Source organism: Pseudochelatococcus sp. G4_1912 (assembly GCF_047501465.1).
Taxonomy (GTDB): domain Bacteria; phylum Pseudomonadota; class Alphaproteobacteria; order Rhizobiales; family Beijerinckiaceae; genus Pseudochelatococcus.
Genome location: NZ_JAZDRL010000002.1, coordinates 1,140,514 through 1,198,184, shown reverse-complemented (window position 1 = coordinate 1,198,184; position 57,671 = coordinate 1,140,514). Strand labels below are relative to the sequence as shown.

General features: G+C 51.8%; 53 protein-coding genes, 2 tRNA genes and 2 pseudogenes (2 of these 57 only partly in view). 13 read left to right on the top strand and 44 right to left on the bottom strand.

Annotation, left to right across the window (positions count from 1 at the left end):
* From VRZ32_RS12745 to VRZ32_RS12735, 3 genes and pseudogenes are all read left to right on the top strand, one after another.
* A protein-coding gene (locus tag VRZ32_RS12745; RefSeq protein ID WP_414526092.1) for an ATP-dependent helicase crosses the window boundary here: on the top strand, nt 1-168 show its end. 2,181 nt of this gene lie to the left of the window's left edge; the window shows 168 of its 2,349 coding nt (coding positions 2,182-2,349); its start codon lies off the left edge, out of view; the stop codon is at nt 166-168.
* A gap of 51 nt (nt 169-219) precedes the next feature.
* Nucleotides 220-1,143, top strand: coding sequence for a 50S ribosomal protein L11 methyltransferase (locus tag VRZ32_RS12740; RefSeq protein ID WP_414526213.1), 924 nt, complete (start codon nt 220-222; stop codon nt 1,141-1,143).
* 192 nt (nt 1,144-1,335) lie between these two features.
* A pseudogene (locus tag VRZ32_RS12735) lies at nt 1,336-2,063 on the top strand (IS5 family transposase); the annotation flags it as partial.
* A 156-nt stretch (nt 2,064-2,219) separates the two neighbouring features.
* On the opposite strand, the gene kdsA reads toward VRZ32_RS12735, so the two are convergent.
* The 12 genes from kdsA to exbB all read right to left on the bottom strand — a co-directional run bounded on the left by kdsA (nt 2,220) and on the right by exbB (nt 15,491).
* Nucleotides 2,220-3,098, bottom strand: a complete 879-nt coding sequence (kdsA, locus tag VRZ32_RS12730) for a 3-deoxy-8-phosphooctulonate synthase (protein WP_414526091.1) — start codon at nt 3,096-3,098, stop codon at nt 2,220-2,222.
* A 17-nt stretch (nt 3,099-3,115) separates the two neighbouring features.
* A complete protein-coding gene (locus VRZ32_RS12725) occupies nt 3,116-3,517 on the bottom strand; it encodes a DUF350 domain-containing protein (RefSeq protein ID WP_414526090.1) in 402 nt (133 codons plus the stop codon).
* A gap of 98 nt (nt 3,518-3,615) precedes the next feature.
* Complete coding sequence (locus VRZ32_RS12720; RefSeq protein WP_414526089.1) at nt 3,616-5,244, bottom strand: CTP synthase; 1,629 nt, start codon at nt 5,242-5,244, stop codon at nt 3,616-3,618.
* Between the two features lie 151 nt (nt 5,245-5,395).
* Nucleotides 5,396-5,797, bottom strand: a complete 402-nt coding sequence (gene secG, locus VRZ32_RS12715) for a preprotein translocase subunit SecG (RefSeq protein WP_414526088.1) — start codon at nt 5,795-5,797, stop codon at nt 5,396-5,398.
* 243 nt (nt 5,798-6,040) lie between these two features.
* Nucleotides 6,041-6,802 carry a triose-phosphate isomerase gene (tpiA, locus tag VRZ32_RS12710; RefSeq protein ID WP_414526087.1) on the bottom strand — a complete coding sequence of 254 codons (762 nt, stop codon included), beginning with the start codon at nt 6,800-6,802 and terminating at the stop codon, nt 6,041-6,043.
* Between the two features lie 76 nt (nt 6,803-6,878).
* Nucleotides 6,879-7,748, bottom strand: a complete 870-nt coding sequence (locus VRZ32_RS12705; protein ID WP_414526086.1) for a 4-(cytidine 5'-diphospho)-2-C-methyl-D-erythritol kinase — start codon at nt 7,746-7,748, stop codon at nt 6,879-6,881.
* Nucleotides 7,749-7,804: 56 nt separating this feature from the next.
* On the bottom strand, nt 7,805-9,634 hold the full coding sequence (locus VRZ32_RS12700) for a tetratricopeptide repeat protein (RefSeq protein WP_414526085.1): 1,830 nt from the start codon (nt 9,632-9,634) through the stop codon (nt 7,805-7,807).
* Between the two features lie 216 nt (nt 9,635-9,850).
* Complete coding sequence (gene glcF / locus VRZ32_RS12695; protein ID WP_414526084.1) at nt 9,851-11,233, bottom strand: glycolate oxidase subunit GlcF; 1,383 nt, start codon at nt 11,231-11,233, stop codon at nt 9,851-9,853.
* 2 nt (nt 11,234-11,235) lie between these two features.
* Nucleotides 11,236-12,435, bottom strand: coding sequence for a glycolate oxidase subunit GlcE (gene glcE, locus VRZ32_RS12690; protein ID WP_414526083.1), 1,200 nt, complete (start codon nt 12,433-12,435; stop codon nt 11,236-11,238).
* Between the two features lie 5 nt (nt 12,436-12,440).
* Nucleotides 12,441-13,898, bottom strand: a complete 1,458-nt coding sequence (locus VRZ32_RS12685; protein ID WP_414526082.1) for an FAD-linked oxidase C-terminal domain-containing protein — start codon at nt 13,896-13,898, stop codon at nt 12,441-12,443.
* 136 nt (nt 13,899-14,034) lie between these two features.
* On the bottom strand, nt 14,035-14,469 hold the full coding sequence (gene exbD / locus VRZ32_RS12680; RefSeq protein ID WP_414526081.1) for a TonB system transport protein ExbD: 435 nt from the start codon (nt 14,467-14,469) through the stop codon (nt 14,035-14,037).
* A gap of 5 nt (nt 14,470-14,474) precedes the next feature.
* Entirely contained in the window at nt 14,475-15,491 is a 1,017-nt protein-coding gene (gene exbB / locus VRZ32_RS12675) for a tonB-system energizer ExbB (RefSeq protein WP_414526080.1), read from the bottom strand.
* A gap of 406 nt (nt 15,492-15,897) precedes the next feature.
* Between exbB and VRZ32_RS12670 the strand changes: the two genes are divergently transcribed.
* The gene (locus VRZ32_RS12670) at nt 15,898-16,068 is read left to right on the top strand and encodes a hypothetical protein (protein ID WP_414526079.1); all 171 of its coding nucleotides are present in this window, start codon (nt 15,898-15,900) and stop codon (nt 16,066-16,068) included.
* On the opposite strand, the gene VRZ32_RS12665 is transcribed toward VRZ32_RS12670, so the two are convergent.
* From VRZ32_RS12665 to VRZ32_RS12655, 3 genes are all read right to left on the bottom strand, one after another.
* Nucleotides 16,061-16,630 carry an NUDIX domain-containing protein gene (locus VRZ32_RS12665; protein WP_414526078.1) on the bottom strand — a complete coding sequence of 190 codons (570 nt, stop codon included), beginning with the start codon at nt 16,628-16,630 and terminating at the stop codon, nt 16,061-16,063. The genes VRZ32_RS12670 and VRZ32_RS12665 overlap by 8 nt on opposite strands.
* Nucleotides 16,631-16,646: 16 nt before the next feature.
* Nucleotides 16,647-18,506 carry a dihydroxy-acid dehydratase gene (gene ilvD / locus VRZ32_RS12660; protein WP_414526077.1) on the bottom strand — a complete coding sequence of 620 codons (1,860 nt, stop codon included), beginning with the start codon at nt 18,504-18,506 and terminating at the stop codon, nt 16,647-16,649.
* Between the two features lie 354 nt (nt 18,507-18,860).
* The gene (locus tag VRZ32_RS12655) at nt 18,861-19,649 is read right to left on the bottom strand and encodes an SIMPL domain-containing protein (RefSeq protein ID WP_414526076.1); all 789 of its coding nucleotides are present in this window, start codon (nt 19,647-19,649) and stop codon (nt 18,861-18,863) included.
* A gap of 361 nt (nt 19,650-20,010) precedes the next feature.
* Here VRZ32_RS12655 and VRZ32_RS12650 point away from each other — a divergent pair, with 361 nt between their 5' ends.
* On the top strand, nt 20,011-22,722 hold the full coding sequence (locus VRZ32_RS12650; protein ID WP_414526075.1) for a bifunctional acetate--CoA ligase family protein/GNAT family N-acetyltransferase: 2,712 nt from the start codon (nt 20,011-20,013) through the stop codon (nt 22,720-22,722).
* A gap of 64 nt (nt 22,723-22,786) precedes the next feature.
* Here the strand turns inward: VRZ32_RS12650 and VRZ32_RS12645 are convergent, their stop codons facing one another.
* The 5 genes from VRZ32_RS12645 to VRZ32_RS12625 form a co-directional block, all read right to left on the bottom strand.
* Nucleotides 22,787-23,767, bottom strand: a complete 981-nt coding sequence (locus VRZ32_RS12645; protein WP_414526074.1) for a hypothetical protein — start codon at nt 23,765-23,767, stop codon at nt 22,787-22,789.
* A 192-nt stretch (nt 23,768-23,959) separates the two neighbouring features.
* Complete coding sequence (locus tag VRZ32_RS12640) at nt 23,960-25,039, bottom strand: BMP family ABC transporter substrate-binding protein (RefSeq protein WP_414526212.1); 1,080 nt, start codon at nt 25,037-25,039, stop codon at nt 23,960-23,962.
* Nucleotides 25,040-25,308: 269 nt separating this feature from the next.
* On the bottom strand, nt 25,309-26,232 hold the full coding sequence (locus VRZ32_RS12635) for an ABC transporter permease (RefSeq protein ID WP_414526211.1): 924 nt from the start codon (nt 26,230-26,232) through the stop codon (nt 25,309-25,311).
* On the bottom strand, nt 26,232-27,314 hold the full coding sequence (locus VRZ32_RS12630) for an ABC transporter permease (protein ID WP_414526073.1): 1,083 nt from the start codon (nt 27,312-27,314) through the stop codon (nt 26,232-26,234). Before VRZ32_RS12630 ends, VRZ32_RS12635 begins: the two co-directional genes overlap by 1 nt.
* A complete protein-coding gene (locus VRZ32_RS12625) occupies nt 27,304-28,839 on the bottom strand; it encodes an ABC transporter ATP-binding protein (RefSeq protein WP_414526072.1) in 1,536 nt (511 codons plus the stop codon). The genes VRZ32_RS12630 and VRZ32_RS12625 overlap by 11 nt, the downstream gene beginning before the upstream one ends.
* Before the next feature lie 516 nt (nt 28,840-29,355).
* Between VRZ32_RS12625 and VRZ32_RS12620 the strand changes: the two genes are divergently transcribed.
* Together VRZ32_RS12620 and VRZ32_RS12615 are read left to right on the top strand one after the other, a co-directional pair.
* Nucleotides 29,356-29,431, top strand: a tRNA-Ile gene (locus tag VRZ32_RS12620).
* A gap of 618 nt (nt 29,432-30,049) precedes the next feature.
* Nucleotides 30,050-30,190, top strand: coding sequence for an integrase core domain-containing protein (locus tag VRZ32_RS12615; RefSeq protein WP_414526210.1), 141 nt, complete (start codon nt 30,050-30,052; stop codon nt 30,188-30,190).
* Nucleotides 30,191-30,416: 226 nt separating this feature from the next.
* Here VRZ32_RS12615 and VRZ32_RS12610 read toward each other — a convergent pair whose 3' ends face one another.
* The 7 genes and pseudogenes from VRZ32_RS12610 to VRZ32_RS12580 all read right to left on the bottom strand — a co-directional run bounded on the left by VRZ32_RS12610 (nt 30,417) and on the right by VRZ32_RS12580 (nt 35,503).
* Nucleotides 30,417-31,949 carry a hypothetical protein gene (locus VRZ32_RS12610; RefSeq protein WP_414526071.1) on the bottom strand — a complete coding sequence of 511 codons (1,533 nt, stop codon included), beginning with the start codon at nt 31,947-31,949 and terminating at the stop codon, nt 30,417-30,419.
* 787 nt (nt 31,950-32,736) lie between these two features.
* Nucleotides 32,737-33,024, bottom strand: a complete 288-nt coding sequence (locus tag VRZ32_RS12605) for a hypothetical protein (protein WP_414526070.1) — start codon at nt 33,022-33,024, stop codon at nt 32,737-32,739.
* Nucleotides 33,025-33,251: 227 nt separating this feature from the next.
* Nucleotides 33,252-33,485 carry a hypothetical protein gene (locus tag VRZ32_RS12600; RefSeq protein ID WP_414526069.1) on the bottom strand — a complete coding sequence of 78 codons (234 nt, stop codon included), beginning with the start codon at nt 33,483-33,485 and terminating at the stop codon, nt 33,252-33,254.
* A gap of 99 nt (nt 33,486-33,584) precedes the next feature.
* Complete coding sequence (locus VRZ32_RS12595; protein ID WP_414526068.1) at nt 33,585-33,830, bottom strand: hypothetical protein; 246 nt, start codon at nt 33,828-33,830, stop codon at nt 33,585-33,587.
* Nucleotides 33,823-33,987, bottom strand: coding sequence for a hypothetical protein (locus VRZ32_RS12590; RefSeq protein WP_414526067.1), 165 nt, complete (start codon nt 33,985-33,987; stop codon nt 33,823-33,825). Before VRZ32_RS12590 ends, VRZ32_RS12595 begins: the two co-directional genes overlap by 8 nt.
* Nucleotides 33,988-34,092: 105 nt before the next feature.
* A complete protein-coding gene (locus VRZ32_RS12585; RefSeq protein ID WP_414526066.1) occupies nt 34,093-34,338 on the bottom strand; it encodes a lysozyme in 246 nt (81 codons plus the stop codon).
* A 34-nt stretch (nt 34,339-34,372) separates the two neighbouring features.
* A pseudogene (locus VRZ32_RS12580) lies at nt 34,373-35,503 on the bottom strand (IS3 family transposase).
* Between the two features lie 270 nt (nt 35,504-35,773).
* Here VRZ32_RS12580 and VRZ32_RS12575 point away from each other — a divergent pair.
* Nucleotides 35,774-36,772, top strand: coding sequence for a tyrosine-type recombinase/integrase (locus VRZ32_RS12575; protein WP_414526065.1), 999 nt, complete (start codon nt 35,774-35,776; stop codon nt 36,770-36,772).
* A gap of 73 nt (nt 36,773-36,845) precedes the next feature.
* Here the strand turns inward: VRZ32_RS12575 and VRZ32_RS12570 are convergent.
* The 3 genes from VRZ32_RS12570 to VRZ32_RS12560 all read right to left on the bottom strand — a co-directional run bounded on the left by VRZ32_RS12570 (nt 36,846) and on the right by VRZ32_RS12560 (nt 38,005).
* Nucleotides 36,846-36,921, bottom strand: a tRNA-Phe gene (locus tag VRZ32_RS12570).
* 147 nt (nt 36,922-37,068) lie between these two features.
* Nucleotides 37,069-37,260, bottom strand: a complete 192-nt coding sequence (locus VRZ32_RS12565) for a DNA gyrase inhibitor YacG (protein ID WP_414526064.1) — start codon at nt 37,258-37,260, stop codon at nt 37,069-37,071.
* Nucleotides 37,261-37,309: 49 nt separating this feature from the next.
* Nucleotides 37,310-38,005 carry a Maf-like protein gene (locus tag VRZ32_RS12560; RefSeq protein ID WP_414526063.1) on the bottom strand — a complete coding sequence of 232 codons (696 nt, stop codon included), beginning with the start codon at nt 38,003-38,005 and terminating at the stop codon, nt 37,310-37,312.
* Nucleotides 38,006-38,449: 444 nt separating this feature from the next.
* Between VRZ32_RS12560 and VRZ32_RS12555 the strand changes: the two genes are divergently transcribed.
* A complete protein-coding gene (locus VRZ32_RS12555; protein ID WP_414526062.1) occupies nt 38,450-38,722 on the top strand; it encodes a hypothetical protein in 273 nt (90 codons plus the stop codon).
* A 34-nt stretch (nt 38,723-38,756) separates the two neighbouring features.
* On the opposite strand, the gene pssA is transcribed toward VRZ32_RS12555, so the two are convergent.
* The 4 genes from pssA to VRZ32_RS12535 form a co-directional block, all read right to left on the bottom strand.
* Complete coding sequence (gene pssA, locus VRZ32_RS12550) at nt 38,757-39,608, bottom strand: CDP-diacylglycerol--serine O-phosphatidyltransferase (RefSeq protein WP_414526061.1); 852 nt, start codon at nt 39,606-39,608, stop codon at nt 38,757-38,759.
* A 193-nt stretch (nt 39,609-39,801) separates the two neighbouring features.
* On the bottom strand, nt 39,802-40,500 hold the full coding sequence (locus tag VRZ32_RS12545) for a phosphatidylserine decarboxylase (protein WP_414526060.1): 699 nt from the start codon (nt 40,498-40,500) through the stop codon (nt 39,802-39,804).
* Between the two features lie 126 nt (nt 40,501-40,626).
* A complete protein-coding gene (locus tag VRZ32_RS12540; RefSeq protein ID WP_414526059.1) occupies nt 40,627-41,313 on the bottom strand; it encodes a Crp/Fnr family transcriptional regulator in 687 nt (228 codons plus the stop codon).
* Between the two features lie 140 nt (nt 41,314-41,453).
* Nucleotides 41,454-42,830 (bottom strand): nucleotide sugar dehydrogenase, encoded by a 1,377-nt coding sequence (locus tag VRZ32_RS12535; RefSeq protein ID WP_414526058.1) that lies wholly within the window; start codon nt 42,828-42,830, stop codon nt 41,454-41,456.
* Nucleotides 42,831-43,551: 721 nt separating this feature from the next.
* Here VRZ32_RS12535 and VRZ32_RS12530 point away from each other — a divergent pair.
* On the top strand, nt 43,552-45,432 hold the full coding sequence (locus VRZ32_RS12530; protein WP_414526057.1) for an ABC-F family ATP-binding cassette domain-containing protein: 1,881 nt from the start codon (nt 43,552-43,554) through the stop codon (nt 45,430-45,432).
* 95 nt (nt 45,433-45,527) lie between these two features.
* On the opposite strand, the gene VRZ32_RS12525 is transcribed toward VRZ32_RS12530, so the two are convergent.
* Nucleotides 45,528-46,124 carry a superoxide dismutase gene (locus tag VRZ32_RS12525; RefSeq protein WP_414526056.1) on the bottom strand — a complete coding sequence of 199 codons (597 nt, stop codon included), beginning with the start codon at nt 46,122-46,124 and terminating at the stop codon, nt 45,528-45,530.
* 674 nt (nt 46,125-46,798) lie between these two features.
* Between VRZ32_RS12525 and VRZ32_RS12520 the strand changes: the two genes are divergently transcribed.
* Nucleotides 46,799-48,217 carry a hypothetical protein gene (locus tag VRZ32_RS12520; protein WP_414526055.1) on the top strand — a complete coding sequence of 473 codons (1,419 nt, stop codon included), beginning with the start codon at nt 46,799-46,801 and terminating at the stop codon, nt 48,215-48,217.
* Between the two features lie 54 nt (nt 48,218-48,271).
* Here VRZ32_RS12520 and VRZ32_RS12515 read toward each other — a convergent pair whose 3' ends face one another.
* Both VRZ32_RS12515 and VRZ32_RS12510 read right to left on the bottom strand, forming a co-directional pair.
* The gene (locus VRZ32_RS12515) at nt 48,272-48,670 is read right to left on the bottom strand and encodes a hypothetical protein (protein ID WP_414526054.1); all 399 of its coding nucleotides are present in this window, start codon (nt 48,668-48,670) and stop codon (nt 48,272-48,274) included.
* A gap of 132 nt (nt 48,671-48,802) precedes the next feature.
* Nucleotides 48,803-48,985, bottom strand: coding sequence for a hypothetical protein (locus VRZ32_RS12510; RefSeq protein WP_414526053.1), 183 nt, complete (start codon nt 48,983-48,985; stop codon nt 48,803-48,805).
* Nucleotides 48,986-49,115: 130 nt separating this feature from the next.
* Between VRZ32_RS12510 and VRZ32_RS12505 the strand changes: the two genes are divergently transcribed.
* Both VRZ32_RS12505 and VRZ32_RS12500 read left to right on the top strand, forming a co-directional pair.
* Nucleotides 49,116-49,577 (top strand): helix-turn-helix domain-containing protein, encoded by a 462-nt coding sequence (locus tag VRZ32_RS12505; protein ID WP_414526052.1) that lies wholly within the window; start codon nt 49,116-49,118, stop codon nt 49,575-49,577.
* Nucleotides 49,574-50,521 (top strand): DUF6456 domain-containing protein, encoded by a 948-nt coding sequence (locus VRZ32_RS12500; protein WP_414526051.1) that lies wholly within the window; start codon nt 49,574-49,576, stop codon nt 50,519-50,521. Before VRZ32_RS12505 ends, VRZ32_RS12500 begins: the two co-directional genes overlap by 4 nt.
* 248 nt (nt 50,522-50,769) lie before the next feature.
* Here the strand turns inward: VRZ32_RS12500 and VRZ32_RS12495 are convergent, their stop codons facing one another.
* From VRZ32_RS12495 to VRZ32_RS12465, 7 genes are all read right to left on the bottom strand, one after another.
* The gene (locus VRZ32_RS12495) at nt 50,770-51,651 is read right to left on the bottom strand and encodes a 3-hydroxybutyryl-CoA dehydrogenase (protein ID WP_414526050.1); all 882 of its coding nucleotides are present in this window, start codon (nt 51,649-51,651) and stop codon (nt 50,770-50,772) included.
* A 342-nt stretch (nt 51,652-51,993) separates the two neighbouring features.
* On the bottom strand, nt 51,994-52,926 hold the full coding sequence (locus tag VRZ32_RS12490) for an electron transfer flavoprotein subunit alpha/FixB family protein (protein WP_414526049.1): 933 nt from the start codon (nt 52,924-52,926) through the stop codon (nt 51,994-51,996).
* Nucleotides 52,927-52,928: 2 nt separating this feature from the next.
* Nucleotides 52,929-53,675, bottom strand: a complete 747-nt coding sequence (locus VRZ32_RS12485) for an electron transfer flavoprotein subunit beta/FixA family protein (RefSeq protein WP_414526048.1) — start codon at nt 53,673-53,675, stop codon at nt 52,929-52,931.
* A gap of 210 nt (nt 53,676-53,885) precedes the next feature.
* Nucleotides 53,886-54,713, bottom strand: coding sequence for a rhomboid family intramembrane serine protease (locus VRZ32_RS12480; RefSeq protein ID WP_414526047.1), 828 nt, complete (start codon nt 54,711-54,713; stop codon nt 53,886-53,888).
* A 33-nt stretch (nt 54,714-54,746) separates the two neighbouring features.
* Nucleotides 54,747-55,319: a cob(I)yrinic acid a,c-diamide adenosyltransferase gene (locus tag VRZ32_RS12475; protein ID WP_414526046.1), complete on the bottom strand. Its 573-nt coding sequence runs from the start codon at nt 55,317-55,319 to the stop codon at nt 54,747-54,749.
* Nucleotides 55,320-55,443: 124 nt separating this feature from the next.
* Nucleotides 55,444-55,635, bottom strand: coding sequence for a twin transmembrane helix small protein (locus VRZ32_RS12470; RefSeq protein ID WP_414526045.1), 192 nt, complete (start codon nt 55,633-55,635; stop codon nt 55,444-55,446).
* Between the two features lie 58 nt (nt 55,636-55,693).
* Nucleotides 55,694-57,671, bottom strand: the 3' portion of a protein-coding gene (locus VRZ32_RS12465; protein ID WP_414526044.1) for a TIGR02302 family protein. The gene runs 497 nt beyond the window's last position; 1,978 of the gene's 2,475 nt are visible here — the last part of the coding sequence; its start codon lies off the right edge, out of view; the stop codon is at nt 55,694-55,696.

Here is a 57,671-nt window from a genome sequence, read left to right as displayed (position 1 = left end):
GTTGCACGGTCAATTTCGACCAGCTCAGCCTTCAAAATAAATGACCGCGTATTCCATCAAAAATTCGGATCTGGCTCAGTTACCGCAACAGACGGCAACAAGCTGACGATCGATTTTGATAAAGCGGGTCGCAAGACTGTTATCGACAGTTTCGTTAAACCGGCGTAATGGCATAAGTCATTTTTCGTTATTAGCTCATTGAGATCCTGAACAATGCCAATGTATGAGGGCCTGCTGCCGCCCAACCCCACCCACGTACTGCGTTTTGACACGGATGAAAACGCTGCCCGCGCGATGACAGACCTATTGGGCGAAGTGTTTGACCCTACGGAGTCGGCCGTCGCTGCCTTTGAAACAGATGATGGTCTATGGCACGTCGAAGCTTATTTTGCTCATCAGCCAGATGAGGAAGGCGTTCGCGATTTGCTTCGGCTTGTGATTGGTGAAAGAGCAGACGAAGTTACTTTCTCCGCTATTGCACAAAAAGATTGGGTGAAGGCTAGTTTGGATGGCTTGAAGCCAGTACGCGCGGGGCGCTTCCTTGTCCATGGTAGCCATGACCGCCACACGGTGAAAACCAACGATATCGCTATTGAGATTGACGCTGCATTAGCATTCGGGACCGGCCATCACGGTACGACCCACGGTTGCCTGTTGGCTTTGGTAGAAGAACTGAATTGCAGACGACCCCAGCAAGTGCTTGATGTCGGCACCGGCACGGGAATTTTGGCGCTTGCTGCAGCACGCGCTCTCCGTCACACAGTTATCGCCGGAGATATAGATCCGGTTGCCGTGAAAGTAGCGAGAGATAACGCACGCCTTAATGGCGCTGGTAATCATATCCGATATTATGCCGCACCTGGCGTGCGCCATGGTTTAGCCGATCGCACACATAGGTTTGATCTGGTATTTGCCAACATTCTGGCAAAGCCCTTGCGCCAACTGGCACCCGCTATTAGCCGAGTGCTAAGCAGCTCTGGCACCTTGATCCTGTCGGGCTTGCTATCGCGTGATGTGCCGGGCGTGCTCTCTGCTTATGCCGCACAGGGCTTGCGGTTAAAGAAGCGCACAGATCGTGAAGGTTGGGCAACGTTAGTGCTAAAGCGCGGCGGTTTTGCACCACGTCCTGTTACACAAATCTGAAGCGTTATATCTCCTGAAATAGGCCTACGATCCCGCGCATCCATCGAGATGCGCGGTCAAACTGTTACTATGAAAAATAGGTTAAGCCTTCAAATTAACGAATATTTATAAGTGTTTTGATTCACTCCCATCATCGCTTTAATTTTGAGGTTTCTGATGGGTGGATATCCTTTTTATATCAATGACATTGCCTGGTCCAAATTGCAGGATTTGTTGCCGAAGGTGAAGCGGGGACGGCGGCGTGTAAATGATCGGCGGGTCGTATCGGGGATTGTTTATGTTCTTCAGTCGGGTGTGATGTGGCGGCAGGCTCCGGCGATTTACGGACCACACAAAACACTTTACACGCGCTATCAACGCTGGAACGCTCAGGGCGTCTGGACGCGTATTTTTCAGGCTTTATCCGAAAAAGACGCGCAAGATGAGACACTTATGATAGATTCGACCACGATACGGGTACAGCGTTCGGCTCTTGGCGCCCAAAAAAAGGATGTCCTGCCACAGGTCGATCTTGCGGCGGTTGGACGAGTAAAATCCACCTGGCCTGTAACGGGCGCGGCAAACCCGTCGCATGGTTGATCACGGGTGGCAACATTCACGATGTTTGCCTCGCCCCGCTGCTGATCAACGCCTGCAATCATCCAAATTTACGCCAGATACTGGCGGATACAGGCTATGTTTCCAAAGACATCCGCGCCTGCGTTGAAGCCGCAAACATCACATATTGTGTGCCAGACCGAAAAAATGCAAAAGTCAAAAATACAATTGATACAGAGCTTTATAAAAAAAGATGGAGGGTGGAGGCATGCTTTGCCAAACTCAAAAACTGGCGCCGCATCGCTACACGATATGACAAATCAGCTCAATCGTTCCTCAACGCCGTAACAATCGCTATCTTATTCTCGTATTACTTAATTTGAATCCTCAGCCTAGACTACGGGGAATAGCGATAATCTCTAATGGCAGGAACGCTTTCCATGCCCAATGATCAGGTCTTGGATCATAACTGAACCCTGCGCTTGTTAACGCATAACAATGCGCAGGTGATCAAAGCATATAGAGGTATGAGCGTTTTATCAGTTCTTGTTGTGAATAAGCGGCTCTTTCGCAATCGCATCAAAAGCTTGCAAGCGCACTAAGAGAGATTCCAATTGTGCCAACGGCACCATGTTTGGTCCATCTGATGGCGCAGTATCAGGCGCCTCGTGGGTCTCGATGAATACACCTGCAACGCCCACAGCAACTGCAGCGCGCGCAAGAACTGGTACAAAACGCCTCTCACCGCCCGAAGACGCCCCTTGCCCCCCCGGTTGCTGCACTGAGTGAGTAGCATCGAAAATGACAGGCGCCCCCGTCGTTTCAGCCATAATAGGCAGCGAACGCATATCACTTACGAGTGTGTTGTAACCAAAAGAAGCGCCACGCTCCGTCAAGAGCACATTAGGATTTCCGCTTTCAGTGATTTTTGCTGCAACGTGACGCATGTCCCATGGGGCCAGGAACTGCCCCTTTTTCACATTAACGGCTCGCCCTGTCTGAGCTGCAGCGACTAGAAGATCCGTCTGCCGGCAAAGAAAAGCCGGAATTTGCAGCACATCAACAACCTCAGCAACAGGCGCGCAATGTTCGGGCAAGTGCACATCGGTTAGAACGGGCAATCCAAGTTTTTCGCGGATTTCAGCGAAAACCGGCAGCGCATCACTGAGACCAACGCCGCGCGCTGCTTTGATGGATGTCCGGTTTGCCTTATCGAATGAGGTCTTGAAAACCAGACCAATGCCAAGCCGCCCGGTGATTTCCTTAAGAGCAGATGCGATTTCAAGCGCATGCGCACGGCTTTCCATCTGGCATGGACCGGCAATAATCGCTAATGGCAACTGGTTGCCAAAGCGCACAGCTCCTGAGCCCTCACCTACCGTAACAATGTTCTGCACGCTTGTTTCCGCCTTACTCAACGAAGCTCTCCTCAAAATCAGATTGTCATGCAGGCTGAGTTGGCAATACCAGCAGTGAGCGAAACTGCACCTAGAAACGTTGCTGTACCAATCTCGCCATCAGCAATCCGGCGCGTGAGATCTGGCATGACAAGACGTACGAAACCATATGCCAAAATCTGTACAACAATAGCAATCAGCCCCCAGACAACCAGATCGACTAGTGTATCGGTGTTGATGATCGCACTCGACAGTGGCAAGGCAAAACCAATAAGGCTCAACCCCAATGAAAGAGATGCCGAAATAACATTGCGACGGATCAGCGCAAATTCATTATGCGCCGTAACAAATGTATAAATCAGCAGATAAAGTCCAACGAGAAATGTGGCAATGATGAAATCGATCAAGAAATCGATGAACTGGCCAAGTGTGGTCACCATCGCGATATTCCCCGCTCTTAAGATGTGTAGAAAATGGAGCGCCTCTGCTTCAAGGCAGTTTAAGAAATGCCCGATCCTGCAGGACCGGACATGATCAATTAGACAAGTCTGCTTTGCTTCAACGCCGCCGCAACAAAGCTGCTGAATAACGGATGCGGTGCAAACGGGCGCGACTTCAATTCCGGGTGGAACTGCACGCCAACGAACCATGGGTGATCCGTCCGCTCAACAATTTCAGGCAACAAACCATCCGGAGAAACGCCAGAGAAGCGCAGGCCAACGGATTCAAGCCGCTCGCGATAGTCCATATTGACTTCATAACGATGGCGATGGCGCTCGGAGATTTCGGTAGCTCCATAAATTTCAGCCACATGGCTCTCTGGCGCAAGCGATGCCTTGTAAGCACCAAGGCGCATTGTGCCACCCATATCACCATCTGCACGACGCATCTCAACCTGGTTGCCCTTTGCCCATTCCGTCATCAGACCGACAATTGGCTCATTGGTGGGCCCAAATTCGGTGGAATTGGCATCAGGGATACCTGCGAGCGAACGCGCAGCTTCAATGACGGCCATCTGCATACCGAAGCAAATGCCGAAATATGGCACGTTATGCTCACGCGCGAAGGTGACTGCTTTAATTTTACCTTCAGCACCACGCTGGCCAAAACCGCCTGGTACAAGAATGCCATTGACGTGTTCAAGGAAAGGCGCTGGATCTTCACGTTCGAAAATCTCGCTTTCAATCCAGTCGAGATTGACCTTCACCCGGTTGGCGATACCACCATGCATCAAGGATTCGATCAGCGACTTATACGCATCCTTCAGGCCAGTATACTTACCGACAATCGCGATCGTTACTTCACCCTCAGGGTTCTTAACTCTTTCAGAAATTTCTTTCCAGCGACTGATATCTGGCTGAGGTGAACCCTCAATACCGAAAGCGGCGAGCACTTCATTATCCAGCCCTTCAGCGTGGTAAGCGATCGGCACATCATAGATGGAGGTCACGTCGCGCGCCTCAATCACCGCCGTCTCACGCACGTTGCAGAATAACGAAAGCTTGCGCCGTTCCTCAACAGGAATTTCCCTGTCTGTGCGGCAAAGCAGAATGTGTGGCTGAATACCAATCGAGCGCAATTCCGCAACAGAATGCTGCGTTGGCTTCGTCTTCAGCTCTCCCGCTGCAGGAATGAAAGGCAATAGCGTTAAGTGGAGGAAGACAGCGTGATTACGCGGCAATGCCTGCCCCAGCTGACGGATGGCCTCCAGAAATGGCAGGCTTTCGATATCACCAACTGTTCCACCAATCTCAACCAGAACGAAATCCGTATCTTCATTGCCGCTCAGCACGAAGTCCTTGATGGCATTCGTAACATGGGGAATGACCTGAATCGTCGCGCCCAGATACTCGCCCCGCCGCTCCTTGGTCAGGATATCCATGTAAAGGCGGCCGGTAGTGACGTTATCCTCACGGGTGCAAGGACGCCCCGTGAAACGCTCATAATGACCTAAATCGAGGTCAGTCTCAGCGCCATCATCGGTCACAAACACTTCACCGTGCTCGTAGGGGCTCATCGTGCCAGGATCGACATTAAGATAGGGATCGAGCTTGCGAAGTCGTACGCGATAACCACGCGCCTGCAGAAGTGCACCCAGCGCTGCAGACGCAAGGCCCTTGCCCAGAGAAGAAACGACACCGCCTGTGATAAAAACGTACCGCGCCATGGAGATGCTCATCCCATCAAAAAAATATCAAGAGGCGTAGCAACCTAACTTGCAACGCGCTTTAAATCGAATCGACCGTCCAGTCACCAGTCAAAGATAAAGGGCCGGAAGCCCCGGCCCTCGATTGTGCAGGCGTACCTACCGTCCGCCCTTATTGAGAGTTCGGAACCTGCGGCACCGCAGGTGCAGCCGGCGCAGGAACAGCCGGAGCTTCTCTCTCCTGCAGCTGCTGGAGACGCTCAAAACCACTATCCCCACCCGGAGCGCCGCCAGGTACGACAGCACCATCCGTCGCGCCATCGAAAATCGACCGCGGCCCAGACTGATGACCAGCAAGAATCGTCAAAGCAAGACTTGTCAGAAAAAACAAGGTGGCCAGAATTGCCGTTGTCCGTGTGAGGACATTCGTTTGCCCCCGCCCCGTCATGAACCCTGCCCCGCTGCTGCTACCGCCGCCCATGCCAAGGCCACCGCCTTCTGAGCGCTGCAATAGCACTACGCCAACGAGCGACAGCACAATAATGAGGTGAACGACAATCAAAACGCTTTGCATGTCAGAATCCAAGCCGATCAAAATCCAAACCGCTAACAATCCAGAAACCCGGCAACGGCGCAATGCCGCCCGGGTACGGGAAAGAAGCGATCATACGACAGGAGAAAGGCGTTCCCGCCGTCACCAGTCAACGAAAAGGGCAGCGCCCGGACGTCGGGAGCATGCTCTAACATAAACATTGCGTTACCGCAAAGAAGGGAAAAGCAGTTTTTACTCTCTTCCCCCATAAAGCCTCAGCGCGCGCTATCTATAATACTCAGCAATGCCAAGAAAATCCGCTGCTTCAAGGCTGGCGCCTCCCACCAATGCACCATCGACATGGCTGACTGAAAGCAGATCAAAAGCATTATCCGGCTTCACCGATCCGCCATAAAGAATCCGAATCGCTGCTCCTGCCTCGCCATAGCGCGCCATAAGAACTTCCCGTATAGCGGCATGCATCTCGGCGACCTGCGCAATTGTGGGAATAAGCCCGGTACCAATTGCCCAAACAGGCTCATAAGCAATAACAAGATCAGATCCACAGGCCGTCTCGGGCAGAGAATCCTTAAGCTGCTCACGCACAATATCGAGAGCATTGCCGCCTTCACGCTGTGCGCGCGTTTCGCCTACGCATACAATAGGGGTTAGCCATGACATACGCGCAGCCATTGCTTTGGCGCGGACAACCTCATTACTCTCACCATGATCAGCGCGACGCTCAGAATGGCCCACGATGACATAAGTAGCGCCGGAATCTGCAAGCTGCACGGCAGAGATATCTCCCGTATGCGCTCCAGATGCCTTTGTATGGCAATCTTGCCCACCAATATAAACACCAGAGCCAACCGCCACGACACCAAAGGTTACTGTAAGCGTTGCAGGAGGGCAGATCAGCAGATCAACCTTGTTGCGAAGCGCGGCATCGTATCCCTGAATGATTGAAGCAAGCACACGCGCAGAGTGCTTGTTGCCGTTCATTTTCCAATTGCCCGCAACGAGCGGACGGGGGCGCAACACCGTCATGCTTTCCCTCTTTAAATTTATGTTCAGGTGAAAGGGATACTGATCTCACAAGTGAATGTCACCCACAAAAGTCGCTCTAGCGCAAAACTGCAGCTGTTACCCACCAACCCGGATAACGCTTCTGCAGCTGGCGGCTTGCATGCGCTGCCTCAGAAGGGGTCGCGAATAGGCCAAACACTGTTGCACCCGATCCAGACATACGCGCAAGTTTGCAAGCTGGAAACGCACGAATGGCTGACAGCGCCTCATGAATAACAGGCGCAAGCGATAGCGCTGGAGTCTCCAGATCGTTATGCGCATGCTCCAGATAGGCAAGTAAGTTATCAGGCGAAAAATTAGCCGGGAAGTGTGGACGCTCGACATCCGCACGCTTGTTTCCATCTGAAAAATTCAAAGCGCGAAAGACCTCAGGCGTTGAAACAGCCACGCGCGGATTTACGAGTACAGCACAGATCGCAAACGGACATGTCAGACGTTCAACAATGTCTCCCACCCCCGACATCCGGCTTAAACGCGGATCCAGACAAACGGGTACATCGGCGCCTGTTGCACGCGCAGCGTCTACCAACATCGCATCATCAATTGGATAATCATTCAAAAGGGCAATAAGTCTAAGTGCCGCTGCAGCATCGGATGAGCCGCCGCCAATTCCGGCCGCCACAGGCAAGCGCTTGGTAAGCTTGAATGCACCAACACGAAGCCCTGCCCGTCGCGCTTGGAATGCACGTACAGCGCGCAAAACCAGATTATCATTGTTAGCACCAGACGCAGCAGCAGTCGGCCCATCCACAATAAGGGAAAGCTCCTTATCTGATTGAAGGCTTAATACGTCACCGGAACCTGTAAATGCTACTACGCTATCGAGAAGATGGTAGCCGTCGTTCCGGCACCCCAGAATGTGCAAATTAAGGTTGATTTTGGCAGGCGCGCGCGCAGTGAGAATCATAGCCAAACCGATAGAGGAAACAGCAAACGATCAATCAAAATGCTGCCAAAGCATCATTATTTAGGCGATTTCTCAGAGTTTGCCTTCTTAGCGGCATCGGCTTCCGTTTCGGCTTTGATCAACTTGCCGTTTTGCATTTTACGCACGCCGGTATCCTTTTCATCAGGAAGCCCATTTTTGATCTTATCGAGGATCTTCGGCAACTCTTCCGGTTCAGGATTCAGATCGCGTGCGTGATTCCACTGGAACACAGCCTCAATGCGCCGACCAACGCGCCAATATGCATCGCCAAGATGATCATTGACCACGGATTCGGATGGTTTCAGCTCAATCGCACGCTCAAGCTCGCGCACAGCATCATCATAACGTCCAAGCTTATAATAAGCCCACGCCAGACTATCAGCAATATAACCATCACGGGGCTTGAGCTCAGCAGCGCGCTTGAGCATTTCAAACGCTTCATCCATGTTCTCGTTACGGTCGATCCATGAATAGCCCAGATAATTCAGAATTAATGCCCGATCGCTGCCAATGGTCTCGGAACCAAGCTCAAGCGCTTTTTTAAGATCTGCTTCAGCTTTTGCCCATTCCTTCGCGCGCTCATAAGCAACACCGCGAAAATAAAACAGCATCCAGTGGCCAACGTCCGGTGTACCGACGAGGTCAATGGCGCGGGTGTATGTCTTCGCAGACTCAGCATAGAGCTTACGTGCCTGCTGAATACCGCCAAGCGCTGATAACGCATCAATATTATCAGGCTGCCGCTCTAGCACGCGCGTGAGAAACGCAATCGCATCGTCTTGACGTTCAAGCGTGTTGAGAGCGCCAGCAATCTGAACATCTGCACCAATGCGCAGAGGTGATTTTACGGGTACTTTATCAAACGCAACAATGGCTGCCTCGTATTGCTTTAAACGCACGAGGATATCGCCACGTGTCATGGAGGCGAGCGCGTTTTCAGGATCCAGATGCAACGCCAGATTGAGATAAATCAGACCGGCAATCTCGTCGCCCTGTCCATTTCCGGCAGCACCGAGACCATAAAGCACCTCGGCCGCACCTTGCTGAGGCGTTGTGATCAACGGAGAGAGCTTGCGGCCTGCTGCCAGTTCAGCCAATGCATAGTGCACCACTGGGTGACGCGGCAAAAGCTTATCGAAACGCTCATAAACAGCCTTTGCCTCATCCTGCTTGCCGCGCTGCGATAGGACACGTCCATAAGCGTCAACAACCCGCAGCGTGGTACCCTCCGCAGCATATGCAGCAGCAAGGCGTTCCTCCCCCTGTCGGGCGCTACCCAAGTAGGTGGCGATCAGACCAGCATGAAAATCGCGAAAAACATTATAGATGCTTTCGCCGCTTAGATTATCAACAGTGCCAAGCGCTTCCGGAAAATTTTTCGAACCAGCCCAGCTCCATGCATTAAGCAGCGTCGCAGTGATATCAGCTGCGCGCCCCCGGCCACCGCGGTCAAAGAATCGACGCGCACTGGTGTATTGTTTGCGCTGCAATGCATCAACACCCAGCACCAGCTGCGCAAGGCCGTTGTTACGATCGCCCCGGGCAATGTCTCTTGCGGTCGCGATGGCTTCCGGCATTGATCCATTAGCCAGGAAAGCTACAAAAGCACGCTCGCGCAGATCAACATTGCGCGGATCATCTTTCAGTGCCTCATGGAAAAATATAGCAGCAGCAGAGGTATCACGCGATGCGCCAGCAATGATTGCTGCAAGGTAATTGCCATCAAGAGTATCAGCTGGTGTGTAATCAGGCACAATATCGTCGATCACAGAAAGACGAGCGAATGCGGGAGCTGCGCTTACACATGAAAGCGCCGTCATAACCATAGCGAACCGCGCAAGGCGCGCAAAAGACTTACCAGCCACCGACAACTTCCCTGATCACGAATCTGGCGTGATGCCAATCCGAATAGTTCTTTTCAACATGGCTCTTTCCGCGCTTGCGAGCAAGATGTCACCAAGCCATCGCACGAAATTGTGGTGAATGCGTCTTTATAGCATCATTTTATCTGCGAGGATCGCTCTATTATGCAAAACCGCATCTCAAACAGAGCGTTATGGGCACGTCTTAATATCGGGCTATCATACGGATGCCGTAATAACTGTGCCTTCGATTGCTGCGCGCGCGTACTGAAGATGCGCAGGACGCGGCCCACCATTGGCCCAATCAAGCAATTCTACAGTATGGACTACAGAAACCTGTTCACCCGCCAGCGTAAACCCCTGTCCTATCTGTGTCATGCAGCCGATATTGCCAGTGGCAACGATCTGCACACCTGTCTTGCGGATATTACCTACCTTGCGATCACGTAACTGGCTTGCGATTTCTGGTTGCAGCATGTTGTAAGCACCAGCCGAGCCACAGCATATATGACCTTCGGGAACATCCTTCACCACAAAACCAGCCTTACGCAGCAAGCTCTTGGGCTCATCACGAATCTGCTGACCGTGCTGCATGGAACAGGCAGAATGGTAGGCAACGACAAGGCCCTTTGCCTGCTCTGAAGCTTGCTCATCGTGCACCTTCGACCAGTCGATATTCATTAACGTGAGATATTCTGTAACGTCTTTTGCAAGGCTTGAGACGGCTTGTGCCTTTTGCGCCCATTCCGGATCATCTCGGAACATGAAGCCGTAATCCTTGATCGTCGTGCCACAGCCTGAAGCCGTGATGATGATGGCATCAAGGCCATCGCCTTCAATCTCATGCGTCCATGCATCGATGGCTTGATGGGCAAGTGCGTGCGCCTGTGCCTCGCGGCCCATATGATGCACCAGCGCACCGCAACATCCCTCGTTAGCAAGCACAACTTCAATGCCATTACGTGTCAAAAGACGGATCGTTGCCGCATTTATACCAGGATCTAGAACCGGCTGGGCACATCCACCTAGCAGTGCAACGCGCCCGCGGCGTTCGCCCTCTGCGGGAATAACATGTGGTCCTTGCGGACCTTCTTCGGGAATGCGGGTTGGCGCAAGCGCCAGCATTGCACTTAATCGCGGCCCCACTCCTGGTAGAAAGCTGATCATCCGTGCAAAAGGACGCGCCAACGCAGATGCCTTCAGCACCAAACGAAAGCGGTTGCGATAGGGCAACACCGAAGCGATCAGCGAACGCATCATGCGATCAGCCAGCGGGCGCTTCCAGGTGGCCTCAATGTGGGCACGCGCATGATCGACAAGGTGCATGTAATGCACGCCTGATGGACAGGTCGTCATGCAGGACAGGCACGACAAACACCGATCAACATGTTTGACTACAGGCGCGGTGGCGGCTTTGCCGCTTTCCAGCATATCCTTGATCATATAGATGCGCCCACGCGGGGAATCCGCCTCATCTCCCAGTAAAAGATAAGTAGGGCAAGTCGCTGTGCAAAAACCGCAGTGCACACAGGTGCGCAGGATTTTCTCGGATTCCTTCATCTGCGCTGTGTTGAGTTGATCAGGGCGGAAATTCGTTTGCATATTTATACCCCTGCAACCATACGTCCGGGCTCAAGAATACCCACCGGATCAAATGCCTGCTTCAGCCCCGCACTAAGGCGCATGAATGGTTCCGCCAGCGGCTGGAATACGGGTACTGTCGCACGCACCTCAATCGGCGCACGGATCAATGTGGCATGGCCGCCATAGCGGGCAACCGCAGCACGCACAGCAATCGCCCCAGCATTGTCAGCTGCCGGCACAGAAAGCCAGACAAGTCCTCCGCTCCAATCGTAAAAATGCTTGATATCGAGCGTTTCACGCAGAGCTGCAACAAGATCGGGACCGCGCGTCGGGGCCGTTGAAACACGCCAAACAGCATGCTCAACAGGTTGCGCTATGGGCGCACAATCACGCACCCTTGCCCAGATGAGATGACTATCCGCCCCCTCAATCAACGCGTGCCCACCGAAGGCTGCAAGGCGCCCTCCCAATGCTTCCGCCCGATAGCGAACAGAAAACGCGGAACCTTCCAGCCGCAGCAAGGTAAAGGCAGTGCCTGCAGCGTCATTAGCATCCCAACCATCCGGAAGATGAGCGGCCCCGCTTACGCCAAAAGGCGAACCCATTGCATCGCATAGCGCGGCAATTGCCTGCCTATCGTTCAGACCACTCAGAACAAGCGTAGTCTCACTTTCAGGGATTGGCGAAACCTTGAATGTCACCTCTGTCAAAAACCCGAGTGTCCCCCATGAACCAGCCAACAGCTTGACCAGGTCCAGCCCCGTAACGTTCTTCATCACCCGTCCGCCGGATTTGACCACCTCGCCTCTGCCATTAATGAAACGCACCCCAAGAAGGCTATCGCGGCACGCGCCTGCCTGAATCCGCCGAGGACCAGACCAATTGGCCGCAACAATGCCACCTATGGTTTGCTGAGCATCTCTTTCCATCAGAAGCACAGGCTGCATAGGCTCGAATGTCAGCCGCTGCCCTTTAGCCGCCAGATGCCGTTCAAGATCTTCAAGGCGCGTGCCTGCATGCACAGACACAACCATTTCAGAAGGTTCGTAAAGCGTAATGCCACTCAGCGCGAGTGACGTGAGACAATGCTCGGCATTGCTCGGACGGCCAATACCTGCCTTCGTGCCGCTACCTGCCAGCGCCAATGGCGTGCGTTCAGCCTGTGCCTGGCGGATGATATCCGCAGCTTCTGCCTCGGTTGTGGGGGCAAAAACACTCATACTTTCTACCCCGATGAAACGTTATCTTGCGGCATCAGCCGGTTTTCCAGCGGGAAAACTTTTGCCGGGTTAAGCAGCCAACGCGGATCAAACACTGCCCGCGCGCGCATCTGCTGTTCAAGGTCGGTGCGCGTATATTGGTAGGTCATCAGATCACGCTTTTCTATGCCGACGCCATGTTCACCGGTTAGGCAACCGCCGACATCGACACAAAGCTTGAGCACCTCAGCACCCGCCAGCTCCGCCCGCTCCAGATCACCTGGCTTGGCAGCATTATAGAGAATGAGCGGATGCAAATTGCCATCGCCGGCATGGAAAATATTGGCCACACCGACACCATTCTCCGCACAGATCTCAGCAATCCGTCGCAACACCAGTGACAGCTGCCCGGTCGGTATCGTGCCATCCATGCAAAGATAATCAGCGATACGCCCCATCGCACCGAAGGCAGACTTGCGTCCTTTCCAGATAGCAGCGCTTTCCGATGAGGATTGGGAAACCTTGAGCGTTAGCGGATTGAACATGCGCGCAATGGCCTCAATCTTCGCCAGCTCATCGGCAATTTCCGCCTCTGATCCCTCAACCTCGATGATCAGCATTGCTTCGGCTTCAATCGGATAGCCCGCCCTGGCAAAATCCTCGCAGATACGGATCGCAGGCCCATCCATAAACTCAAGGGCCACCGGAATAATGCCCGCCGATATGATAGCCGTAACGCAGGCACCAGCGGTTTCGCTGGAGTCAAAGCCAATCAGCAATGGCCGCGCCCCCTCAGCCAATGGCAGAATACGCACCGTGGCTTCGGTAACGATCCCAAGTTGTCCCTCAGAACCCGTCAGCAATCCCAATATGTCGTAGCCTGCGGCATCAAGATGATCCCCGCCAATATCGACAACGGTGCCATCCATCAGCACCAACCGCACGCCCATCAGGTTGTTGGTGGTGACGCCATACTTCAGGCAATGCGCACCACCTGAGTTCATGGCGATATTACCTGCAATCGTACAGGCAAGCTGGCTCGATGGATCGGGCGCGTAAAAAAAGCCATCTGCTGTAACGGCATCGCTGATTGCGAGATTTGTAATGCCCGCTTCCACCCGCGCCGTTCTATTTGCGTAATCGATATCAATCACCCGCCGCATGCGCGATACGCCAATGACCACGGCATCCGGTTGCGGAATAGCGCCCCCCGCTAATGACGTGCCTGCACCACGTGGGATAACCTTGATCCCCTCACGATTGCAGTATGAAAGCACCGCCGCAACCTCTTCCGTAGAGGAGGGTAACACCACCGCCAACGGCACTTGACGATAAGCCGCCAAGGCATCCGTTTCGAATGCTCGCCGCTCGTCTTCACTGGTTATCAGCCCATCAGCCGACACCAGCTTCGCCAGATCAGCCCAAATGGCATCGCGACGCGCGAGAATCTCTGGATCAGGGGTGGGAAAGGCAATCGTGGTCATGAGGTCCATGCTTGTTGGATTGCGAAGATGTGGGATGATCACATCTGGAACACTTCCAACAATGAACAGCGCTTGCCCGTGCAAGTCAATGCATGGACGGGCGACAGACCTTTGACAAAATGATGCGTTTTGCCCGTTAAGGCCCAGCTGAGGCCGCAGGCGCAGCCTCCATACCGACGAGCGCAATTTTAAGGTAACCGGCTGCCCGTAGAAGGTTCATGACCTCCATCAGTTCGCCATAGGCCACTTCTTTATCAGCGCGTAGGAATATCCGTTCCTCACGGTTGCTTTGCGTCACGCGGTCAAGCTCGGCCTGCAACGCCTCACGCCCAACCGTGCCTTCTCCAACAGAAAGCGTCAGATCGCTCTGTACCGTCAAATACAACGGCGTGTCAGGACGCTTCTGGGGCACAGCATTGGAAGCCGGCAAATCAACCTGCACATCCACCGTGGATAAAGGCGCAGCAACCATAAAAATGATCAGCAGCACAAGCATCACATCAATGAAAGGGGTGACGTTGATTTCGTGATTTTCGCTTAACTCATCGCCTTGCTCTATACGTCCGGCCATGAACGTTACTCCGCTGCGGTTGAGGTGCGCATCGCAGCAACATGCACCTTCTCCGCATATCCGCGACGCTGGCTACCAGCCGCATTGCGATCCAGATCACGCGACAGATGGCGCAATACCTCGGCAGAAGCATCACCAAGCAGTGCCCTGTAGCCAGTGATTGAGCGCGCAAATACGTTGTAAATAATCACAGCCGGAATAGCCGCAACGAGGCCAATCGCCGTTGCCAGCAAAGCCTCAGCGATACCAGGCGCGACAACCGCAAGATTAGTGGTGTTCGATTTGGCAATTCCAATGAACGAATTCATGATGCCCCACACCGTACCGAAAAGCCCAACAAACGGCGCCGTAGAGCCAATTGTCGCAAGCACGCCTGTACCAATTCCCATTTTTCGACCTGCCCGCGCCTCTATGCGCGAAAGCAGAATGGAAGCACGCTCCTTAATCCCTTCAGCTGGCAACTCTCCAGAGCACTGCGCTTCATCAAGAGCGCCCCGCACGAGTTGTGCGACAACGCCATTATCCCCTCGTCCAGCACGAAAAGCAGCATCCGCCTCACTCAATGTGCCCGCACGTTTGAGGATTTCATGACCAACGCGCGCACGGCGACGAGCGAAAAACAGCTCAAGAGATTTAGCAACCCACACCGTCCAGGTAATGAGCGAGGCAATAACCAGCCCTATCATCACCGCTTTAACAACGATATCCGCCTGCTGATACATCCCCCACGGAGACAAATCATGCAGCGCATCTTCCCCTTCCGGAGGGGTCAGAGAAGGTAGATCTGGCAAAAGTTCGGATTCAAGAGGCGCTGCTGTGCTGTTTTGCTGGATCGCAGGCGCTATTGGTTGAGGTAATTCAGATACCCCTGGAAGCGGTTCGACAACTTGCTGACTGGTTGGTGCCATTGTCTGTGCAAAAGCGCTCGCATGCATACCCCAAAAGACATGCAATGAAAATATAACCAAAAGCGCCGAAACAAGACGACGAAACACAACATGTAAAGCTGGAACATTAGCCATTAGATCACGTCTCACTCTCGCCTTGACTATCCGCAGCTGATTAGGCAGCACGCGATATCAGCTCCATGCCCAGAACATTCGTTTTAAGCATTACGGTGGGGTTTCTACGCCCTCAAAGCAACGTTGGCAACAACGATCTATTTTAATTATTCAAATAAAAAACAAACAATAACCTGCGCCATCAACAGAAACAGCAAGCATACATTTCCACAATCATGAAAACACGCATAAAAATCAGCGCTAAATTAAGAACACCACCAAATAAATCACAGATGACATTGCCAATTATTAAAATTGCACACTCTACTGCATCAAACCAAGAGGATAGAGCAAAATAGCGATACAGATCTTATGCATTTTGCTTTATAAGCACACCAGCTTTCACAATCAGATTTGAGTCCCTGCCATGCTTCGCTTGATTTCCCTGCTGTCCATCGCTCTTGTTGCGGGCTCTCTCGCTGGTTGCGCGGGTCTCACCTTGACACCGAAGCAACGTGCGGAGCGGCAAATGGGCGTGCCTGAATATGTGCAAGTACAAACACGCCGCTCGTCTTCACCGGTCATGAATTTCAGGTAAAAAGGTCCGGGCGCTTTAAACGTAGCGCCTGCACCGCCGCATAGCTTTTCAAATCAGTGAGTGCACCGCGATCAGCCAATGCGGCGATCTCGGCGAGGGGCATTTCTATTACTGTAATGCCCTCATGCTCTTCATCAAGGCCGCCACCTGGCCCTACGCGATCATCAGCCGTGTAAGTGGCGAGATATATCGCCATACGTTCAGTCGATATACCTGGCATGGGCCATGCATCAATGATGCGTTCAAGCCGGCCAAGGCGTAGACCGCCCTCTTCCATCGCTTCACGACGTGCGCATACTTCTTGCGCCTCATCGTCCTCAATCCCACCTGCGATAATCTCCAGCACAGCCTGTTCACCAGAGACAAGATAAACCGCCGGGCGAAACTGGCTGATCATCAACGCGACACGCCGCTCTTCATCATAAGCGAGCACAGCAACAGCCGCGCCATGATCCTCGATTTCACGCCGAATAACCTGCCCATCCGGCAAGCGGATGGAGGCGATCATAAAACGCCCCCAGCCCTCATAGACAACTTTGGTGTCCGCAACATCAAACGTCATTTGGCGCCCCGTGCACTTACTTACGCCGCGCCAGAGCGCCTTCGACATCACGCACCGCGCCACGTGCTGCTGAAGTCGTCATCGCTGCATAGGCCCTGAGTGCTGTCGTAATCTTGCGCTGTCTAGGCGCCGGCTGCCATGCTTCATCGCCCCGCGCTTCCATGTCTGCACGCCGACGGGCAATCTCGGCATCGACCACCGCGAGATGAATGCGCCGGTTGGGTATATCGATCTCGATGATATCGCCCTCTTCCACCAACCCGATTGTACCGCCCTCTGCAGCTTCTGGAGAGATATGGCCAATTGAAAGCCCCGACGAACCACCAGAAAAACGACCATCCGTCACAAGAGCGCAAGCCTTGCCCAGCCCCTTCGACTTCAGGTAACTCGTAGGATAGAGCATCTCCTGCATGCCGGGGCCACCACGCGGCCCCTCATAGCGGATCAGCACGATATCGCCCTTGTTAATCCGCCCGCGCAAAATGGCATCGACAGCTGCATCCTGGCTCTCGAAAATCCGCGCAGGGCCAGAGAACACGAGAATGCCCTCATCCACACCCGCTGTTTTTACAATGCAGCCCTCTTCCGCCAAATTGCCATAGAGCACTGCAAGACCGCCATCCTTGGAGAACGCATGTTCAGCACTGCGGATAACGCCTTTTTCGCGATCAGTATCGAGTTCCTCCCAACGCGCGGCCTGGCTGAAGGCAACTTGCGTCGGCACGCCTCCGGGCGCGGCTTTGTAAAAACTGGTAACGGACTCGCTATTGGTCCGGGTGATATCCCAACGGTCGATTGCATTTCCGAGCGTAGGACTATGGACTGTCGGCAAGCTACTATCCAGCAGCCCAGCGCGCTCCAGCTCACCCAGAATGGAAATGATGCCACCGGCACGATGGACATCTTCCATATGGACATCGCTAATCGCGGGCGCGACCTTGCATAACACCGGCACCTTGCGCGATAGCCTGTCGATATCAGCCATGGTGAAATCAACGCCCGCCTCATGAGCAGCCGCAAGCAAATGCAGCACTGTATTTGTGGAACCGCCCATCGAGATATCGAGCGCCATTGCATTCTCGAATGCCTCAAACTTGGCGATGGAGCGTGGCAACACCGTCTCGTCATCTTGTTCGTAATAACGGCGCGCGAGATCGACGATCAAATGCCCCGCCTCAACAAACAACCGCTTACGATCGGCATGCGTTGCCAACGTTGAACCATTGCCCGGTAGCGAAAGCCCCAGCGCTTCGGTGAGACAGTTCATGGAATTAGCGGTAAACATGCCGGAGCATGAGCCGCATGTCGGGCAAGCCGAGCGCTCAATTGCCTGCACGTCCTCATCCGATATGCTGTCATCGGCTGCGGCCACCATTGCATCAACCAGATCGAGCGACTTGGTTTTGCCGCTGAGCACAACCTTGCCTGCTTCCATCGGCCCGCCAGAAACGAATACAACCGGTATATTGAGCCGAAGTGCAGCCATCAACATGCCGGGCGTGATCTTGTCGCAATTTGAGATGCACACCATTGCATCAGCGCAATGGGCGTTGACCATGTACTCGACAGAATCCGCAATGATCTCACGCGATGGCAAGCTATAAAGCATGCCGTCATGCCCCATGGCGATACCATCATCAACAGCAATGGTGTTGAATTCCTTGGCAACGCCGCCTGCCTGCTCAATCTCCCGCGCAACAAGCTGGCCAAGATCTTTCAGATGCACATGCCCCGGCACAAACTGGGTGAAGGAATTGACGACGGCAATAATCGGCTTACCGAAATCGCTATCCTTCATACCCGTTGCACGCCACAGTCCGCGCGCGCCCGCCATGTTGCGACCGTGCGTGGTGGTTCGGGAACGATAAGCTGGCATCACAACCCCTTAAAACATGCGAATAGCAGAACTGGTATAAGACGCCAGCATGATAAAAAAGCCAACGCACTACGCTACACTGTTTATATCATTTTAGAAGTGGCGAAAACCGCGCAGGATAACAAGCCTGTCATGCGTCTTTTCGTGATGCCTTACGGAATAAGCAATCCACCTGAAAAACGACCATACATTACCCTGGTCGATCAAAAAGGCTTAAGGGTGCATCAATTCACATCAAGACGTGACGAAAATGGTGGCTTTCGATAACCAAAGCGAAGTGGATCTAGTCCATGAGCTTTGGACACACCGAGAGCCTCCATTTATCGACTACCATAATGTGAAGATTAGCGTATCCTAGTCCGCCAGCTCCCATGTCACGGATACAGACGCGCGAAACTCCTGCTCACCCGCTTCAACTGGTACGGCTGCCTTGGCGGAAAATGCGTCTGCACGCGCGGCCTGCAACATCATACCGCGCGGCTGTGGGCGTCCAAAATTTCCGCCATCAATAGCAATCACCCGGCCTAAATTCACTCCTGCAGCTTTGGCGAATATTTCCGCTTTCCGCCGCGCATCTTCAATCGCCTGTCCGCGTGCTTTATCCAGCAAGGCCGTATCGTCGGCTACATCAAAACTAATGCCGCCAATCTGGTTTGAACCCGTATTAATGGCTGTATCAAGAATGCTTCCTAGCCTGGTCAGATCCCGCACCCGAATGGTGAGCGTGTTGCGCACTTCGTAACCATCAATCCGCGGCGCTTCATCGCTTCCATTCTTGGGATAGATATAGCGCGGCTGTACCGAGAAACCGCTCGTGGCCAAGTCGCGTGGCTCAATGGAAGCCTTTTGAAATGCCTCAATTACTGCACTGGTTGCCGTTGTATTCTCGCTAACAGCATCGCGTGCTGTTTTGGCTTGCGTTACCACACCCACGAGTACGCTCGCAATATCCGGCGTCGCCTGAACAACGCCCTCCCCCGTCACCGTGATAATTCTTGGTGATTCACGATTATCCACGCCAGTTTGAGCGCGCGCTGCAAGCGGCAATGCCACTACGCCGATCAGCGCCCCTCCCACAAGAGCAGCAATCGCAGCACGGCGGTTCGATTTCAGATTCCGGCTCAAATTCGCAGTGAACATCATCAACTCATCCTTCCCGCATTTTCATATGCGTTATCAAATGCTGGTTGCCCGACCAGAACGCATAACCTAAGCCGCTTCATCACGGCAATACGTTCAGGCCAACGGCACCATTCTCAATGGTAATAGGGCATCCATGAGGCATAAGCGCAAGCCCAGTTAAACCGATACCAACAATCGCGAACATCCATAAGTCATGGATGCATGCGCGCTGTTGCGTAGGAATGGTTCCATATGATTTCTGAGCTTACTAAATCCATCTCCATTCAAACCATAGCTTTGATTGGGCTGTTCAACTATAATGCCCCCATTGCCTATCGCTCGATCCTGAACCAACAGTGTCGCGCCAATTTACGGAACTACGATGAGCACTTTCCGCCTAGAACGTCTCTTCGCTCCTCGTTCCGTCGTGATTATTGCGGATGCAGCATCCAATCAGGACCTGATTGGGAAGATTGCTTCCAACCTCATACAGGGCGGATTTCCCGGCGCTCTTGGCTTGGTAAGCTCGCAAAAATCACAAGTTCTTTCCGGCTTTGAATGCGTAAAGTCACTAGATGAGCTATCTTTCAAGCCTGATCTTGCGATCATTGCCTCTTCCCGAAATAACGTTCTTGCCAATGTGAAGCAGGTCGGGGCGAAGGGTATCAGCGGCGCAGTGATTGTTGCAGAAGGATTGGATATTAGCCCACAAGCGGATAAGTCATCCCTGCTGCATCAGGTTAAGATAGCCGCCCGGCGTTATAGCCTGCGTCTGATAGGCCCCAATAGCATCGGCCTGATTGCCCCTCATGCAAAGCTAAATGCCAGCTATACAGGTAGCACACCGCAAACGGGCGATCTTGCGCTCATTAGCCAATCCGGAGCGCTTGCGGCAGGTGTCATCGAGTGGGCCCGCCAGAATGCTGTTGGTTTTTCAGCCGTTGCCAGTATCGGCGATCAGATCGATGTCGACTTCGGCGATCTACTGGATTACTTCGCGCTCGACCGTCACACGCGCGCCATTCTGCTCTATGTTGAATCGGTACAGGATGCCCGCAAGTTTATGTCAGCCGCCCGTCTTGCCGCACGTGCCAAGCCGGTGGTGGTAATCAAGTCAGGCCGTCATAAACTCCATCAACATGTACATGATACCCACACAGCATCACTCGCAACTTCTGATGCCGTTTATGGAGCCGCCTTTCGACGTGCCGGTCTGCTTCGCGTTATAGATCTGGACGAGCTTTTCTCTGCCGCCGAGACATTGGGGCGCGTTCGCCCATTTCCAGGAAAGCGTCTGGCCATTGTGACAAATGGCGGCGGCATTGCAACGTTAACAGTTGATCGCTTGATTGACTTCGGCGGGATTTTGGCATCGCTCTCTCCCTCAACGTTAGGGATGCTGGATCGCGCGCTCCCTCATGGATGGTCGCGCTCAAATCCTATCGATCTTGGTGGAGATTCTGACGCAGCACGCTACGCCATAGCGTTACAACATGTGCTCAATGATAACTCCAACGATGGCGTACTCGTACTGAATGTGCCTCTAGGCTCAGCATCATCCGCAGATGTAGCACGTGCGGTTATCGAAACAACTGCGAACTATCGCCGACAACGTCATACCAGCAAACCTGTGCTCACCGTATGGTATGGCGACGGTGGAGAAGCAGCACGCCTGTTCGATGCAGCGCATATCCCCAATTACGCGAATGAAGCAGATGCCGTGCGCGGATTCACGCATCTTGTGCGTTACCGTGAAGCTCTGGCGCAACTGATGGAAACACCTCCCAGCCTGCCCGCTGACTTCCAACCTGATATTGAAGCTGCGCGTGCTGTCGTTCAAGGTGCACTTGCATCAGGGCGCACGTGGCTCGATCCGCTAGAGGTCGTGCGCTTATTCGATGCCTATCAAATCCCGATCACACCGCTACGACTGGCACACAACGCAGAAGAAGCTGCGCTAGCAGCCGAGCATTTCCTGGCACAGGGGCTACCTGTAGCCGTAAAAATTCTCTCACCGGATATCATCCATAAATCCGAAATCGGTGGCGTGCGCCTTAATCTTGCAAGTGCGCAAGCTGTGCGCGAAGCTGCAACCGATATTCTGGAACGCGCCGCCCGCCTTCGCCCGGATGCTTGCATTACAGGCATTACCATTCACCCAATGATGGTGCGCCCCAAAACGCGCGAATTAATCGCCGGTATTACTGATGATCCGACATTCGGGCCGATTATCGTATTTGGACGTGGCGGCACTGCGGTGGAAGTCATCAACGATAAGGCACTGGCCCTACCACCACTGGATCTGCGGCTGGCCGAAGATTTAATTGCGCGCACCCGCGTCTCGCGCCGCCTCAAGGCCTACGGCGATGTACCTGCCGCCGACGAAAGCGCTGTGGCGTTGACGCTGGTCAAACTCGCACAACTAGCAGCTGATCTGCCCGAAGTGCGTGAGCTTGATATCAATCCTCTCCTTGCGGATCATACCGGCGTAATTGCCGTTGATGGCCGTGTGAAGGTCGCAACTTTCTCTGCAAAGACGAAGGGGCCATCGGGGCATCCTCGCTTTGCGATCCGCCCCTATCCGCAGGAGTGGGAGCGCAGTGTCGTTCTCTCCGAGGGCACACCAATTTTGCTTCGGCCAGTACGGCCCGAAGATGAAGAGATGTTCCGCACGTTTTTCACGCGGGTGACGCCGGATGATCTAAGACTGCGCTTCTTTACCCCTATCAAGGATTTCAGCCACACTTTTATCGCACGACTGACCCAACTCGATTATGGTCGTGCCATGGCTTTTGTAGCAATTGATGAAGCAACCGGCGACATGCTAGGCGCCGTACGTCTTCATGCTGATGCCAGTTACGATATTGGTGAATATGGCATCATGACGCGCACCGACATGCGCGGAAAAGGACTTGGCTGGCTTCTGATGAGCTCAATCATAGAATACGCCAAGGCCGAAGGACTAAAAGCAATTGAGGGACAGGTGCTGCGTGAAAACACGATGATGCTCGCAATGTGCGCCCAACTTGGCTTCACTTCACGTCCCGATCCAGATGATATTGGTGTGCGACTTGTACGGCTTGAGGTAAGTTAGCATCTAAAGACAATGCGGGCCCCCAATTTTTCAGATAGAGTAGCCATGCCGATAGGTTTATCGCTTAGTTAATCAATCCTTCGTTTAAATCTACATTTTTATCTTCCGAGAAGAAGCAACAAAAAAAACGATAAAACAGCGATGGTTGTTGAGCATTATTATATACACCATCAGACGCAATATAATCGTTGAAATCCGCATCTGAGGTTGATGCAAAAGCAGGAGTAAAGCTTGAGCTATTTTTTCTCAAACTTGTTTGGTCAGACTGGTTTTCTGCATTATTAGCTGAAGTGTCATTCATTGTCCTGAAACGATGAATCATCGTTTTAATTTCAGGTGCCGCGCGCTCCAGTTTTACAATAATTCCTTCACTATATTCTTTGGGGCAAGTATTAAGAATAGCCTTTATATCTGCGCCAAATGCAGCCTTGAATTCCTGTTCTGCACACGTTTCACATAGGCCATTTTCAGCAGCGCATGTTTGCACTACCGTGCTCATTGAAGACGCCAACACGGGCGCTGAAACCTTACAATTGGTTGCTTCGCTGCTTAAAATATCTGTTCTGCGCATAATGAAACTGTCAATAGCAGTCGCAATATCAGCTACATAAGCTAAATTGTGCGCAAGCGTGCGAAGATGGCGCAAATCCTTAACAGTTATGGTTCCCCCGCCCATTATAAGGGTTTCGCTTCTCATCCGTTCTTCAAACTCGCAATATACTGCTCCAAGTCTTTTTTTAAGCCGTTCTGCCATTAAGAGCTTCAAATCTGCCTTCAGATACGCAAGTTCCGTACCATTAACAAACCATGTAGCTCCCTTAATTTCATCAGGCGGGATGATATCGAAGTGAAGTAAGTTACCAAAATAATTTTTTCTTAAAAGGTGAAAATAAGAATCATCGCTAAAACTTCTTAGTATATCGCGATCATAATTTACATTTGCCAGACACCCATCAATCCGAAATACTTCATCAACAAAAAGGATCAAAGAACAATTCCCGATGAAATATTTACGATCAGACATGATTGAATTTGGCATCGACATTAAAATAAACCTTCACAAGAAATCGACACTCAATTATTACTCTATAAAAATAAGATTTATCTTAACGCTCCCCACAGGGAGCCTTTTTAACCACCTGATAAATTCTCAGAGCTTCCTCAAACAATAAAATGGCCCCGATTAGATGAAAGCATTCAATCGGAGCCATATAGTTTACTGATCTATTTGCTTAACTCAGCTTTGAACGCCTTCCACCAACCAATCAATCTTCAGCAGATCAGCGTCACTCATTGTCTCGCCAGCAGGAACGCGCACCGCACCTTTCTGGTCCTTGATGGGACCAGTGAATGGATGCAACGTGCCATTAGCAATCGCATCCTTCACCGTATCGGCCTGCTTACGCACATCCTCAGACAGCGCAGGATTATAAGGCGCTATCTTGATTAGCCCTTGCTTCAGCCCCCACCACGTATCATCAGATGCCCACGTGCCATCCAATACGCGCTTCACACGTTCAATGTAATAAGGCGCCCAATCATAAACGATTGCTGTAAGATGCGCTTTGGGCGCAAAGCGGATCATATCGTTGGCCTGGCCGAATGCAAAAGCACCCCTTGCCTCAGCCACCTGCATCGCAGCCGGGCTATCGACATGCTGGGCAATAATATCTGCCCCACCATCGATCAGCGCCTTGGCTGCATCTGCTTCCTTACCTGGATCGTACCACGAATTCAGCCAGATAACCTTGACCTTAATATCAGGGCGCACCTTCTGAGCAGCCAGGGTAAACGCATTGATACCCATGATCACTTCCGGAATTGGGAATGATGCGACATAACCTACAACGCCGGTTTTCGAAACAAGGCCGGCAATGGTGCCAAGCACCGCACGTCCCTCATAGAAACGGCCATTATAGGTACCAACATTGTTGGCTCTCATATAACCTGTAGCGTGCTCAAATTTCGTTTTTGGAAATTGGCGAGCGACTCGAATGGTCGGCTGCATAAATCCAAATGATGTTGAAAAAATCAGATCATTACCTGCCGCCGCCAGCTGGCGAATAACACGTTCAGAATCCGGGCCATCGTTGACGTTTTCGACGAAAGTGACCTTAACCTTGTCACCGAACTCTGCTTCGACCGCTTTGCGCCCTTGATCATGGGAATAGCTATAGCCGTGGTCACCAACAGGGCCAATATAAACAAAACCAATTTTGAGTGGGTCTGCCGCAAAGCTGGCTCGCGCACCCGCCAAAGTTGCAGCCGCAGCCCCCGCGCCAACAATCAATGAGCGGCGCGATAAAGGCAGAGCCATCGTAGAGCGCGATGTTAAAGGCATCTTTTCAGACATCTGGGTTCCCTCAGGAAGCGTGGACCATGTGCCATGATGCATATACAATTTTGCGAGACGTTTGTATGAAAAAACGCATGATACGACTTTTTTGTCATATCGGATTGCTATAATAAGCCTTTGGTTTTTTTAGCAAGAGGAAATTATTGGAACCGATCAGGGGATGCTCAGAATAATAATACAAGCAATCCCCGACCATAAGCACCTTAGCAGGCATAAATGATGCTACGTTATTAAATAGATGCGCGAAAAGGTTTACCTAAAGCGGCTGGCGTCCCACCACCATTTTTTTGGCGTGTCGAACTAATTGAGATGATCGTGAGCACAACGATGGTTGCCACGTAGGGTAGCATTGAGAACAGCTCAGACGGAAGTCCCCAGGCGCCTTGTACATGCAGCTGGAAAATTCCGACGCCTCCGAACAGGTAAGCGCCTATAAGAAGCCGCCAAGGCTTCCACGCCGCAAAAACCACCAATGCCAGCGCAATCCAACCACGGCCAGCTGTCATGCCAACAGCCCACATAGGTGTATAAGATAACGATAGAAAAGCCCCGGCCAGACCAGCCATTGCTCCACCAAACAAGGTTGCGGCATAACGTATTGCAATGACTGGGTGCCCTAACGCATGCGCAGCCTCAGCAGATTCGCCAACAGCCCGAAGCTTCAACCCAGCGCGGCTGCGGTTAAGGAACCACCACACCGCAGGTATCATCACCATCGAGAAGTAAACCAACCCATCATGGCTGAAAAGAAGCGGTCCAAGCACAGGTAGATCTGTAAGGCCGACAACATTTAACTTCGGTAACGCAGTCACCGGCTGCCCAACATATGCGCTACCAATCAAGGCAGATAAACCAATACCGAAAATGGTTAGCGCCAAGCCTGATGCCACCTGGTTGGCGGACAGAGTCAACGTAAGGAAAGCAAATACAGATGCCATAAGCACGCCAGCAATAATGGCTGCAGCCAATCCGGCAATATGCGAACCGCTCAAAAACATTGCGGCAAACCCGGCCATTGCCCCCATCAGCATCATACCTTCGATGCCAAGGTTAAGCACACCCGCACGCTCAACAACCAGCTCACCGGTTGCAGCCAGCAACAACGGCGTCGCGGCACTGATCACAGCTACCATGATAGCGATAGCAAGCTCCATCATGATACCGCTCCTGAGCGGGTCACCGGCGCAACGAGCCGTATCCGAAACTGCAATAAACCATCTGCCGCCAGCAGATAAAACAGCAACAACCCTTGAAATACACCAACTGCAGGTTGCGGCAGCCCAGCTGTAATTTGGGCATTCTCACCACCGATATAGGTGAGCGCCATCAAAAGAGCTGCCACAACAATGCCAAGCGGATTTAATCTGCCAAGAAACGCAACAATAATCGCTGTAAAACCGTAGCCTGGGGTAAGCACAGGAACCAGCTGCCCAATCGGCCCCGCTGCTTCGAAGGCACCCGCCATCCCTGCAGCGCCACCACCGATCAGAAAAGCCAGCCACGTCATCTGTCGTGCATTAAAACCAGCAAAGCGCGCCGCCTGGGGCGCATCACCTACAACAGCAATCTGAAAGCCAATCACAGTACGCTTCATAAGAAACCATGCAATGAGCGCCACAAAAAGAGCAACGGGCGCTCCAATATGCAAGCGTGTTCCCTCAATGATGATTGGTAGCAATTCTGCCTCGGAAAACAGGCGCGTCTGCGGATAATTAAAGCCATCCGGATCTTTCCATGGCCCAAACACCAGCATCTGAAGAATTAGCATGGCAACATATGTCAGCATCAGACTGGTAAGGATTTCATTGACGCCAAAACGCGTTTTGAGGAACGCTGGAATGGATGCCCACACCATGCCCCCCACTATAGATGCTGCAATCATAAGAGGCAGAATCCACCATGCGGATTCATTCCAAAAAGCGAGTGCGACCCCACCTGCAGCAATCGCTCCCAACGTCAGCTGTCCTTCAGCGCCGATATTCCAAACATTTGCGCGAAAGCCAATAGCAAGCCCGGTTGCGATCAGCGCTAAAGGTGCGCCTTTCACACCAAGCTCAGTTACATTCTGGAATGTTAATAGCGGGGCGATAAGGAATTGATAGAGCGTAGCCATTGGCTCCAGCCCAAGCGCCCAAAACAGCGCAAATCCTGTAGCAACCGTCATCAATACTGCAAATACGGGAGCGGCATAAAGCTGCCATTTCTTATTGGATCGACGTTCAAATTTAAGCGGCATCACGTGTGCTCCCGTCAGCCCCACCCATTAACAGGCCGATTTCATCCACCGTAACCTGCGCCGTTTCCAATGTGCGCGACAAACGGCCTTCGCTGATAACCGCTATCCGATCAGTCAGCGACAGCAGCTCATCAAGATCCTGCGACACAATCACAATCGCAGCACCTTCCCGCGCCAGCTCTCCGAGAGCTGCGTGAATTGCCGCAGCAGCTCCTGCATCAACCCCCCAGGTGGGTTGTGCTACAACGAAAATGGAAGGCTTTTGCAGAACCTCACGTCCAACAACAAATTTCTGTAGGTTACCGCCAGAAAGGCTGGAAGCCGGAACTTCAACGCCAAAAGTGCGCACATCAAAAGCTTTGACGATCTTTTGCGCGAAACGTTTTGTAGCACCACGACGCAACACGCCCCATCGCGAAAGGCCCAGACGCTTACGAGCTGATAGCAAGGTGTTCGCAACAAGACTCATGCCCGGAACCGCTGCGTGACCATTGCGCTCCTCTGGCAAGGTCAAAAAACCCACACGTCGACGCGCATCAGGCCCACAATTAGCAACAGCCAAGCCATCGACAGCAATCATATTGGCATCTAAAGCGCGCCATTCACCCGCAAGCGCTTCAATTAACTCGCTTTGACCATTGCCTGCAACACCGGCAACGCCCAAAATCTCACCAGGTGCGACTGAGAAGCTGATATCATGTAATGCAACGCCAAAAGCCCCCCCAGCGGGGCGGCTCAATCCGCGGACAGTCAGCCGGGGCGATACGCCTTCCTGCGGTGTATGCGCCACACGCTTGACCGTGCGCAACTGCGCGCCAATCATCATTTCAGCCATCGAGCGTGCGGTCTCTTCAGCTGGTCTACATGATGCAACGACTTGTCCGCCACGCATCACAGTTGCGCGCTGGCAAAGGGTGCGGATTTCATCCAGCTTATGGCTGATGTAAAGAATAGAACAGCCCTCTGCAGCCAATCTCCGAAGGGTTGCAAATAACGCCTCTGCTTCCTGCGGCGTGAGCACTGAAGTAGGTTCATCCATTACAAGCAATTGCGGATTTTGCAGCAAGCATCGCACAATCTCAACGCGCTGACGCTCCCCCATGGACAGCGTTCCCACGATGCGATCCGGATCCAGCGGCAAACCATAGCTTGCGGAGATAGAGGCGATGCGCGCTGATAACGATCGCCTATCTGTTACTTCATCGAGTCCAAGAGCAATGTTCTCGGCAACGGTGAATGCATCGAATAACGAGAAATGCTGAAACACCATACCAATACCGAGATGCCGTGCGGCACGTGGATCGGCCGGTGTGATGAGATCACCATTCCAGCGAATCGTTCCTGCATCTGGCTTAAGCAGACCATAAATAATTTTAACGAGCGTACTTTTACCTGCGCCATTTTCACCGACAAGAGCATGTATTTCGCCAGGATCGACAGAAAATGAAACCCCGTTGTTTGCCGCGACCGCGCCAAACCGCTTGGTTACCCCATCGAGTGAAAGGCGTGGTGTGGCAACAGGCATTGAGGCGAAATATCCCTGAGCTGCAACGGAAACAAAGGCGGTTTGTTTAACTATGAGCTTGCAAACAAGTACGACTAAAGCGGCCCTTACGAAATGACTAATCCGCCCCCAATGACATCGTCATGATGACGACCATTGTTGACGCAAACTGCACAGGAAGGGTAACGTGCTGGCTCCTTATCATAAAAAATCCAGAAAGCGGAGTCATGAATGCGACCTCATGAGGGATAGCGCAAAATCTCTGAGAAAACTGGGCCTTTGAGGAGCGCTTCACCAAAAGCTTGTCAACAGCCTTGCGGCTAGGCTGACATTATGACAAAAAATGATCGTGTTGCTATTTATGTTGATATTTTAGCTTAATAGCACACTTAAGCTCACGCAAATGCGGAGTTTTGATACTATGTGGCTTGCATTATGAAGCTGAAATGTGCATGCACTTCTCAGCTAAGATTGATGTACCCATAGTTGCATATCTATGAAACAGTGAGTTGATATTTTTCTCTCGCTATTCATTAAGGGCCAGTAGCTCAATGGTTAGAGCCGACCGCTCATAACGGTCTGGTTGGGGGTTCGAGTCCCTCCTGGCCCACCATAGACATTCTATGTCATTGATTTAATTGCGTTTTTTAAATAAGCATCCAACTCTTCAACCGCCTTTAAATTAGGTTGGATACTCCTTTGTTCCTGATTTCCCCTCTATAGCTGGCTGCCAGATACAGTCAAAGCACCTTGATTCTCATTTCTCCGCGCGAACGGCGGGATGCGGTAAACCATATCTGCAAAGAGCACGACGTGATCCAGGGTAGAGCATGTGCAATCTTAGTGGTGGATTGGTTGAGCGTGGGATACTGCATCGCTCGGCCCGATGATGTGCTCATTCGAGAATCCACGAGGCGCATTGCGCCAAAGTACCATCGCTTCGGTTATCGCTGCATCCATGTATCTGGAAAAGATGCGGCGACTCTGCCGGGAAGAAAAGCTCGCCGTTCATAAATCTGATGGCCGCAAGCGGGCTCCGGGAACGAGACGACCAAAACATGGCCGTCACAGGCAACCGAACAGTGGAACCTCAATTCGCGAGTGAATGTCTGGCACCTGTCGTCGACGCATCTCTATCGGGTCTGCGTATGATACGAAAACTCGATACTATCATAGCCCAACGGCACCAATGACCTTAATGGCAACCCTCCAAGGGTGCCGGTAGACCTGCATTGAATGGCACTACGTAGCGCCAGAACAGCCGAGGCAAAACAACTTCGTGGAAAGCTTCAACGATATCTTCCGCGACAAGTGCCTTTACGAAACATCGTTTTTGTCACTGACTCATCCCCAGGTTGAGATCGCTACATAGAGGGAGGATTGCAATAAGCAAAGTCCTCACTCATCGTTAAGAGAACGTCATGCCCGCCAAATCCGACATGAAAATGGCTACAGAATAACACGCCACTTGAGGCGAGATTAAAGCCCCAAGCTTCTTTGAAATGTTGAAGGAAACTTGGGTCTCTGGTCAAATTTATGAATTCAGGATCTTGAGCTTGATAAAGGCCTCAATCCCGAATTTATAGGATCAAATGCCTTTAGGGTTCATGAAGAAAAGAATAATCTGTATTTTGAGAATAGTGAGACATAGTATCTCCATTTTGTTGTGCAAGCGGGAAAATTACTTTATGGATATCTCGTGTTCCATTACGCACACTGGTAATTTTCTGTTTAACATTATTCTTGCGGTTCTCTAGATTAAAATAATCATAACCAGACGTATTATATGTGGGAGATTCATACATACCCCCCTTTAAAAACTCATCTGTGCTTGGCATCCTTATAGATTTATCTCTAGTCTTATCTTTTTCTATAATATTTCCAAATCTCATATATTTCAAAGCTCTTATTATCGCGCCAAAAGGATTTTTACTTTTTAGAATTACAGCATTGCGTTCACGGTGGAAAGAATCCTGCCCCTTTGTCAATAATCCCTTATACCCTTCTTTAGAAAATAAAGCCCCACTATGCCCCGCGCCATTGGTAAATATAACAACACCTGTAGGCAAACGAAAATCTTTTTGGCAATCTAACCAAGTATATTTCATACCATTACTGTCTTCAGAAAAAGATTTTACTCCTTTAATGACACCCGCGGATCGATAAAAAAACTCAATAGTTTCTGAAGTTTGGAAAATTTCATCTAATCCAGTATTTTTAACACCAGCTCGCTCCTGCTTAGCTTCCACCCGAATTTCACTTTGGGACTTGCTAATCTTTTCCTCGTAATTTTTAATTTTTTTCTCTAATTCCTTACATTTATTAGAATAAACAAAATCATTTTGGTCTATATATATTTCAAGTTCTGGATTTTTGATTATTTTATAACTGATTTTGGGCTTTCCATTTTTATGCTTTCCCTCTTTCCGTTCAACAAAAAACATTTGAATTCCATTATAAGAATTCTCAGCTAAAATTTCTGCCGCCATCTTATTGAATTCATTATAAATATCTATTATTTTTCTTGGTAATACACTAAAATGCCCACGCAACTTGGATGATAATTTATCAATCCTAAGAGCATCATTCCCCTCAGGATGCTTGTTAAGATCATTGATGCAATCATTGAAGCTGTAAATATCATCTGCATCAATATCACTTTTATTAATGATATCAGGGTTTTCTTCACCTTTAGCTTTCTTTTTGGAGCTAGGCGTATCGGAATAGCTTTTCTGCAGCGGTGTCATCGGCAACAAGCATACTGTTTGGGATGTCCGCTTTGGGGTTTCTGGTCTAGAAAGAAGCGATTTGTTAAATGAGCATGATGCATCCTGATCAGCCTCCGAGCACAAGCTGATACTGCCGGCATCAGGAATAATGATCGCATTCTTCTCTTCATACTGTTTAGAGACATGACTTGCACTACTTACAGATAATAACTCTACTGCAAGAGTATTATTTTGTGAAACACTACCACTGATATAAGAAGGGGTATTCTGGAGAATTGATTTTTCTGCCTGAACGCAAGCGCATGATACAAATCCCCCCTTAGGACTGCGCACCTCACGGGAACACGTTTCATCATTGGAAGTAACATTTGATAACTTATTATATTTTGATACATTACTCATAGAGTTACTCTCGATTTATAGCCTTCGAATGCTTAAAATAACAAAATAATTTTACTTATTCTGCCAGATACTTAAGATGTCAGTTCTTAATCAGAAAGGCATTCTTCTTTATTCAAGAAACAATAAATATAAACCGGCACTCCATAGAATTCAGGTCTATACTACAGGATGTATTATTCATATGTATGATTCTCCATTTATAAACGAGCTGTTTCAGCATTATATTCTATTAAGCTAATTCAATTTAGCTCACTTGATGAACAAATTCCAATGGCACTTCGGGCATCAGATGATAATTGTCACCATGCATATTAATAACAAGCCGTTCGATTGGCCCTGCATAGCGATGTCGAGACGATTAAATTGGGTTTCCCGCACATTCCTTCATCATAGGAAAATTCTCTGATAGTTCACTGAGCCAACCAATAATTGAATGGACGAAAGCGAAAGCAAGCCACCAGAACAGGCAGAGTAAATAATGAGGCTAGCTAATGGAGTGTGAAATTATAAATCCAAAAGCCTCTAGCCTGCGAGGTATGCATCAAATCGGCCAATCTCCATATTCTCGACCTGCTCGAAACCCCAAGGCGGTTCACTTATGCGGTTATGGAGGCTGCATGAATAGAGGCCAGATGAGCGACGGTAAAAGCGGCGCTCATGAGCGGCGCCCTTATCAAAAGCCAAGTTCCTTTTAGCTAATCAGGAGCCAATGTTCATATTAGGGGAGCAACCCAGATGATCCGGGTTGCGCTGAACAGAGTCGATAGGAGTTATATTTAAGCCTAGGTTATTTTTTATCAGGAGCCATCTTTTCCGCAATCGCTTTCATCCTTTCAACAGGTGCATACATGCCGTTTTCGAGAGCCTTTATAGCATCAAGTGTGATATCTGGGAGATCGTATTCCATTTGCCTGGAATTATATCTAAGCTCCATACGGTCGGAAGCTGTCTTGATCTTTCCATTGTAATTAGTATTAGCTTCAAACATGCTGATATTGGGTTGAAGATCAATGAAGCTTAGCAATGCACCTAGTAAGAAGCCTTCATCCCCCCATGTTTTTGAAAACACGGTCATCCAGCTTATCAAATTCAGCATCGGGCAATGCCATCAATAGTTGGCCTTCAAGCGCACCAAGCTCTTTATCCAAGAGACCGTTGAACACGTTAGCACCAAACAGTTGTAGCGCTGTAGGCGATAAACTGTTGATCCTTATAACATGAAAATACCCCGCGTTAACCCCTTGATTTCGTTGAGAAAGACAGCATCATGCGCCTCAGGCGATGTAGCGGAGAAGCCATTGATCACTGCAGTACGGAGGTCCTCGGATGGTCGCCAATACGCGTTTCAGGCAAGAGGCTATTGAGTACTCTAGAATCCAGCCCCTCAGGAGCACTTGCAGCATTTACGATCAACGCCCCCGCCACGGGAGCGGGCACAGAAAACACGGGAACCTCCTCACTATTGGACTGAGGAGAATAAGCATCAGGCTCTAACATCTGCGACGAAGTGGTCCGGAAATGTGACGTATCTACCATTTCTATCTCTTTAATAAAAAATATGGATAAAAAATAACACTTGAGCAAAACAATCTTAGCAAAATGTAGCAAAATATCAATTCATTTGAATAGATAGACTCATGTAGGATTGAATTTGGCTGTAATGGAAAGGCTTTCAGCCCGCTTATTGGCTTTGTTCTCAGCCTTATAGGCAACCACCAGATCAACCTGCACAATGGCCAGTTCAGCGCGAACAGTGACAGCATCGCAGCGTTCTTCAGTCTGATTGGTTGCGATATGCCACACGCCAATAGCGACATCGCAACCAAGCCAACCCACGATGAAAGAACGGCCCAAATGGTGGCAATAGCGGTCATTATGCACGTGCCTCCATGTAGCGACGCGCCAGGAAATATAGCCCTGCCCCAACAGTGGCCACCAAAACTGCAGCCAATGCCCATTGCAATAGGCCAGAAGAGCTTGATGCAACAGCAACCGATGACAGCACGCTACCAACAGCAGCCAAGTTCTCGCCTGCCACAAGTGGGGGCTTCAAAGGCGCAGCAACAACAGGAACAGAAGAAACGAATACACCTGTTACCCAAAGGCCGGCTTCAGCGGCGCGACGATTCAGCAGCCCTTGTAATCACCTGCCCCCCGCATTGACCCAGCGCGCGTGCTCGGACGGCACTGAATTATAATCACCCACGTTAAGCGTTCGCAGCAGCGCGAACTTCTCGAATGCAGCTACGCCAACATTGAAGGCGACCGACACCAATGCACCAAACTGGTTATCCGTGAGCGGAACCTTCACGCCTTGATCAACGGCGCGCTCAAATCGGGCAAGGTCATCCATCAGCAACTTGTCAGCTTGCGCTTGCGTGATCTGCATTGGTCTTCCCCCATGGGGTGATCCGGTTGGAATGTTAGTGCATGCTTGGCCTGCTGGCCACCGCTGGTGTTGAAGCCGTTCCGTTCTGGCGAGGCCAAGTGGTTGTTTCGGGGGATGGTGGCTTGTAGCCCAGCGATGAGTGGGGCCGCACGGTGTTATAGTGACGTCGCCAGTTTTCGATGATGATCTTTTCCTGCTTGAGCGTGTAGAAGATTTCACCGTTGAGCAGTTCGTCTCGGAGCTTCGAATTGAAGCTCTCGCAATAGCCGTTTTCCCACGGACTGCCCGGCATGATGTAGGCCGTCCTGGCTCCCACCGCCGCGATCCACTCCCGTAATGCCTTGGCGATGAACTCCGGGCCGTTGTCAGAACGAATATGCGCCGGGACGCCGCGCAGGATGAACAGGTCGGAAAGCACGTCGATGACATCGACGGCCTTCAGCTTTCTCTCGACCCTGATGGCAATGCATTCGCGGGTGAACTCGTCGATAACATTGAGCATGCGGATTTTCCTGCCATTGTGTGTGCGATCCTCGACGAAGTCGTAGGACCAGACATGATTGGGGCATTCCGGTCGAAGCCGGACACACGAGCTGTCGTTCAACCACAGCCGACCGCGTTTGGGTTGCCTGTGCGGCACCTTCAGCCCCTCCCGCCGCCAGATGCGTTCGACCCGCTTGACGTTCACGATCCAGCCAGCCTGGTGCAGCATCGGCAGTGATGCGGCGATAGCCATAGCGGCCATACTGGAAAGCGAGCGCCGTGATGTCGGCGGTCAATTCCGCTTCATCATCCGGGGTCTTGGCGATCTTGCGCTGCATCGAACGATGCTGCCCGAAAACCCGGCAGGCCCGTCTCTCGGGCACGCCCAGTTCCTCGATGACATGATCCACGCAGGCGCGGCGGCGGGCGGGGCTTAGAAGTTTCCCTTGGCGGCCTCCGCCAAAATCATCTTGTCCAGCATGAGATCGGAAACCGCACGCCGGAGCCGGGTATTCTCTGCTTCCAGTTCTTTCAGCCGCTTGACCTGGTCGCCCTTCAAACCGCCGTATTCAGACCGCCACCGGTAGTATGTAACTTCCGTCACGCCTATCGACCGGATCACCTCCGCCATCGATTTTCCCTGCGCATTCAGCACGTCAACCTGACGCAGCTTCGTGACGATCTCTTATGCCTTGTCTCTTTTCCCTGCCATTTCAATATACTTCCTCGGCTCAATAGCCATACTTCAAGAAGGATCACTTTTCAGGGGGAAAACCAGATATTTTTTTCGAAGCATTCCCTAATGGCGGTTCCGAAACTGAGAATCCGTGGGACTGAATGGTGATTCTATGGAATTCAAGAACTTGATTAAGGGAAAAACCGCCATGACAAAATTTGCTACTACTACCGCGAAGGCAAGGGCAAGCGTGTCCGCCTGCGGGCTGAATTCGGATTGGCCGAATTTGTTGCGGAATACAGCAATGTCTCAAAAGGCATTATACCGATTATCACCAATCGGAATAATCGAACTCTACCCCCTAAAGGCGGGACACTGAGAGATTTGGTTGTAATGTATTACAAATCAGCTGAATTTAAGCGCGAACTCGACACTCGCACTCAGTATGTCAGGCGGTTAGTGCTCGACAAACTGTGTGAAGCGGGTGCTGATATATCGCGGAACAAGCCCCCATATGGTGAGCGTCCCGTTGCTATGATGGAACCTCGGCATGTTAGGGCTATTCGCGATGAACACGCTGATAGACCAGGTGCAGCTAACGGCATATTGAAAGCATTACGTCGCTTGTTTTCATTTGGCCTGGAAGCTGCCTATCCGAGCCTGAAGATCAATCCCGCTCGCGATGTAAAGTATTTTCGTCAAGAAGGAGATGGCCACCATGCCTGGACAATCGAAGAAGTTGAGCAATTCGAAGCGCAACATCCGATTGGCTCTAAGCCTCGTTTAGCCTTGGCTCTAATGCTTTACACTGGACAACGCCGTTCAGATATCGTGTCTTTTGGTCCGGCAATGGTAAAGGATGGGTGGCTACATTTTACCCAGTTCAAAAACCGCAACCGGAATCCGATCACACTATCATTACCCATCATTCCGGCTTTGCAAAGGATCATCGATTCAACACCATGCACGGGTACAGCCTGGTTGACGACACAGCAAGGGAAGCCATTTACTGCCAATGGTTTTGGTAATTGGTTTCGAGATCAGTGCATTGAAGCAGGCGTCCCCGGACGGGCTCATGGCTGGAGTAAGGCAGCGGCATCAAGGCTTGCTGAATTGGGCTGCACAGATCGTGAGATCATGGCTATTACCGGCCATACAACAAAGGAGATTGATCGCTATACGAAGTCAGCACGTCAGCGTGTTATGGCTGCGAAGGCAATGGATAAATTCACGGGAACCGAAGAAACAGTCCTGCCAGACCATACCTCTGCGTGAATTACCCGCACCTTTTTAAGGTGTTTCCCGCACCTAACTCAAACTGTTGATTTTTAAGGATAAAAACGTTTAGTGGTGCCCGGAGCCGGGATCGAACCAGCGACACTGCGATTTTCAGTCGCATGCTCTACCAACTGAGCTATCCGGGCATCGGCGGGAAAGTGAAAAGCTTATCTCCCCGCGGTCAGGTCGTTATAGATGCATCACGTTTTGATGTCTAGCGGGCTGCAAGTGATAAAAGCAGCGTTGTCCACAGGCTGTAATCATTCTCAACAACTCAGACTAACTTATTGATCTCAACCTTCTTCATCATCACCCGGCTCGGTCACTGGAATAGCATAATTTCCCGAAAGCCAGCGGTGCAAATCAACATCAGCGCAGCGGCGTGAGCAAAAGGGGTGCCAGCGCTCTTCGCTTGGTTTGGCGCAAATGGGGCACTTTCCGAATGGCGATTGCGATGAATCGTTGTCATTCACTGCATCTGACATCGTGTACCTGTCCTTGAGCTTCTCTTATCCGCCGGTTTGGCCAAAATAGTTATTCCTGGTTGAGCCATTGCGAATGCACTGGAAAACCTTCTCCTGACAGCAGCGCAACTGTTTCATAGAGTGGTAGCCCCACCACCGCTGAGTAAGCCCCCACCAATTTAACGACGAACGAACCCGCTAGCCCCTGAATCGCATAGCCGCCAGCTTTACCACGCCATTCACCACTCGCGAGATAGCCATCCATTTCAACGCGAGAAAGGTTCTTAAAACGCACGCGCGTCTCAATAACCCGATCGCGCTCCTTGCCATTAGGAGTAATCACCGACAAGGCAGTGTATACGCGATGCGCGCGCCCGGATAAGAGGCGCAAGCAATCTTCCGCCTCATCCGTAACCTCTGCTTTCGGCAATATGCGACGCCCAACAGCCACAACTGTATCCGCCGCAATGATATATGCCTCCCGCACATCACTTCCAATACCGGCAGGCGATTTAAGCAGGGCATGGACGGCTTGCGCCTTGGATATGGCAACACGACGCGCATAATCACGGGGTTTTTCGCCCTTACGAGGCGTTTCATCAATTTCTGCTGGCAATAAAAAATCTGGCTTTACGCCAACCTGCTCAAGCAGTGCCAGGCGCCGGGGTGAGGCCGATGCCAGAATAAGCTGCGGCTTCACAGCAGCCTTTTCTGAAACCTCTGCATGGACTGCCTTTTGCGCCTGCGGCGTGATGATATCGCTCAAGGACCTCTCCTGAAACCTTTTGCCAACGCACCATAAGAAATCATCCTGAGAAGACATCTGATGCGTTTTTTATATGCGCTATAAAATATGTTGGTTTGTACCCATTTTGCCAAAAGACAACAGACAATCCACACCCAAAGTCCCTTTCGCACTATCATAGCGCAAAGAGCAACCGAAGGCGCTTTAACACGGAACAAACGATAACGGAAAGGGTTGCTATATCAACAAATGCCCAATCGATGAGTGACATAATCAATCGTCAGGAAATCAAGTAAATAAAAAGATAAATCAAAATAGAATCAGCTCATTCTAACCGATCGCTCGCAGAAGGCAGAATTCTCCATGTTTCCCAAGCAATTCTTTCCCTATATGACTCCCACTCGATTATCGCAATCGGCTGAAACTGCACGGGATACAGCAACCACAATCGCGTTCAGATGGCCAATGTTCCTCTATGATACGCTTGATCCAAGTCATCCCATGAGCGCAGAAACCATGCGCGCATTTACAGAAAAAGCCGCAGCCATCATGGAGGGAAGCGTGGTCGCAGCGCAAGCATGGCAGAGATTATGGATTGATATGACCTTTGGAAGAGTCAATCCAAAACAATTACCAGATAAGATAATGAGCATCGCCAGTGTTAGCGCAACCCCTGCCCGAAGGCGCGTGAGAGCTAATGCCAAACGCCTCGCGGCAAAAGGATTTTTGGGAAAGTAATCTTCAACCAAACACTTAAGGTTTAGGCAAAATCTTACTGATCCCCTAATTCAGCCTTCTCTTCTGGCACACCCGCGGTTGCAGCGACTTGCTCGGAGTGGGCACGATCCAGCGCCCGGTAACGTATCACGCCAAATGGTAGTGACACGAGATAGACAAGCGTAATAATCGCCAGCACATGGAATGTGAAACTTACCAGCAATGCCGCGACCAGTACTACCAGCACAAATAACGGCAGCACCATGTCTCGTGCCACCCGCTGCCCCAGCGTTTTGCCAGAAAATGTCGGAATGCGGCTAACCATCAACAAGCCGATGAAAACCGTATAAATAGCAACGACAGGCGCTGCGACCTCCGATACTGGCCATACAATAAAATGAAGATATATTGGCAAAAGCACTGTTAACGCGCCCGCAGGTGCAGCCATGCCAACAAAATAGTTCTTCTGCCAATCCGGTCGCTCAGGATCATCCAGCATGACATTGAAACGTGCCAGTCGTAAAGCAGCGGCAATGGCATAGACCATTGCCGCAATCCAGCCGAGCGACTTCATCTCATCCAGAATGAATGTGTAGAGCAGCAATGCTGGTGCAACGCCAAAATTCACGAAGTCAGACAGCGAATCAAGCTCAGCTCCGAAGCGCGAAGTGCCCTTCAGCATGCGCGCAACCCGTCCATCCGCAGCATCAAGCACTGCTGCAAGAAGGATGGCGAAAACAGCAATATCCAGCCGCGATTCTATCGCCATGCGTATTGCTGTCAGGCCAAGGCACAGCGCCAGTAGCGTGATGACATTAGGCACAAGAAGACGCAACGGGATCGGACGGAAACGCCGGCGCCGTGGCTCTTCAGGATCGGGAATGAAAGGCGGAAACAAATCACTCATGCGCGCTATCTATACACCACGGGCCAAGGCCAGAAAACGATTAAGCCGTCATTGCCTATTGCACCAAGCCTATAAGTGATCGCCACTTGTGGCATAAATCTGATGCACAAACAAAGAGCTAGAGCAAAATATTGATCAGCTTGAATCTATTTTGCTCCGAGCCCTGCGCTATAAGCCGCAGGGCTAGCAAGTATCAAGCGCAGCGGTATTCGCGTGCAGGCTCGGTGCCCGTAAGATCTGCAAGCACCGTTTCACCCGCAACTGCACGCTGACCAAGACCAACAAGCGGCTGCACATGAAGTGGCAGATAGACATCAACGCGCGAGCCAAAGCGGATCAGGCCGAAGCGCTCACCTGCTAGCAATGCATCGGTTTCACGCACGAACGAGACAATACGCCGAGCAATCAGACCGGCAATCTGCACCACACCGACCCGGGTTTCGCCCGTAACGATGACAAGGCCATTGCGCTCATTATCCTCACTGGCCTTGTCGAGATCAGCATTAATGAAGATACCGGGCGTGTAAACGATGCGTTCAATCACACCATCAACCGGGCTGCGGTTCACGTGGCAGTCGAACACATTCATGAAGATTGATATCCGGCGCAGCGGTGCATCGCCCAGTTCAAGTTCTGGCGGTGGCAGCACTTCAGCGATGGAGCTAACACGACCATCAGCGGGCGATACCACAAGCCCACTGCGCACCGGCGTTTGCCGTTCAGGATCGCGGAAGAAGTAGCAAACCCACAGCGTGATCACCAGACCAAGCCAGCCCAACGGCTCCCACATTTGCCCCAGAACCAGCGATGCAACAGCCGCAATCGCAATGAAGGGATAGCCCTCCTTATGGATGGGGGTCAGCACCTGTCTGATGGAATCATACATAGACATTCAACGGTCTCCGGCAGCGCAGCCATACCAGCAAAAACATAGGCACACCCGAACGCCTCGCCCGAGCATCGATACAGCCCCGTTGCATGCCAGCATCGCGCAACCACGTCAACCGATTGCGCTGATTCAACCAACCTCTCGCATGGCCTCACTCAGGCGAGAGCGCAGCATTTCCGGTTGCTTTAGCACTAGCGCGCCGCGTGTGCGCTCAATAATTTCTTCGCGGGAGAGTGCTGTGAATTCACGCGTTACCTGCTCACGTCGACATCCGATTCGCGCAGCCAATACGTGATGATAAGGCGGCGGCGAAATCACTCGCTCATCCGCATGCCCCACACGCGGCACTGATAAACGCAATAATTCGGCATAAAGACGGTGGCGCAAATCAAGCACAGCATGCTCTGTAAGGCGTGCATTTAACTCGCGCACACGTTGCGCCAGAAGGCGCATCAGCCGATCCGCGACGGTGGGGGATGAAAAGACCACCTCGCGAAAAACGCTTGCCGGCATAACACACACTTCGCCCTGCGTAAGTGCGGCTACATTCGCCGAGCGCCCTACGCCATCGATAGCCGAGAGCTCGCCAAAAAACTCTCCAGCGCGCATGTCATCCAGGATGATTTCACGCCCAGCCTGTGTGCGCACCAGAACGCGCACCTCACCCGAGACCAGGAAATACACGTCTGTGGATGGCTCTTCATAATCGATGAGCACTTCATTTGAGTTGAAACGCCGCCAATGCACGCGCGAATCAAAGCGGGCAAAATCAATGCCAGAATCCTGGAAAAACGGTATCCGGCTAAGTGTGCCCATGCCACTCCCCGATCACGAATCTGTGTCGTCTATCTACCTTATAGCGTTTTCAGAAAAAGTGGATATCGCTTTTTCTATCTTAAAACGCATCAAATCAATAAGTTAGAGCACCTTCAATTTTCCCATAAACAGCGAAGTACTTATGCCTTAACAAGGTTTTCACCCGTGATACCCGCCCGTGCAAGCGCATTGCGGGTATCGACCACCAACGGCAGCGTCCTTGCGATTAGTACATAATCAACATCATCATGGTCGGTTGCCACAAGCGCCGCATCGAACTGCGACAACGTCTGCGCATTAAGCGCCACCGATTGCCGGCCCGCTAATGTTGGATGCGCACGCGTATCAGGCAGTGTTGCAATAAAAGGATCGTGGTAGGAGCAACGCCCGCCACGCGCTTCAATCAGCTCTATCAGCTTCAGCGCCGGGCTTTCGCGGGTATCATCGACATTCTTTTTATAAGCCACGCCGAGCACCAGAATGTGCGCACCATTCAGGCCGCGGTGGCAAATCCGGTCTAGCCCTGCCGCCAGACCATCCACCACCTTATGCGGCATAGCGGTGTTGATCTCTCCTGCCAGCTCGATGAAACGCGTTACAATATCGAATTCCCGCGCCTTCCAGGTCAGATAAAACGGATCAATCGGAATACAATGCCCCCCAAGACCAGGGCCGGGGTAGAATGGCATGAAGCCAAATGGCTTGGTCTTGGCGGCATCGATGACTTCCCAAACATCGATATCCATAGCGCCATAAACACCTTTCAACTCATTGACGAGAGCGATGTTAACAGCGCGGAAAATGTTTTCGGTCAGCTTCACTGCTTCTGCCGCCTCAAGCGATGTAACAGGCACTGTCTGAACAACAAGGGTGTCGTAAAATGCCTTGGCGGCCGCAAGTGCTACAGGGCCGTCACCGCCAACAACACGCGCAATTGCGCTGGTGGCGTAAGAATCATTGCCGGGATCCTCGCGCTCCGGAGAATAAGCGAGATAGAAATCATGCGTGCTTTTGAGGCCAGTCTCCTCAAGCACTGGCTTCACAACCTCGCGGGTAGTGCCGGGCCACGTTGTCGATTCCAATACGATCAGCTGGCCGGGCTTCAAAGTATCCCTGATGCTGCGAGCCGTTGCCTCAACATATGACAGATCGGGTTCGCGTTGACGCGTCAGAGGCGTGGGCACACAGATAACAATGACATCCGCCTCCGTTAAGCGCGAGAAGTCTGCTGTAGCCTCGAATCTACCAGAAGAAACAGCCGCCAGCATACGCTCATCAGCGATATGACGTATCAGGCTAAGGCCGGTGTTAATCCGGGTTACCCGCTCGGCGTTGATATCAAATCCAATAACTCGAAACCCCGCCTCTACGGCTGCCAGCGCCAGCGGGATGCCCACATATCCAAGCCCGATAATGCCAATGGCTGCCTTGCGTTCACCAATCAGCCGAAGCAACCGCTCGCCGAGTACGTCAGATGTAGGAGAAAAGCCGGTCGCAGCAGCTGGGGAAGTGTTCAAAATCAGGGTATCCCATTTCAAAATGCTATGAAGGCACGGGCCGAACTCACTATTGCATCTGTCGCGTCATGATTACGCGATGCAATGCTGTTTTTGTGTAGAACAGCATCAGAGGCTGTCAAGGAATACACCGGCACGAAGAGCTATTACCACCCACATGACGCGCTTACTCAGCGGCGAGAATGTGGATAACGCTTGCAAGCAAAAAACAGGATGACGACGGCACATGAACCATGTATCCAGCATCCCTTGATGCATGAGAATCAACCGACATTGATGTCTGAATCACGCAAAATTCGCCGTTGCTTATATTTAACGGCAGAATATTGCGCTTATCCATAGAACATCAACAAAACATCAACTGATTATCCACAAAATGCGCTGCATTTGAAGCTTCTTGTAAGCGGCTCTCTTTCCGTGCATTTCCCGCGCTTCAATGCCTTGGCTCACATTTTTCCACATATGCACCGATTGAATCCTCCAAACGAAATATAATTTCGTGAGCACGTTGCAAGCAGGCGACACGCGCTCTTTTTGTGCAATGCATGTTCACTGCTTGTACAGGCGCCCTTTCTTGCGCATTGTGATGTATATCATTGCATCGTGCGCACTTGTGGATTGCACCATTTCACGCGACAAGAGAGACGGGATCCTCACCACGATGCGCCCATCCATGGAGATGGTTACGGTGCATTCAGAAAAGCGCGTTTCATAACCGACCATGTTACAAATCAATGACCTCACCTACCGGCTAGGCAGCCGGCTTATTCTCGATCACGCAGGGGCATCTATCCCGACTGGCGCACGCGTTGGTCTTGTCGGGCGCAATGGCGCGGGCAAGACGACGCTGTTCAAGCTAATGCTGGGTGAGCTGTCATCTGAAAGCGGCTCTATCTCCCTGCCCCGCGGTCAGCGGATAGGCGCAGTCGCACAGGAAGCGCCCGGTGGGCCGGAAACGCTGCTGGAAGTTGTGCTCGCAGCAGATACCGAACGCGCCGCCCTCATGGTGGAAGCGGAAGAAACGCCTGATCCCCTACGTCGGGCAGAAATCGAAACACGTCTGGTTGATATAGGCGCGCATGCAGCGCCCTCACGGGCAGCCAGCATTCTGCACGGCCTTGGCTTCGATGCCGAGGCACAGAACCGGCCATGCTCTTCTTTCTCCGGCGGGTGGCGGATGCGGGTGGCGCTGGCTGCTGTGCTGTTCACAGAGCCAGACCTGCTTTTGCTAGACGAACCGACCAACTATCTCGATCTTGAAGGTACGCTCTGGCTTTATGATTATCTGGGCCGTTATCCGCATACTGCCCTCATCATCAGCCATGATCGCGAGTTGCTAGATACCTCTGTCGATCACATCCTACATCTTGATCGCGGCAAGCTTGTACTCTACCGCGGCGGCTTCAGTTCGTTTGATCGTCAACGTCGAGAGAAGATGGCGCTTGTCGCCAAGGCACGCGTTAAGCAGGATGCAGAGCGCAAACATCTACAAAGCTTCGTCGACCGCTTCCGCGCCCAGGCTACCAAGGCCAAGCAGGCGCAATCGCGTATCAAGCGGCTTGAAAAAATGGAGCCTATTGCAGCCATTACGGAAGAAGAATCGATCCCGTTCTACCTGCCAGGTCCAGAACGCCCACTGTCTCCACCAATTATCGCTATGGAGCAGGCTTCGGTTGGTTATGGTGAGAAGGTTATTCTGGAGCGCCTCAACCTCACATTACTGCCCGATGATCGCATTGCATTGCTTGGTTCAAACGGCAACGGAAAATCGACCTTCGCGAAACTGCTTTCAGGCCGGCTGGAGCCGATGAAGGGCACAGTCACGCGTTCTTCCAAGATGGAAGTGGCATACTTTGCCCAGCATCAACTCGATGAACTGCGCCCCAATGCCACCCCCTGGCAACATGTTGCACAACTGATGCCTGATGCAACTGAAGCACAGCAACGCTCACGCGCCGCACGCCTTGGTTTTCCTGCCGCAAAAGCTGATACACCCGTAGCACAACTATCAGGTGGCGAGAAAGCGCGGCTACTTATGGGCCTTGCGGCCTTTGGCGCGCCCCACCTGCTGATTCTTGATGAGCCCACGAACCACCTTGATATCGATAGCCGTCAGATGCTGATTGAGGCAATTAACGATTATCCCGGCGCGGTTGTGCTCATCAGCCATGACCGTTTTCTGATTGAAGCCTGTGCCGATAGGCTATGGCTGGTAAACAACGGCTCCGTCAAACCTTATGATGGCGATATGGATGATTATCGCAAGCTTGTGCTGGCAGGCGATGCACCGGCTACGCGTAGCGCATCCAATACAAATAACGGTAGTGGCGGTGAAAAGGCGGATAGGCGTCGCCATGCTGCCAAAACACGCACGGCTCTTGCCCCATTGCGCAAGCGTGTTGAAATGCTGGAAGCGCGCATGGCAAAACTCAGCGATGGCATTTCCCGTATTGATACTGCTCTTGCAGCGCCTGATACCTTCAGCAAAAACCCGGAAAAGGCCGCAGAGCTCGCAAAAATGCGCTCGGACGCCGCCATTGCTTTAGCACAGGCAGAGGAAGAATGGCTGGAGGCTTCAACCGAAATTGAAGCAGCCTCATAAAACTGCGCGGCCCCATCCTGAAAGACTGACACCAAAAAGCCCGGAAAGCATAAGCTCTCCGGGCTTTTTCATATTACGGCAGGAGTTTTCTAAACTTAGGAAGCCTTGGAAAACAGCTCTGCAACGTATTCCCAGTTCACGAGATTATCGACAAACGCCTTGAGATAGTCTGGACGGCGATTGCGGTAATCGATGTAGTAGGAGTGCTCCCAGACATCGACACCAAGAATTGGTGTTGCATCCTGAATAAGTGGGCTTTCACCATTGGGGGTCTTGAGAACAACAATCTTGCCGTTCTTGACTGCAAGCCAGGCCCAACCTGAACCAAACTGGCTGATACCCGCTTGAATGAAATCTTCCTTAGCCTTTTCTACGGAGCCCAGATCTTCAATGATCTTCTTCTCAAGCTCGCCAGGGATAGGTCCGCCCCCATTTGGCTTCATCCAGTTCCAGAAATGCAGGTGGTTATAGTGCTGACCAGCATTGTTGAACAGGGCAGGATTTGTGCCGTAAGAGGCTTTTACGATTTCCTCAAGGGATTTGCCCGCGAGATCGGTACCTTCAAGCAGCTTGTTGCCGTTATCCACATAAGCCTTGTGGTGCTTGTCGTGGTGATACTCCATCGTCTCCCGCGACAGGTATGGCTGCAGAGCATCGTGGGCGTACGGCAAATCGGGAAGAGTAAACGACATGGTTAGCTCCTGAAAGTTGGGGCATATTTTTAACGTACGGTATTTGATGAAAACCATACGCCAGAGATGATGGCGAACCTATCAACCGTAGCGGCTCGTGACAATGAAGGCTGTAGACTTATGCATTCCTTACGTGATGTAACGCCCGGAATTCGGCATATTTGGTTTACATATAAGTCTATAGTCATACCGTATTAAATCTTGGAAAGAAGGCATCCGACTGGTTTATCCAACGCCAAGCTCAATCGAAAGTTCCTACACAAGGCAGGAAGCGATAACAAAGCAATAAGACAAGCTTTAGCTTAATGAGGAAGGATAGCAAAACAATCGCTGTTTGCTGCCCGCAAATAAGCGAATGAACGTCGTCAGATTCAGGCTCGCCTTGATTTTGGCAGATTTCACACGCTACTTAGGATCAGAGAGATAGGTCGTTCAGTGAAAGCTTCATGCACTATGCTGATGAAGCTATGCCATCAATCTCTTAGTCTATCTCCGCACCGTTGTGGGCACGGTGAGGAACCGCATCGGCTATAAAAATGCTATACATTCCATAGGGATTGATAGATTTTTTTGCTGTCGTGCAACCTTTATGCAGGCGTGCCATTGATAGATAATATATCTATTGATAGCCTCCGGTTCACCGGCCCTGTGTTCATTGCAAGAGTGCTTGTCGCATGATTTTTCTTAGCACTGTACTCGCATGTCTGCTCATTGGAGGCGGCACCGGCGCCATTATAATTGGCGCTGGCATGATCGTTCTTGAGCGTGGCTGGTCGATGGTTATATCAGGCAGCATCATTGCCACGGGTGGCTTTATACTGCTTGGAATCGCCATGCTTATACGTGAGTTGCGGCGATTACCTGAGCGCATTGCAGACGCGCTACCAGAAGAATCCCCCTACTTACCGTTTGATGCGAAGGACGAAACACGGCTCGCACCACGATCTGAAGAGATGCCATCCGCCAGATTTGAAGCAGAGCCTCTTCCCTCCCGCGAGCCCTCCCCATTCCGTCAAGAGCCGCCATTAGTGGCACGCCCTCATTTTGATGATCTCCCCAAAAGCGATGCCATAGCTGAAGCGCCTTCTCCCCCAATGGATCAAGAGATTTCAGCCGAGGCGCCTGATGCATCCATCATCACCAATGTTGGCGCAACTGCTCCGGATTTTCTGGTACGCCACGATATCACGCCTCTTGATGGCCCTGCCCCATCAATTGCGCCCTCAATGCCATCACCGACAGCAGAGCCAAATGAAATAAGCACGCAGCATACAGTTGCGGACGATGCTCGATCAGCTCTCCGAATCCAAGTTTCGCTACATAACAGGTCAAAGGAAGATACAGCTGATTTTGCTTCTCCGCCTATTCCTGTTGTTCACCCCGAGCGCACGGAACGCGAAAGCGGCTCCTTCTGGACACGGCTTGGAAAGACTGGGAAACCGAGCAAAACCACCTCATTGCCACCGCCTGGCCCTTCTGCTGCAGAGCGTGCACGGGAACGCTTATCGCTGGCAGATACCCCTTTTAAAAAAGCTGGGGAGGAAGAGCGGTTCTCAGCGCCAACGCTTTCCGATTCTATCGACGAGGTTAAGCCAGCGTCAATAGAGTCTGTGCCTGCATCAATTACGCCTGTGGTTGACATTAAACCGGTAGGTCATGAGGAGGCCGCGGATCATATTGCAGATGTCAATACGACCGATACACCCGCAACAGATTCTGCACCTGTCCCTGGAATAGAGGTAAAAGGCGCAAAAGAATCAGCATCTGAGACCTCAAATCAGCAAACATCTGATGCTCTAGTTTCCAAGAACGCCCCACCGCTTAATACCGTTCCGGCAGCAGACGACACCAGCTCCAATTCCGCCCCTGACGCAAAACAAGATACGTCTCCAAACCAAGTCGTAGGGTCATATCGTGCTGGTAAAAACGTTTATGTAATGTACGAAAACGGAACTATCGAAGCTGAGACTCCGCAAGGTATTTTTCGCTTCGATTCTCTAGATGGTCTCAAACGCTATATAGCTTCAGGCGAAGACCCCGCCATGGCCGGAGAACGCATTGAACGCGCTCCAACCAAAGTGGAAAACGAATAAAGCGATGCTCCTGCTTACTATTTCAAGCTGATAGGAAAATCGCTTTATAAATTCTCATCGTTTGTAATTAACCAACGGGTTTCGTAATTTCTCCGTCCGCAACGCTTGCAAGAGCGCGAGATGGCGTGAGGGATTGTAACTCCAGTGCCCTTGATATCCCAACGCTCGCTCGCGTCTGATTGCTCGCTTTAAGCGTAGTATCTGGACGTGGCGCTTATCCTCCTCATCTTGAGAAGTGGCGAAAACCTTATCCTGCAACAACCAGGCAGCCCCGGCATCAATCACCGTTTCAACAGCTCGCCAAGCTACAATCCGCCCCTGGCGCGCCGAACAATCGGCCAATGAAGCGCCCATATCATATTGAGAATGTTGATGTTGCGGATTATTACGCGCTTTACAATCTACAAATCCATATTTGCCACCGACCTTGCCACGACCATCCATACCAATCATCTGTGCCCCCTAACAGGCGCGGTGGATGTTGAGCATATTAAAAAGCGCAGCGAGTAAAAGTTGCAGCTTTTCTATTTGGCTGATCAGATCACACACTAAACGACAGTGATCACTTTCAGTGCGATGCAGTTTTCAGCCATATGCACCTTCTCCAACACGCTGATTACCCGTCGGAATCTTCAGGCAAGTCTTCTCACCTTCCCCCAACGTCATGGCGCGAACGCTGAACACGTTAGCCACCAGTATTGCTGGAAATGGGGGCGCATAGCTGCGTGCGGATAACGCAAACAGCAAAGCGAAGTTATCCGCAAACATGCGAACAGAGCTGTCAATAACCGATCCAGGCCTATTGCTTTGGTATTATAGGATGATAATCCTATAACTGCGCGCTATGAAGCGCATGTAGGGATAATTTCCTTTTACATCAATGGATATGGAGGCTGTAATGTCCTGGACCAGTTCCGTTCGCACCAGTGGCAATGGTCATCGTCTTTTACACGAAGCCATGATTTGCCGCCAATGTGAGGCAGCAGTTGCGTCTGCATTTCGGGTGCCGCTGGCAGCTGTACGCAGCGCTAGCAGAAATCGTGCCGAGGCGGCTTTTGCCCGTGCCGGGGCAATCTATCTTGCACGGGTCGCATTCAACCTTTCTGGATCAACGACGGGGCGATCGTTTGGTCGTCATCACTCCACTATCGATCATGCCTGCCGACGCGTGGAAGCAAAGCGAAGCAATGATAGCGGCTATAGCCGCGCACTGGCTTGTCTCGAATATGCACTGACATCGCATGTCCGTCGCATTCTCCAGGATATATCATCCTGCTGTGAGAACGCCGAAGATGCTGATTTATCACCCATATTTGATCGAAAAATATCGACCTCAGCCTCATCGGAGACCGAGCAATGACCAGAAATCCCCTCGCCACTGAAACACAGCAACGTCTTCGTCAAGCAATGCAGTTGTTACGCCATCTCAGCGTTGTTGGAAACACTGCACTTATCTGCAGCAAAAATCGCGATCATGTAATTTTATCAAGCTCTTACAATAACGTTTCGCTCAGCCGCGGCCTACTTCCTGCCGACATCGCTCAATTACTGCTTAAATGCGGATACATCCACCTCACACCACAAAAAGCTTTTATGATAACCGCTGCAGGTCAAATGGCATTATCCCGCTACAACCAAACAATAAATAGCGAAAGCCGTGCACCCAGAAAATCCAGATCACGACTGAGTTCGCAAATGCTTACAAGCACTATCTGCATGCCTTTGGAGGGCAAAGCAAAGACTATAAGCCCTCACGTAATTGAAAACAAAATCGAAGCAGAAAAGCGATGTGCTGTTCGCGAAACAACTATACAGGACGGAAGCGAGACGCTCATCGTACAAATAAACGAGGCTGAAAGTCCTCTCGCATGGTTGCACAAGCGCCGGGATCGCAATGGCACTCCTTTTATCGATGATGCCTGTTTCGAAGCTGGCGAACGACTGCGCCGAGATGTGACCATGGCACAGATTATGCCGCAGGTAACAAGTAACTGGTCACCAACCAGAGGCGGTAGCGCAGCCGGTGGCCCCGCCATTGCCACGGATACAATGGTTTCTGCTCGGCAAAGACTGCATCGCGCTCTGGACGCGGTTGATGGCAACTATGCAGGCATTTTGCTTGATGTTTGTGGCTTCCTCAAAGGAATTGAACAGGTTGAAAGAGAACGCCATTGGCCACCGCGTTCAGGCAAGGTAGTGCTAAAGCTCGCCCTCCAGCGTCTTGCAACGCACTATGGACTCAACAAGGAGGCAAGCGGCCCCAGTCATAGCAAGGGCATCAGAAACTGGGTTGCCACACAATAATGCATTCGCAGCTTACTTTCCTATCCCAGCAAGAAAGCTCATCAGGATAAGGCCTCCAGGGCATCTACCCCCCTGGCTCAAAGCCCTGCTCTATCTCTTGGTTTATGCATCAGACCAAAAAGCGATAACCATTTTTGGTCTTGATGCAGGAAATGTTCGCAAGCCGGATTACAATGCACACACGTTTATGAGTGAAAAGAAACATGCAAACTCAGAGAGTGCATCATGTAAGCGCCATGCCAAATATCTTACCGGGTGGGCACTGGTTTCTCGCCACGATAATCATAAAAACCACGGCGGGTTTTACGTCCAAGCCAGCCCGCTTCTACATATTTCACCAGCAACGGACAAGGACGATACTTGGAATCCGCCAGGCCTTCATAAAGCACCTGCATGATCGAGAGACAGGTATCGAGACCAATAAAATCGGCCAATTGCAACGGACCCATAGGGTGATTAGCACCAAGCCGCATTGCGCTATCGATAGATTCAACCGATCCCACACCTTCATAAAGCGTATAGATCGCCTCATTGATCATGGGAAGCAAAATGCGGTTGACGATAAAGCCCGGAAAATCTTCTGCAACGGTGAAGTTCTTGCCAAGCTTATCAACAAAATCACGAGTGGCCTCAAACGTGCCCTCAGCCGTCGCGATACCGCGAATAAGTTCCACCAACTGCATAACAGGCACTGGATTCATGAAGTGAATGCCAATGAACTGTTCGGGGCGATCTGTAATCGAAGCAAGACGCGTAACCGAAATCGACGACGTATTGGTGCCAAGAATAGCAGTGGGTTTCAAGAAAGGGCATAATGCCTGAAAAATCTTGCGCTTGGTGTCTTCATTCTCAACTGCAGCCTCGATTACGAGGTCGGAGTCAGCAAAATCTTCATAGCTTGCGGCTGGCACAATACGCGACAAAATCTCTGTGCGTTCACCATCGGCAAGATGGCCTTTAGACACCTGGCGCGACAGATTGCCATTGATTGTGGCGAGACCAGCGTTGATGCGTTCTTCACTGATATCATTGAGCAAGACCTGATAGCCCGACGCAGCAGCCACCTGAGCGATCCCGCTACCCATCTGGCCAGCCCCGATGACGCCTACCTTACGAATTTCGATCGTCATGTTGCCTGTCCGTTAAACCGTTGCTGAATGTTTTAGCTGAAGATTATGGCAGAGGAATCTGAAACAAGAGTCAATCCAGCAGCCGACACTCTTGACCAGATGACACCTTATATACTCACTTAAACGACAAATCTTCAAACAAACATAACACATCTGCCTAAAGTTTTCATGCAGCGAAAAGAAGGTGCAGCACGAAAAGGACCACAGAATGCACTGAGGTTCGCGTCATGGTGAGCCGAAAATGGTAGCGCTCAAGAACCGGAACGTACGTTGGTACATCAGCACCGGAAGCGTAGAGCACTGCCATTTGCAGACCACCATGATGCGAAGATCAGCACATCCTCAGCCCAGGGCTTTTTCTAGGTCAGGCAATACCTTGAAGAGATCGCCCACGAGGCCAAAATCGGCTACCTGGAAAATCGGCGCTTCCTCGTCTTTGTTGATGGCGACAATGACCTTGCTGTCTTTCATGCCGGCCAGATGCTGGATCGCACCCGAGATACCGATGGCGACATAAAGATCTGGCGCAACCACCTTGCCCGTTTGCCCTACCTGCAGATCGTTCGCCGCATATCCTGCATCAACTGCTGCACGGCTTGCACCAATTGCAGCACCGAGACGATCAGCAAGCGGAGCGATGATTTCCTGGAATTTCTCAGCAGAACCAAGCGCCCGACCACCAGAAACAATGATCTTCGCTGCCGTCAATTCAGGTCGTTCAGACTTCGCAACTTCCTCGCCCTTGAACTGCGAAAGAGCGGGATCAGCCGCAGCCTCCACCGTCTCAACAGCTGCAGAACCACCCTCACCCGCAGCCTTGAAGGCAGTCGTGCGGATGGTCAGTACCTGCTTGGCATCTGTGGTCTGCACGGTCTCAATCGCGTTACCGGCATAGATCGGATGCTCGAACGTATCAGGTGAGATCACCTTGGTAACGTCCGACACCTGTGCCACATCGAGTAACGCAGCTACGCGCGGTAGCACGTTTTTGCCGTTTGATGATGAAGGCGCAACAATCGCCTTGTAGTTGCCAGCAAGCCCATTAATGAGAGCCGTCAACGGCTCCGCAAGGCCATGCGCATAGGCTGCGTTATCAGCCAGCAGCACCTTCTCAACGCCTTCCAGCTTCGCAGCAGCGTCAGCAGCGCTACGCGCGCCCTGGCCAGCAACGAGAACATGCACAGGCGCACCGAGTTCACGCGCTGCGGTCAACGCCTTTGCAGTACCGTCCTTAAGCGCGGCATTATCGTGATCAGCAATAAGCAACGTTGTCATGATCAAAGCGCTCCCACTTCCTTCAGCTTCGACACCAGTTCGGCCGCATCAGCGACCTTAATACCAGCCTGGCGCTTGGCCGGCTCTGTCGTCTTGAGCACCTTGAGGCGCGGGGAAACGTCAACGCCCAACTCTTCAGGCGTGGTTTCAGCAATTGGCTTCTTCTTTGCCTTCATGATGTTAGGCAGCGAAGCATAACGCGGCTCGTTCAAACGAAGGTCCGTCGTGACAATCGCAGGCAGTTTAAGCGACACAGTCTGCAAACCGCCATCAACCTCACGGGTTACATCCACGGCGTTAGAACCCAGCTCAACCTTCGATGCGAAGGTACCCTGTGCCCAACCCAGCAATGCACCGAGCATCTGGCCGGTCTGGTTTGAATCGTCATCAATCGCCTGCTTGCCGAGGATCACAAGGTCAGGCTTTTCCTGCTCAACGATCTTGGCCAGCACTTTGGCAACAGCGAGCGGCTCTACGCGCCCCTCAGCCTTGACCAGAATGCCGCGATCGGCACCCATAGCAAGACCGGTACGGATGGTCTCGGTTGCCTGTGTTGGCCCAATGGACACGACGATCACTTCCGTCGCTTTACCGGCTTCCTTAAGGCGAAGCGCCTCTTCCACGGCAATCTCGTCGAAGGGGTTCATTGATTGCTTAACATTCGCAAGCTCAACACCAGAGCCATCAGGCTTCACGCGGATCTTGACGTTATAGTCAACCACCCGTTTAACGGGCACAAGCAACTTCATTGACGACCTCCTTGGAGTTCCCATAAAATCGAAAGATTACTATATCGATCATCTCACGATCTTGTTTTTATACTGACCGATTACCACTCTGAATAGCCGCTCGATTAGCCCCACCAGTCATTACATACTTTAAGGATAGCATCGGATGAACCTCGCAATCTAAAACGCATCTAACGACCGTTTGATCTGGTTACGAGACCGTAACGAGGCTCACTTGGGCTTGTCAATCATGATTGCGCTACTTACGGTTTTCATCCCCGCCGAGGGTGGATATCCATTGGAAAAGGCCTGTGCGCCAGCCCCCTCTTCGTCCGTAATGGCTTTGACGTTACCAGTTTCAATATCATCCTCACGACCGAAAAGCGGCTGATCAGGCTTGCGTAAGACGAAAACGAGCACGGCACCACAGGCGAAGCCACCTAAATGCGCGACCCAGCCAACATCATCACTACCGAACCATGCTTGAAATATCTGAAAGACAACCCAAAAGCCAATGGCCCAGAACGCTGGCAGATGCAGTGGAATACGGCTGAGAAACAGCCCCCATAACCGTACACGCGGATGTAAAATAAGATAAGCCGCTATAATCCCCGACACTGACCCTGAAGCGCCAACCAAGGGACGTAACGAATCGGGATTGGCCGCAGCATACGCCAGCGCCCCCACTGCACCACATGCGCCATAGAACACGGCAAAACGCAAATGCCCCATGGCGTCTTCAACGTTATCGCCAAACACAAGCAAAAACAGCATATTACCAGCAAGATGCAAGAAACTGAGATGGATGAACTGGCTGGTAAGCAAAGTCATCGCCTCTGGCACCAAGGGCAGACCATCAGGCAGCACAGCAGAGCCAAACAAAACGGTGGGGATCACACCAAAAGCTGCAGAAATCCACGTTTCATTATTCAGATCCCCCGGTAACCATTGCATCGCATAAGCGGCATATAAGGCGCAAGAAAGCGCCAGTATGGAATAGGTTACCCCCGCCATGCGGATGGAGCGATATGCCAGACCGTCATATAATGGAACGAACATCGCGCGGCTTTCCCGGTCTTTATCGTGGTGTGATCAACGGTTCTGTCCGGGTCGCCATAACACATCGCGCGCACCATTCTCATTGGCAACGCGCGCTGCAACGAATAGCAAATCCGATAAGCGATTAAGATAACGCACTGTCACAGGCGAAACTTTGCCGGGCTCATGCTCCATCAAAGCTACCGTAAACCGTTCAGCACGTCGGCAAACAGTGCGGGCGATGTGTAGCGTGGCAGCAGCGGGCGTCCCCCCCGGCAATACAAATGAGCGCAGCGGGGCAAGTTGCACGTTGAAGGTATCAATCTCGCCCTCCAGCCGCTCAACCTGTGCCTCGACAATGCGCAGAGCCTCAAATTGTTGCGGTTGGTCGCTTTCCGGCGTGGAAAGATCGGCACCCAGATCGAACAGATCGTTCTGCACCCGTGCCAAAGCCTCATCCACATCGCCTGTCGTATAAAGGCGCGCCAAACCAATAGCCGCATTTGTCTCATCGACTGTGCCAAAGGCCTCAATGCGCAAATCATGCTTTTTACGCCGCTCTCCGCCGGTGAGGCCAGTGGTGCCATCATCTCCGGTGCGGGTGTAAATACGATTGAGACGAACCATGGCAAAATCTCACAAAATAGAGCGCTCTCATGCAATCGCACGACTACAGGATGCGCTGAGCTTCACGTCAGGATGAGCTAACAAAAGCCGTTTGCAGGCCCCATGGCGCGCAGATCAGTGCATCCTAGGAGGCGCTCAACCAAACGACCAGCAGTACAACTGCAATTGCGATGAACTGGAATAGCACACGAAGCTGCATCAGCTTTTGCGAGCGCTCAGGGCTACCGCCGCGCATCATGTTAATCAGGCCAAGCGCCAGAACGACCGAGACCGCTCCAACAGCAATCGGCACTAGAATATTACCGAGCGTTCCCATATTCCCTCACTTAACGCTGATTTTTATTTATACATTAAACAATTGCTGTAGCCCGCTCTTATTGGCGACGCAACAGGCGCTCCAGATAATCCCGTTCTTCCACGGAACGGTTTGGATCACCCAGACGACGACGCAGTTCATCCAGAATGCGCCGTGCACGAACGATTGCAGATTCATCAGCGCCTGGCACACGGGTGTCACCATCCGACCAACGTTTGCCAGTGCTGCGCCCTAAGGGATCTTTCTCGCCCTCACCGGCCTGCTGTTGCTGTGAGCCCTGCTCGCCATTTTCGCCGGACTGTGCCTGCCGCATCTGCTGCGCAAGCCCCTGAGCACCATTGAGCAGCGCTTCAAGCGCGCGCCCTTGGGCATCGACCGCCCCCTCACCATCGCCCTGGGCAAGATTCTCCTCAGCTTCGCGCATTGCACGTTCTGCGGCATCCAGACCGGGTTCGGTAGACATTCCTTGATCAGCCAAGCCACGCTGCAACCGCTCCAGCTGACGACGCAACGTCTCCTGACGCCCAGAAAGATCCTGACCGCCCTCACCCTGCTGTGATGGCTGGCCGGATTGCGACGCTTCGCCTTCAGCCGCTGCGCCATTCTGCTGATATGTATCATCACGCAAGCGTTGCTGGTTGCGGATCATATTGTCGAGCGAACGCAGGGCACGTCCAGCTTCACCTGTTTGCGATCCTTGTGAAGGCTCACCACCTTGTGCTGTCTGCAGATTATCGAGAATGTCGCGCAGCTGCTCCATCAATCGCTGTGCGCCAGCTACGTCGCCATCGCGCGCCATTTGCTCCATACGATCAATCATTTTCGCCAATTCTTCCGGCGTAATGGTGCGCGTAGGCGTATTGTCTCTTTGCGCGGAATCGCGATTACGCGTCTGATTGCGTGCCATTTCGGACAGATGCCGATTCAGTGCCTCTCGCAACTCCTGCGCTAATCGCGCAATTTCCTGCTCGGGGGCATTGCGGTCTATCGCATCCTGCAGCGCTTTTTGTGCTGCTTGAAGAGCAGCTTCCGTACCGGCAGCATCGCCATCTTCAATGGCAAGCGCCATGCCCCATAAATAGTCAACTACGGCCACAAACTCAGCTTGCTTGCGCGCCCGCGAGAGCATCTTCTCCGCCGTCACCAGCCCCAGATAAATCGAGGCTTGTGGCGTAAATAAATCAGGTTCGATCTTGAGCGCCCGCAGTGCGAGCCGCACGTCGCGCCAATCCTGAGGGTGAAACACAAGATTGCGGCGCTGCTCTATCAATGCCTTGGCAAGCGGATTATTAAACGGGCGCTGCGGCAGCGTTAGCTTTATGGTCTCGCTGTGCCCTTCCTGGCCTGCGCCATCGCGTGCAACAAGCGTCAAATCCACAAGGGCGCCAGCCCAAGGATGGGCAGCAAGATCAGCAGTGGTGCGCAGCTCCTGCGTCTCCCCGCTTGTGCGCGGCAATGGCAGTGCGATGACAGGTGCGGGCACAAGCGTTTGATTCACCTCTTCGCCCGGCAATGCAATCACGCCCTGCGCTTCTGTCACGCCATAATCATCGCCCGCTTTGAAGGTGATCGTCAGCCCACCGCGTCGCGTTGCCTCAGGCGCATCAACGAAGGCGATATTCGGCGGATTATCAGGAATTGCAGCAATGGTCAGCCGCGCCTGTCCTCCCTCAGTCCTGAGCGAGATATCCGCAGGACCAATGATCGTATAGCGGCGCTCAATGATCCCATCGCTTCCTGCTTGCGCAAGAGGCTGCGCCTTCAAGCCACCTGATGCCTCAACTTCACCTTCGCGATGGGCGCTGCGCTGGCCTGCGAAGCGAAGCACAAGCGTGCTGCCCACCGGCACAGAAACTTCCCGCTGACCAGCGCGTGTCAGATCAAGCATCACAGGTGGTAACCGCGTGTATGCAGGTGGATCAATCCATCCGTCTGTCCGTGATGCTACCTGCTCGCCGGTTGCGCCGGAGCGCCAATCGAAAGCAAGCCCAAAGCGCCAGCTACGCTCTCCACCAGCGATGAACCCTGCGGCAACA

Coding starts and splice junctions, on each gene's coding strand:
- VRZ32_RS12720 (WP_414526089.1), bottom strand. CDS start 5,244: ATGGCGCGGTACGTTTTTATCACAGGCGGTGTCGTTTCTTCTCTGGGC.
- VRZ32_RS12480 (WP_414526047.1), bottom strand. CDS start 54,713: ATGTTCGTTCCATTATATGACGGTCTGGCATATCGCTCCATCCGCATG.
- VRZ32_RS12495 (WP_414526050.1), bottom strand. CDS start 51,651: ATGACGATCGAAATTCGTAAGGTAGGCGTCATCGGGGCTGGCCAGATG.
- tpiA (WP_414526087.1), bottom strand. CDS start 6,802: ATGACGGTGTTGCGCCCCCGTCCGCTCGTTGCGGGCAATTGGAAAATG.
- glcF (WP_414526084.1), bottom strand. CDS start 11,233: ATGCAAACGAATTTCCGCCCTGATCAACTCAACACAGCGCAGATGAAG.
- VRZ32_RS12635 (WP_414526211.1), bottom strand. CDS start 26,232: ATGGAGCTTGCTATCGCTATCATGGTAGCTGTGATCAGTGCCGCGACG.
- VRZ32_RS12545 (WP_414526060.1), bottom strand. CDS start 40,500: ATGTCTATGTATGATTCCATCAGACAGGTGCTGACCCCCATCCATAAG.
- VRZ32_RS12555 (WP_414526062.1), top strand. CDS start 38,450: ATGTTCCTCTATGATACGCTTGATCCAAGTCATCCCATGAGCGCAGAA.
- VRZ32_RS12665 (WP_414526078.1), bottom strand. CDS start 16,630: ATGACGTTTGATGTTGCGGACACCAAAGTTGTCTATGAGGGCTGGGGG.
- VRZ32_RS12540 (WP_414526059.1), bottom strand. CDS start 41,313: ATGGGCACACTTAGCCGGATACCGTTTTTCCAGGATTCTGGCATTGAT.
- exbB (WP_414526080.1), bottom strand. CDS start 15,491: ATGGCTAATGTTCCAGCTTTACATGTTGTGTTTCGTCGTCTTGTTTCG.
- VRZ32_RS12490 (WP_414526049.1), bottom strand. CDS start 52,926: ATGACAACGTTGCTTATTGCTGATCACGATAATGCCGCGCTTAAGGAC.
- VRZ32_RS12470 (WP_414526045.1), bottom strand. CDS start 55,635: ATGGGAACGCTCGGTAATATTCTAGTGCCGATTGCTGTTGGAGCGGTC.
- VRZ32_RS12630 (WP_414526073.1), bottom strand. CDS start 27,314: ATGCCGCTTAAATTTGAACGTCGATCCAATAAGAAATGGCAGCTTTAT.
- VRZ32_RS12485 (WP_414526048.1), bottom strand. CDS start 53,675: ATGAAGTTGCTTGTGCCCGTTAAACGGGTGGTTGACTATAACGTCAAG.
- VRZ32_RS12605 (WP_414526070.1), bottom strand. CDS start 33,024: ATGACCGTGTTTTCAAAAACATGGGGGGATGAAGGCTTCTTACTAGGT.
- VRZ32_RS12705 (WP_414526086.1), bottom strand. CDS start 7,748: ATGATTCTCACTGCGCGCGCGCCTGCCAAAATCAACCTTAATTTGCAC.
- VRZ32_RS12585 (WP_414526066.1), bottom strand. CDS start 34,338: ATGCAGATCACGCAAGCGCAAGCTGACAAGTTGCTGATGGATGACCTT.
- VRZ32_RS12670 (WP_414526079.1), top strand. CDS start 15,898: ATGCTTCGCTTGATTTCCCTGCTGTCCATCGCTCTTGTTGCGGGCTCT.
- glcE (WP_414526083.1), bottom strand. CDS start 12,435: ATGAGTGTTTTTGCCCCCACAACCGAGGCAGAAGCTGCGGATATCATC.
- VRZ32_RS12520 (WP_414526055.1), top strand. CDS start 46,799: ATGATTTTTCTTAGCACTGTACTCGCATGTCTGCTCATTGGAGGCGGC.
- VRZ32_RS12725 (WP_414526090.1), bottom strand. CDS start 3,517: ATGGTGACCACACTTGGCCAGTTCATCGATTTCTTGATCGATTTCATC.
- exbD (WP_414526081.1), bottom strand. CDS start 14,469: ATGGCCGGACGTATAGAGCAAGGCGATGAGTTAAGCGAAAATCACGAA.
- VRZ32_RS12565 (WP_414526064.1), bottom strand. CDS start 37,260: ATGTCAGATGCAGTGAATGACAACGATTCATCGCAATCGCCATTCGGA.
- secG (WP_414526088.1), bottom strand. CDS start 5,797: ATGCAAAGCGTTTTGATTGTCGTTCACCTCATTATTGTGCTGTCGCTC.
- VRZ32_RS12515 (WP_414526054.1), bottom strand. CDS start 48,670: ATGATTGGTATGGATGGTCGTGGCAAGGTCGGTGGCAAATATGGATTT.
- VRZ32_RS12640 (WP_414526212.1), bottom strand. CDS start 25,039: ATGGCTCTGCCTTTATCGCGCCGCTCATTGATTGTTGGCGCGGGGGCT.
- VRZ32_RS12655 (WP_414526076.1), bottom strand. CDS start 19,649: ATGATGTTCACTGCGAATTTGAGCCGGAATCTGAAATCGAACCGCCGT.
- ilvD (WP_414526077.1), bottom strand. CDS start 18,506: ATGCCAGCTTATCGTTCCCGAACCACCACGCACGGTCGCAACATGGCG.
- VRZ32_RS12650 (WP_414526075.1), top strand. CDS start 20,011: ATGAGCACTTTCCGCCTAGAACGTCTCTTCGCTCCTCGTTCCGTCGTG.
- VRZ32_RS12645 (WP_414526074.1), bottom strand. CDS start 23,767: ATGTCGATGCCAAATTCAATCATGTCTGATCGTAAATATTTCATCGGG.
- VRZ32_RS12685 (WP_414526082.1), bottom strand. CDS start 13,898: ATGACCACGATTGCCTTTCCCACCCCTGATCCAGAGATTCTCGCGCGT.
- VRZ32_RS12500 (WP_414526051.1), top strand. CDS start 49,574: ATGACCAGAAATCCCCTCGCCACTGAAACACAGCAACGTCTTCGTCAA.
- VRZ32_RS12740 (WP_414526213.1), top strand. CDS start 220: ATGTATGAGGGCCTGCTGCCGCCCAACCCCACCCACGTACTGCGTTTT.
- VRZ32_RS12530 (WP_414526057.1), top strand. CDS start 43,552: ATGTTACAAATCAATGACCTCACCTACCGGCTAGGCAGCCGGCTTATT.
- VRZ32_RS12510 (WP_414526053.1), bottom strand. CDS start 48,985: ATGTTTGCGGATAACTTCGCTTTGCTGTTTGCGTTATCCGCACGCAGC.
- VRZ32_RS12625 (WP_414526072.1), bottom strand. CDS start 28,839: ATGCCTGTTGCCACACCACGCCTTTCACTCGATGGGGTAACCAAGCGG.
- VRZ32_RS12610 (WP_414526071.1), bottom strand. CDS start 31,949: ATGAGTAATGTATCAAAATATAATAAGTTATCAAATGTTACTTCCAAT.
- pssA (WP_414526061.1), bottom strand. CDS start 39,608: ATGAGTGATTTGTTTCCGCCTTTCATTCCCGATCCTGAAGAGCCACGG.
- VRZ32_RS12600 (WP_414526069.1), bottom strand. CDS start 33,485: ATGGTAGATACGTCACATTTCCGGACCACTTCGTCGCAGATGTTAGAG.
- VRZ32_RS12525 (WP_414526056.1), bottom strand. CDS start 46,124: ATGTCGTTTACTCTTCCCGATTTGCCGTACGCCCACGATGCTCTGCAG.
- VRZ32_RS12475 (WP_414526046.1), bottom strand. CDS start 55,319: ATGGTTCGTCTCAATCGTATTTACACCCGCACCGGAGATGATGGCACC.
- VRZ32_RS12505 (WP_414526052.1), top strand. CDS start 49,116: ATGTCCTGGACCAGTTCCGTTCGCACCAGTGGCAATGGTCATCGTCTT.